The following is a 55909-nucleotide window of genomic DNA, read 5'->3' as shown; positions in this document are numbered from 1 at the left end:
TTCGATGACGGTCATTTCGATCTGCCGATGGAGTATTTCTCCGGCCTGTCCGAGGATCTGGCCAGTCGGCTGAACGCGCCGCTTACCATCGGCGCCAACCTCTGGCTGATCGAGGCCGGCAGCCGCCGCTTGCTGGTGGACACCGGCTCCGGCGCGGCGCTGCAGCAGCGGTTCCCGGCCACCGGAAAGGCGCTGGCGCAGATCGCCGGAGAGGAGATCACCGACATCGTGCTGACCCATATGCACGCCGACCATCTGGGCGGGCTCATGGGCGGCGGGTTTGCCGGGGCGAAGGTTCACGTCTCGAAGCCCGAATGGGCGTTCTGGACCCAGAAGGGGCTGGCCGATGCGGTGCCCGAGGACCAGCGCCCGATGATCGAGATGGTGCAGGCGGTGGCCGCGTCCTTTGCGGACCGGGTGGTGCTGCACGAGGGCGCCGCCGATCTGGGCGAAGGCCTGAGCCTGAGGCCGCTGCCGGGGCATACCCCGGGCCACATTGGGCTGCGCCTGCAATCCGGGGGCGAGGAGCTGCTGATCGCGGGCGATGCGCTGATCTCGGGCGCGGTGCATTTTGCCGAGCCGGACGTGGCTTACGCGCTCGACAGCGACGCGGCCGCAGCCGCTGCCACCCGCCGGGCGCTGCTGGCGGAGGCGGCGCAGTCGGGCACGCCCATCGCCGCCACCCATCTGCCCTTCCCGGGCCTGGGCCGGGTCGAGGCCGAGGGCGATGCCTGGCGGTTTGTGCCGCTCTGAGCGGGCCCTTCCGAATTCGACAATGGTCTGAACAGAAAACCGGCGGCCGCAAGGGGCCGCCGGTTTTATCTTTCGCGCAAGCCGCCCGTTCAGCCGGGACAGGCAGCGCCGGTTTCGATCCAGTTTTCAGCCAGTTCGGCAAAGGCCTCCCAGGTGCCGGGCGCCGGAGTGCGGCCTTCGCCCGGGGTCCAGGCCCAGCCGACCAGCGTGTCATCGCCCATGTGGTGCGCGACCTCTTCCAGCGACCGGCCGCCGTTGCGTTCCGGGTCCTTCAACTGGGCGCAGATCTCCGGAACCGTCAGGCCGATCCAGCCCATGCTGACCGGCGCCAGCTGCCAGTGGCCGTTGCCCGGCACCGAGCCGCTTTCGCCGAGGAAGGGCTGGTTCTCGTCCCCGTGGCAGGTGGTGCAGCGCATGGCGACGACGCCGAAGTTGTCCTCGGTGCGCGGCACCGGCGGAGAATGCGGCTTTTGTTCGTCGCCCTGCAGCGGCCCGGTGTTGACCGGGTGGCAGTTCATGCAGCGCGGGTGGGTGATGACCTTGGCCATCTCCTCGAAGATCGCAACCGAGCGCGCTTCGGCAGGCTCGATGCTCTCGAAGGCTTCGGCGGTTTTCAGGCCGTTCACCTCTCCGGCAAGCGCCGGGGTGCCGGGCAGCAGCTTGGCCAGCACGATGGCAATCGTGAGCGCGGCGAGGCGGGTATTGGGCTGTTTCATTGTCCGGTCTCCTTTCACGCGCGCACCAGCGGCAGACGGCGCACGGGCGCGCCCTTCAGCACGCGCCAGGCATTGGCGACGGCCGGCGCGATCGGCGGGGTGCCCGCCTCGCCGATGCCGCCCGGGTTTTCGGTGCTGACGGCGAGGTCGATCTCGACCTCGGGCATTTCGTGGATCCGCAGCAGGCGGTAGCTGTCGAAGTTCTCCTGCGCCACCCGGCCGTCTTCGTCGAAGGTGATCTCGTTGAACAAGGCTGCGCTGAGGCCGAAGCCCAGCCCGCCTTCGATCTGCGCTTTCACCACGTCGGGGTTGATGGCGATGCCGACGTCGGCGGCCACCCAGACCTTGTGAACCCGTGGTTCGCCATCCACCTCGGAGACCTCGGCGATGAAGGCGAAATGCGAGTCGTAGCTGGGATGCACCGCCACGCCGTAGGCCTTGCCATCCGCGCCGTTCACGCCCTGCCAGCCCGCCATTTCCGCCACACGCTCCAGCACCCTGCGGTCGCGCGGGGATTTGCCGCCCAGCAGCTCCAGACGGCCCTCGACCGGGTCCTTGCCCTTGGCCTGCAGAACCTCGTCCAGGAACACCTCGTTGGCGAATGCGGTGTGCGAGTGGCCGACCGAGCGCCACCACAGGTGCGGCACCTTGCTGTTGGTCGGCACCCAGCGGGCCTCGAACGCGCCAAAGTCGTAGGGCTTGTGGATTGAGCCCTCGACCGAGAACGGGTCGACGCCGTTCTGGATCACCACTTCGAAGGCGGAGCCGCCCATGATGCTTTCGGTGGCAAAGGTGTTCTGCCAGCCCACGATGCGGCCATCCTCATTCAGAGCGGCGCGCTGACGGTGGACGGCCTGCGGGCGGTAATAAGCGCCTTGGATGTCGTCCTTGCGGCTCCAGACCAGTTTGAAGGTGCCCTCACCGCCGGCCTTGGCGACCTGGGCCAACTCCTGAGCGAACTGCCCGTCATACTGGGCGCGGCGGCCGAAGCTGCCGCCGGCCAGCAGCGTGTTGATCGCCACCTGCTCGGGCGCGATGCCGAGGATATTGGCGGTCACCTGCTGGTCGACGGTCTGCATCTGGCTGCCCATCCAGATCTCGGCCGCATCGCCGCGGTTCTCGATCACGCCGTCCATCACCTCCAGCGGGGCGTGGGCGAGGAAGGGCAGGCGGTATTCGGCCTCGATCACCTCGGCCGCATCGGCAAAGGCCGCGTCCAGATCGCCGTAGGTATCGGCAACCACGCCTTCACCCGTCGCAGCGGCGGCGGCGACCTCTTCCATCTGCTCCTCGGCTGAGCGGGTTTCGGCCTCGCTCAGATCCCAGTCGATCTCCAGCGCATCGCGGCCTTTGAAGGCGCAGTAGGTGTTCCTGGCATAGACCGCGACGCCGGTGGGGATGGTCTCGACCTTCTCGACGCCGTCAATGGCCAGCGCGGCGGCGGTATCGACGGATTTCACCTTGCCGCCGATCCAGGGCGAGTGGGCAACGGCAACGGTCAGCATCCCCTCGCGGAAGACGTCGAGGGTGAACTGCGCCGCGCCGGTGGTCTTGTCCGCGGAATCGAGACGCGGGACGTCCTTGCCGATCAGCACGAAATCCGCCGGGTCCTTGAGCTTGGGCTCTTCGGGCGGGGTGCTGTCCTGGGCGGCGGCGACGAGTTCGCCGAATTGCGCCGACTGGCCGCTGGCGGCGTGGCTGACGACGCCCTTGGCAACGGTGATCTCACCTTCGGGAACGCCCCATTCGCGGGCAGCGGCCTGCACCAGCATCGAGCGCGCTGCGGCGCCGGCCTGGCGCATCTGGGTGAAGGCGTTGCGCACCGCGGTGGAGGCGCCGGTGCCCTGGATGCCGAAGGCGAAGTTCTGATAGGTGGCGGTGTCCGCGGGCGCATGTTCGGCGCGCATCTGCGGCCAGTCGGCGTCCAGCTCCTCGGCAACGAGGGTGGCAAAGCCGGTGAACGGGCCCTGGCCGAACTCGATATGCTTGACGATCACCGTGACGGTGTTGTCCTCGGCGATGCGGACGAAGGCGTTCAGGCTGACCGGGCCGGAGGCCGCCTTGGCCGCCATCTTGCCGCCAACGGGGAGGTGCGCGCCGATGATCAGCGCGGCGCCGCCGGCCAGGAAGCCGCGGCGGGTGGGGGAGAACGTGGTCATGGATCAGGCCTCCAGCATCTTGGCTGCGTTGTGGATCGCCTTGCGGATGCGCACGTAGGTGGCACAGCGGCAGGCGTTGCCGGCCATCGCGTAGTCGATGTCCTCGTCCGTCGGGTTGGGGATTTCAGTCAGCAGCGCGGCGGCGGCAATGATCTGGCCGGACTGGCAGTAGCCGCATTGCGGCACGTCGATGTCGAGCCAGGCCTTGCGCACGGCCTCGGCCTCCGGGCCCTCCAGCGCCTCGATGGTGACCACGTCGGAGCCTTCGAGCGCCTCCACCGGGGTCACGCAGGAGCGCACGGGCATGCCGTCCACCATGACCGTGCAGGCGCCGCACTGGGCGATGCCGCAGCCGAATTTGGTGCCGGTCAGGCGCAGGTCATCGCGCAGCGCCCAGAGCAGCGGCGTATCGCCGGGAACGTCAAGCTTGACGTCCTTTCCGTTGATGGTGAGGTCGGTCATCGGGAGTGTCCTCCTGTGGCTGGTCGTGCAGATTTGCTTCAGAGTTACCGGCGCCGCGGCGCCCGCGCGGGGATGCTGGCGGACCGGGGGTGCCGGTTCGCGCTTACCGTTTCACCACAGGTTCCGATTATCAACCGGTATACTTTTGGTAACCTGGCGAACCGGCAGGCGCGGCCCGGCGGGGTTATCGGCTAGCGGCCGGGATCCGGCTGCTGGCCAGTGTCTGGCTTCCAGTTGGGTTTGCGGTCCCTGTCGATGACCGCGGCCCGCACCCCTTCGAGGAAGTCGCCTTCGGTCAGGCAGTATGACGCCGCGTCAAGGTCACGCTCCAGGCAGCGGCGCAGGCTCGGGCAGGGGCGCGCGGCATCCAGCAGATCGAGCGTGAGCCGCAGGGAGCGCGGCGAGGCCCGGCGCAGCGCGGCGGCGGCGTCCTGCGCCCAGGCGTCGGGCCGCCGCTCCAGCCGGGCGGCCATCGCGGCGGGCAATTGCCCCGCAAACATCGCCGCCGCGTCTTCCGGATCGGGCAGGGTGCCCGGCCCGGGCGGGGTGCTGAATTGCGCAATCGGGCCTGCGTCCGCCGCTTCCATCAGCGCGCCGGCCAGGGCGGGCAGCCGGTCCGAGGGCACGAAACTGTCCGCCAGCCCCAGCGCGATGCAATCGGCGGCGCCAAGGCGCACCCCGGTCAGCGCAACCAGCCGGGCCAGCCCCTCGGGCGCCCGTGCCAGCAGGTGGCTGGCCCCGACGTCGGGCACCAGCCCGATGCCGCACTCGGGCATCGCCAGCACCGTGCGTTCGGTGACCACGCGGTGCCGCCCGTGGGCCGAAATACCTGCGCCGCCGCCCATCACGATGCCGTCCATCAGCGCCACATAAGGGGTTCCGAGTTCGGTAATCTGGGCGTTCAATGCATAGTTTTCTGCCCAGAATCCGGTGCAATAGGCAAAGTTGCCCGCCGTGCCCTCCGCATAAAGCCGGGCCACGTCGCCGCCGGCGCAGAAGGCCCTGCCGCCGGCGGCATCCACCACGATCAGCGTCACCGCCGGATCGGCCTCCCACTCGGACAGGACGCGCGACATGCGCTGCACCATGCCGCGGGTCAGGGCGTTCAGCGCCTTGGGCCGGTTCAGGGTGATCCGCGCGGCGGCGCCAGCTTTGGTTTCGGTGATCTCCGGTTCCAGCATTCCGGTCTCCTTTGGCTTGAGCCTGTGGCGGGAAGGGGTCACGCGGGATGCGTGGCCCCGCGTTCGATGCGGTAGCTGCGGTCCAGCAGGTCGGCGCAGTGGTGGTCGTTGGATTCCGCGATCAGGATCGAAATGCCTTCGGATTTCAGGTCCCGCAGGATTTCCGAGATCCGCCGGGCCAGCACCGGGGCGATGCCCTCGGAGGGCTCATCCAGCAGGATCAGCCGCCCGCCCATCATCAGCGCCCGCGCCAGCGCCGCCAGTTTCTGCTGGCCGCCGGACAGCGAGGTGGCGCTGCGGCCGCGGAACTCGCGCACCTCCGGCATCAGGTCATAGATCCATTTCAGCCTGTCCTGATAATCGGGGATGTCCACCGCCCAGACCGGCATCATGATGTTTTCCTCGGCCGACAGCTGCGGCACCAGCTTGCGGTCCTCGGGCATGTAGCCGATGCCGATGCGGGCGCGGTCCTGCGGCGGGGTGGCGGACAGCTGGCAGTGGTCAAAGTTCATCGTACCGGACTGTGCCGCCAAGAGCCCCATGATCGCGCGCATCATCGTGGTCTTGCCCGCGCCGTTGGGGCCGATCAGGCCCACCATCTCGCCGGTGTTCACGGTGAGCGCGCTGCCGCGCAGGATCGGCACCGGGCCGATGGAGACGTTCAGGTTGTTGATCTCAAGCATAGGCTGCCTCCGCTTGTCCGGTTGTGGCGGTTGGGGCGGTTGGGGCGCGGGTGTCGCCGATCACCAGCTCCCGCACCTTGGGGTCGATCAGCGCTCGGGCGGGCGGGGCGTCGCAGATCACCTCGCCCGAGAAGAAGGCGAGCACCCGGTCGACGTAGCGCTCGACGATTTCCATGTCGTGCTCGATGAACAGGACGGTGGTGCCGGAGGCCTTCAGCGCCGACATCACCGTGTCCATGATGGCGAACTTTTCTTCCGCCGCGACGCCGGAGGTGGGTTCGTCCAGAAGCAGCATCCTGGGGCCGCTGACCACCGCCATCGCGATGTCGAGCAGCTTGCGCGAGCCCTGAGACAGCGCGCTGGCCTCGTGTTCCGCCACCTCCGTGAGGCCGTAGCGGGCCATGATCGCGTTGCATTCCGCCAGCAGTTCCGGCCCGGCGATGGGGCGCAGCAGCGCGCCGCCCTTGCGCCGGGCCAGGGCCAGTGCCGACAGGAGGTTCTGCCGCACGCTGAGGGTCATGAACACCTGGCTGACCTGGAACGAGCGGGTGAGCCCCTGATGCACCGCCAGCCGCGGCGCGATGCCGGTGATGTCGCGGCCCCGGAACCGGATGGTGCCGCCCGAGGGTTTCAGGTAGCCGGTGACCATGTTGACGAAAGTGGTCTTGCCCGCACCGTTGGCTCCGATCACGCCGACCACCTGGCCTGCGGGGATGTCGACGTTGATGTCCTTGGCCGCGGTCACGGCGCCGAAGGATTTCTGCAGGTCCTTGACGGAGAGGATGGGCGCATCAGTCATGACGGAGCCTCCGGATAAGGGGGATGCGTTCCAGCAGCGACCAGATGCCGCCGGGCAGGAAGAAGATGATCAAGAGCAGCGTGCCGCCGACGATCAGCTGCCAGGCGTGCGGGGCGATCTCGAAGGCGTAGGTGCGCAGGAACTCGAAGATGATGGCGCCGATGAAGGGCGCCAGCACGCTGCCCGGTCCGGCCATGATGGTGATGAAGACCAACTCGCCCGAGACGGTCCAGTAGACCATGCTGTCGGGATCGACCTGTCCCAGCGCCATCGCCATCATCCCGCCCGCGGCGCCGGCCAGGGCGGCCGAGATCACGTATTTGATGTGGATCGCGCGGGCCACCGAATAGCCCAGGTATTCCACCCGGATCTCGTTGTCGCGGATCGCGGTAGTCAGCCGTCCGAGGGTCGAGCGCAGGTACATCTGCACCAGCACCGCCAGCGCCAGGCAGACGGCGATGATGGCGGTGAACAGCACCTGCTTGCCCTCGGGCGCCCAGCCCAGGAAGGTGGTCTGCGACACCGAGAAGCCATCGGTGGACCCCAGCGCCTCGGTCTTGACCAGGATGCCGTAGAGAACCATCGAAAACGCCAGCGACAGCATCGCAAAAAAATGTCGCGGTAGCGGCGCAGGATGAAGCCCAGGGCAAAGCCCGCAATGACCGCGGCCAGCATGGCGATGATGATGCGCAGGGCAAAATCGCTGAGGCCTAGCCATTGCTCGGACAGCGCCACCGCATAGGCGCCCAGCCCGAAGTAGAGTCCGTGGCCGAAGGACATCAGCCCGGTCCGCCACAGCACCAGAAGCCCCAGCACAGCAGCGCCGCGGGCCAGGCCGAACATCATGTTGTTGACGACCCAGGCCGGCAGCATCAGCCCGGCCGCAGCCAGCGCCAGAAGGGCAAAGGCCGTAAGACGCACGGTCTTGTCGGATAGAATTGCTTGATGCATCAGATTTTCCTCGCCTTGGCGGGTGCGAACAGCCCCTCGGGGCGCACGATCAGAACTGCGGACATCACCAGGAAGATCACGAACAGTTCAAGCTCCGGCAGCTTGTGGACCGCCAGCGCGCGCAGCAGGCCGACCAGCAGCGCGCCGATCAGCGCGCCGGGGATCGAGCCCATGCCGCCGATCACGACGACGGCGAAGCTGAGCACGATGACATCGACGGCAAAACCGGGCGCCACAGACACGGTGGGCGCGATATAGGCGCCGCCGAGCGCGCCCAGCACGGCGCCGGCGCAGAAGGTGACTACGAACAGGCGGCGCACGTTGATGCCGACGATCAGCGCCATCTCGCGGTCATGGATGACGGCGGTGATCAGCTTGCCCCATCGGGTGCGGGTCAGCATCCACCAGCTTCCCGCGGCGACGGACAGCGCGACGCCGAACAGAGTCAGCGAATAGACGTCGCGGAAGATGCCGCCCATCTCGACACTGCCCAGGGCCACCATCGGCTGATAGGCGAAATAGGGGTTCACGCCGAAGATCAGCAGGATCAGGTCCTCGAGGATCAGGAACACCCCGAAGGTGGCGAGCACGATCAGGATCTCCTCGTGATCGTAGAGCCGGCGCAGCACGATCCGCTCGATCAGCAGGCCCAGCACGATGCCGACCGCCAGCGCCGATCCGGCGATGATCACGAAGGCGAACCAATCGGGCAGTCCCATCTCGGAGGCGGCGCCGATGAAATAGGCGGCAGTGTAAGCGCCCCAGGCGTAGAAGCCGCCATGGGCCACGTTCAGGATCTTCATCACCCCGAAGATGATGGTGAGACCCGCCGCGACGATGAACAGGTACGAGGCATAGACCAGCCCGTCCAGCAGTATGGTAAACAGCAGTTGCATGTGTATTTTCCTCCTCCCTCTCTCTCCAGCAGCGGGCAGGGCAGGAGCGCCCCGCCCGCCACCGGGGAGAACCGGGGTCAGCAGCTGGCGCCGGGCATACCGGCCTCAAGCCATTCGATGCCTGTCTGGCCTTCGGGCGGCATGATGCAATTAGCGGGGTAGAACACGACGTCGGTGGCAACCGGTTCGCCGCTGTCCTTGTTCCAGCCGGTGATGCCATAGCCCACCGGATGCACTGCTTGGTGGCCGCCACCGAGCGTCATCGAAATGCGGCCGCCGAAGCTGTCCCATTCAAGTCCTGTCAAGGCGTCGATGACCTGCGCTTGCCCCGGGAAACCGCCGACTGCCTCCGCGGCCTTGTCCATCGCGATCTTCAGCGCCAGGATCGACTGGGCGTACTGATAGGACGGCCCCAGCGGGTATTCGCCGTATTTTTCCTTGTAGCGGTCGACGAACCAGCGGTTCAGCGGCGTGTCCATGTCGCGCACCAGCAGGCCGTATTCGCCGCGGGTGCCCATCACCACGCCTTCGGGGAAGCCCTTGCCCAGACGGTCCACCGCCGAGGCGCCGAGCGTCGAGATGAAGGTTTTCTGCCGGAAGAAGCCGCGCACGTTGGCCTGCAGAACAAAAGCCTCCATGTCGCCGTCCCAGAAGCTGGAATGCACCAGCGGCGCCTTGTCGAGCGACAGGGTGGAAATCTCGGTGCCGAACTGGCCCGCGAACAGTTTCGGGAACTGCGGGTTGTCGGAGGCCTTGGTGTCCGGGTTGATGGTCTCCATCGCCAGGTCAAAGAACTTGTAGCTGTCCTGGCCCCAGGCGTAATTCTGGTTGATGCCGGTATAGGCAGGCGCATCGCCGAACTTGTCGCGAACATAGAGCGCGGCAGCAACGCCATCGCCGACCGCGTGGCCGGTGGTGCGGAAGACGTAGTCCTTGCCGCCTTCCTCGAACAGGCGCGGCGAGCCGCAGACCGGGATGATGGTCAGCGTCTTCAGCTCTTCGGCAACCGGCGCCACCGACAGGCAGGAGCCCGACGAGATATAGCCGATCACAGCGTCCACGCCCTGTTTCTGGACGAGGTTGCGGTATTCAGCGACCTGCTTGGTATTGCCGCCGGCCTCGTCGACGAAAACCGGGGCAAGCCGCGCCCCGGCAAAACCGGGGGTATCATAGGGGGCAGGCAGCGCACCTGCGTTGATGGCCTCGATGACCAGTTCGGCGCCCTGGTGGCCCGGAACCCCGAACGGCCCGGCGGCGGGGCCGGACAGAAAGGTGACGATGCCGACCTTGAACTCCTCCTTGGCGGCGGCGGGCAGCGCGTTGAGCGCGGTGCTGGCCGCGAGGCCGCACACGCAGGCCAGTTTCAACAGGTTGGGTTGCATGGATTTTCCTCCCTTAGAGTGCTGCGGCCAAGGGTTGCTCCCCCAGCGCGATATCCTGAAATTCGAGACGCCCGTTCGCGAGCCGCACCGCCTGCTTGCGCTGCCAGTCCCCGGCCTCCTCCGGGAAATCGCTGCGCATGTGGGTGCCGCGGGATTCCTGCCGCCGCCGCATCGCCAGGCACATGGCTTCGGCCAGGCGGGCGACCCGGGCCAGGCGCTGGACCTCGGCGAAGCCGTCCAGCCCGTCCCAGCCCAATTCTGCGATCTCACCCTGCAGCCTGCGGATCTGCGCCAGGGTTTCCGCCAGCAGCGCGTCGGAGCGGGCCGGGCCGAGGCCCTTCTGGGTGAGCTGCCGCACCTGGGCGAGCAGGCCGGCGGGGGAGCGGCCGGAGCCTGCGCGCTGCGCGGCGGGCGGGGTGCCGGCTGCGCGCGCCATGTTGGAGCGCGGCTGCAGGCTGGCGGCAGCGTGGCGGCCGGCGATAGCGCCGAAGGTCATTGCCTCAACCAGCGCGGTGCCGCCGTGGCGGTTGGCGCCGTGCAGGCCCCCGGCCACCTCGCCCACGGCATAGACGCCGGGGATCGCCGTCTGCCCGTCGGTGTCCACCCGCACCCCGCCGATGGTGTAATGCGAGGAGGGCGAGATCCGCACCGGGCGTTCGCGGAAGTCCGGCACGTGTTTGGACAGGAAAGTCGCGGTCAGCGAATCCGGCGCCCACTCGGCATCTTGGGTTTCGCGGAAGTCGATGAACACTTCGCGTCCTTCAATGATCTCCGACTGGATGATGAAGCTCAGGAAATCCCAGTTGTGCAGCGCCGCCAGTGCCGACTGGCCCGGCCCCATGTGCTTCAGGATCAGGTCCTCGCCCACGGAGTTCACCAGCTTGGCGGAGGAGGGATAGTCCGGGTAGAGGAAGATCGCGGGCGCGCCTTCCTCGTTCACCGCCAGCGGGTAGAACTGGATGAACTCCATGTCGACCAGCTCGGCACCCGCTTCCAGCGCCATCGACTGGCCGTCGCCCAAGAGGTTCTGCGGGGTGTCGGTGAACTCATAGACGCCCTGCATCCCGCCGGTCGCCAGGATCACTGCCCGGGCGGCGATTTTCACTGGTGAGCTGTCCACATCGGCCCAGACGCTGGGGCCCTCGCGGTGCAGCGACAGGGCGCTGCCCTTGATCCGGCGCACGTTGCTGGACTTGACCGCCTTGCGCAGCTGCGAGAACAGCGCGGTGCCATGGGTGGAGGAGAACTCCATCATCAGCCCGGTCATGTCCTCGGCCCCGTCCGCGCCATAGGTCTCGTCCAGGATGTCCTTGCCGCGCATGCCGGTGGAGCGCCGCACCCGCACGCCGCGCGGGGCCCGGTCGACAGGGATGCCGTATTTTTCGATGATCGCGCCCATCTCCGCGGGCGCCTCGTCCACCAGCCGCCGCAGCAGGTCGGTGTCACAGAGCCCCTTGCCGGTGACCTCCGACATGGCGGCAAAAACGTCGTCCTGTGGGAAGCCGTCATGCGCCGCGTAGGTCAGGAAACCGGTGGAAATCGCGGTCGACGAGGCCTGCCCGTTGAACAGCAGGACAACATCGGCGCCCGCCTCGCTTGCCGCCAGGGCCGCGACCTGGCCCGCACTGCCTTCTCCGATGACGAGAACGTCGGTTTCGATGATATGGGTCACTTGTTCCTCCTGATGTCTCCCCCTCAAGGCTACGGCCGCGCGGCGGCGGGGCCGCGGCTGAACCCGGGTCGGCATGGAGAAAATTTTCGATTTTATATCGGTGACTTACAGGGTCTCGAAACTGCTCTCCCGGAATATCGGTGTCAAATTTGGACTCATATGGTATCAATTTTGAAACCAAGCTTATCCGCGGGAGGATCTTCCATGCAGGCCGAATCGGAGATTCTGGACACGCTGTCCTTCGGTGTGCTCAGGCTCGAGGGCGAGCGGATCACCTATGCCAACCGGATGCTGCGCAGCCTGTTCGACGGCGGGCTCACCACGCTGTCCGGGCTCGCCGCGCGCTACCCCGAGCTGGAGGACCTGCGCCGCCGCGACGGCACCGAACAGGCGCCGGTCTGGATCACCGTCAACGCCTCGGTCTTCTGCGTCGCCAGCGCCCGGCGGGGCACCGCGGTGGAACACTGCTTCCTGCCAAGCTGGTTCGTCTCCGCCACCGACGCGGGGCTGCAGGCGCTGCAGGCTAATTTCGACGACTTCGCGGAGATCTTCGAGAACTGCTTTGACGGCATCTACGTGGCCGACGGCGCCGGTCGCACCCTATGGATGAACGCCGGGTTCGAGCGCTGCTATGGCCTGAGCGCGCGCAACTTCCTCGGGCGCGACGCCAGCATGCTGGAGCGTGAGGGCTATCTTGATCCGCTGATCACCTGGAAGATCATCTCCACCAAGAAACGCCAGACCGCGCTGCAGACGACGAAATCCGGGCGCAAGGTGCTGGCCACCGGTATCCCGCTGATGGCGTCGGACGGCTCGGTGCGCCGGGTCATCATCAACTCGCGCGACACCACCGAGCTGATCGAGATGCAGGGCAAGCTGACCGCCGCCGAGCAGGAGATCCGCAACTACGAAAGCGAGCTGCGCGAGATCCGGGAAACCGCGGCGCAGGACGGCGAGCTGTTCTGGGCCAGCGAGGACATGCAGGACACCGTGCGCCGCGCGATGCGGGTGGCGCGCACCGATGCGGCGGTGCTGATCAGCGGGCCGTCGGGCGTGGGCAAGCGCAAGCTCGCGGACCTGGTGTTCCGCTACAGCAAGCGCAGCCGCAAGCGGCTGCTGCGCTTCGGCTTCGGCGGGCTGCCGGAGGCGGCGGTGATGGCGGAGCTGTTCGGCCACAAGGACTCCGCAGGCGGCCGCGACGACGGGCTTCTGGCGCGGGCCGCGGGCGGCACGCTGATCCTGGAACGCGCCGACATGATGCCGCCCGGGGTGCAGGAAAGGCTGTCCGCCTGGCTGCGCGGCGACACGGCGCAGCCGGCCCGCGGCGGGCGCGGCGTCCGGCTGATCGCCACCAGCCGCGGCGATCTGAGCGCGATGGTGCGCGCGGGCCGGTTCCGCGAGGATCTCTACTACCGCCTGGCGGTCGCCGGGATCGAGATTCCGCCGCTGCAGGACCGTGTCGCGGACATTGCCGGGCTGGCGCAGCATTTCCTCGATATCTTCAACCAGCGGCACGGGGCCGAAAAATACTTCGACCGCGCCGCGGTCAGCCGGCTGGCACGCTGGACCTGGCCGGGCAACGTGCGCGAGCTGCGCGCCCTGGCCGAGCGGCTGGTGGTCACCGAGCCGGAGGCGCGCATCACCGCCGCGACGGTGGAGGCGGTCCTTGCCGGCTCCGCGCACGCGCCCGCCCCGCAAGCGCAAGATAGCGGCCCGGTTCCGCCCGGTGAGGTGCGCGAAAGGATCCGCGCCTACGAGGCGGAGCTGCTGCAGGACCAGGTCGCCCGCGCGGGCAGCATCCGCAAGGCCGCCGATGCCACCGGGATCAGCGTGTCCACGATCAAGCGGAAGCTTGCCTGGAGGAAGGCCTCAGGGGCCACAGGGACAAAATCGGCAGGATGACCCTGTCTGGCGCCGGGCGTGGCCGTCCAGCGGAGCGGGCTTCATTCCGCGGCAAGCGCCATGGCCGCGGGCAAGCCTGGCTACTTCGCTGCCATCACCTCTACCTCGACCTTGAACTCTTCCCGTGTGAAACCGGAAACGATCAGCAGGGTCGAGCTTGGGACCCGCCCGGTTCCGGCCAGGAATTCGTCCCTCGCGCGCATATACCCGGCCATGTGCTCGCGGCTGGTGACATAGGCCGAGATATGGGTGATGTCAGCAGGCTCCATATTCCCTTCCCGCAGGATTTCCCGGATGTTTTCGAAGCAGATGAGGGCCTGTTCATAGCTGCCTTCGGGGATCGAATCATCCGGCTTCATGCCCAGCTGACCGGAGGTTACGACGACCCGTTTACCAGCCGGAATCTCCGTTCCATGCGCATAGGCGGCGAAGGGCGGCCGAATGGTGCCTGGGTTTAAGGCTCTCATTTCATTTCCTTTTCTCAGGTGCCTCAAAAAGCTTGCAAGACGCAGGAGAGTTTGCAAGCCTAAAGGCACTCTCTGGCACAGATCACCATCAGGGCCACGCAGAAACCAATTCTCTGAAGGAGGGGAATATGGCACCGCGTGTCCTATTGGTGCGCCATGGCGATGAGCCTGCCGATGACCGTGTGGTCATCTGGCTGGCGGCGAACGGCTTTGAGGCCGTGACCCGGAAACCTTTTGCGGGCGACCGCCTCGATGACGTGGGCGAGGTCGCTGCATCGGTGATCTACGGCGGACTGTTTGACGTCTTTGAGAGGGAAGAATACCCGTTCCTGCTGGAGGAAGACCGCTGGATCGCGCAGTGCCTGGAGGAAGGCATTCCGCTGCTCGGCATTTGCCAGGGATGCCAGCAGCTCGCCTATCATCTTGGCGCCTGGGCGGGGGCGCCGGAGCGGGAATTCTTCGAGTTCGGTTATTATCCGATTGAGCCCTCGGAAGAGGCTGCCGGGTTCCTCGACGCACCGCTGGTTGTTACGCAGGCACACTACCACACATTTAACCTGCCAGAGGGCGCCGTCCGCCTGGCTGGCAATGCGCAGTACCCGAACCAGGCCTTCCGCTATGGAGAAAACGTCTTTGGCTTCCAGTTTCACGCCGAAGTGACACCGGCCGGCTTCCGCCGCTGGCAGGACAGCAAGGCGCATGTTTACGGGCGGCCCGGGGTTCAGGACGTGCAGACGCAAAACCGGCTGATGGAGGCCCATGATGCGGCGCAAGCGCGTTGGTTCAACGGATTCCTCGACACTTTCCTGGGGCAGGCGGCATGAGCGTTCAGGGACATTGGGCAGAGCTGAAGGCGCCGGATTTCCACGCCTTGCCGGAAGATTGCGTGGCGGTGCTGCCGCTGGGCGCGACCGAGCAGCACGGGCCGCATCTGCCGCTGTCGGTCGATACGGACCTGACGCAGGCGGTGGTTAGGCTGATGCTTGCGGACCTCAGCCCTGAGCAGTCGGTTCTGGTGCTGCCCGCGCTGACCATCACCAAAAGCAACGAGCACGACCGCTTTGCCGGGTCATTGAGCCTGTCGCCGGAGACGCTGCTGTCAGTGCTGCGGGATATCGGTGCCTCGGTGGCACGTGCAGGGGTTTCCAGGCTGGTGCTGTTCAACGGGCATGGCGGCAATACCGCGCTGCTGCAGGTGGCAGCGCGTGAATTGCGCATCAGCCACGATCTGATCGTGGCCGTTTGCTCATGGTCGGGCTTTGCTGAATCGGAGGGCCTTTTCGAACCCGGCGCTTATGCGGTGGACCTGCACGCGGGCGACAGTGAGACTTCGGCGATGCTGGCCGCCCGGCCCGATCTAGTGGACATGGGCAAGGCAAAGAATTTCCGCACCGCAATGGCGGACTGGGCCGCGAATTTCCGTTTTATCGGACTAACCGGCCAGCCGGCTGCGCCGGGCTGGATTGCCGGCGATCTGAACCCCGAGGGGGTGTGCGGCGATGCCTCCGCGGCCACCGCGGCAAAGGGGGAGGCGATGCTGGCCTCTGCCGGACGCAACTTCGCGCTGTTTCTTGCGGAGTTTGCCCGCTTTGATCACAGGAACGGCTCATGAGGGATACCCTTCCTGCAGAGGCGCGCCTGCCCGGTGTGCTTATCCCGGCTGCACTGATCGCTGCGGCAGACCGGTTCGGCGGGCAGTTGTACGGCGATTGCCTGGCGGGGGACCTTGTGCTGCGGGACGGACGGGCGGCTGGACTTGAACCGGCCACGGTTCCTCCAGAGCGGTTGGTGCTGCCCAAATTCACCGAGCCGCATGTGCATCTCGACAAATGCCACACCATTGACCGGATGCAGGGGATCGGCGGCGGGCTGGGTGATGCAACCGCCGCACAGGCGCAGGACCGCAGGATATGGACAGCCGAAGACATCCACCGGCGGGCGGGTCGCGGACTGCAGGAGCTGCTGTCGGCAGGCTGTGCCACTGTTCGCACGCACGTCGATTGGGGTATCAGCCCGGACCCGGCGGCTGCACCATTAGCCTGGGACATCCTGCGGGAACTGAAGGAAGAGGCCCCGGCAGGGGTGATCCTGCAACGGGCGGCGCTGACCGGCGCCGACATGATGGCCGACATCAGCTATGCCCGTGCCTCCGCCCGCCGAGTGGCTCAAAGCGGCGGCGTTCTGGGCGCCTTTGTGCTGGGCCAGCCTGAGCGGCAGGCCGGAATTCTCAACACCTTCCGCGCCGCGGAGGAAGCCGGGCTTGCGCTGGATTTTCACGTCGACGAGGGCCTTGCGCCCGGTCTCGACGGATTGGAGATGATCGCCGATGCGGCGCTGAAAACCGGTTTCCAAGGCCCGGTTCTGTGCGGTCATGCCTGCAGCCTGATGAATCACACCGATGAAGACGTGCAGCGTATCGCGGAGAAGCTGGCCCGTGCGGGGATTTCGGTGGCAGCACTGCCCGCCACCAACCTGTACCTGCAAGGGCGCGGCGCAGGCACCCCGGACCGCCGCGGGTTGACCCGAATCCATGAATTGCAGGCCGCCGGGGTCAATGTTGTGCTGGGCACCGACAACGTGCGTGACGCATTTTGCCCGTTGGGCAGCCACGATCCGCTGGCGACCCTCTCGCTGGCGGCACTGGCCGCGCATCTGGACCCGCCTTTCGGCAGCCATCTTCCGATGATCACCACCGGCGCCCGCAAGGCGCTTGGCCTTGCGCCCGTAACCGTCGACGGGGCTGCAATCGGGGATCTGCAGCTGTTCGACGCTCTCTCGGTCACGGACATTCTGGGCAGCCGTGCTGCCCCGCAACCTCTGGCCGAGGCCTTGCAAGGAGAACAACAATGACAGAGATGCCGCTGGAACACCCACGCACCGATTGGGCCGCATTTGCCGACAGCCTGTCGCCGGTGGAGGTGATTGACGAGCCGGTGCTTGTGAAGAAACGCTCGCGCGACTTTTTCTGGTACAGCCCGGTTCTGAATGCACAGCTGAAGAAGTGCTTTGGCGATCTGGTTGCGGTGCCCAAGACCCCGGATGAAATGCGCCACTGCCTGCAGCGCGCCTTTGAGGCGGATGTTCCGGTCACCCTGCGCGGCGGCGGCACCGGCAATTACGGTCAGGCGGTGCCGCTGAAGGGCGGGCTGATCATCGAGACCACGAAGATGAACCGCATCCTCGAGATCGGCGAGGGCTATGTGCGGGCCGAAGCCGGGGCGCTGATGGCCGATGTGAACGCTGCTCTGATTGAGCAGGGCTGGGAAATGGCGATGTTCCCTTCGACCCAGGACATTGCCACTATCGGCGGCTTCGTGGCCGGCGGATCGGCCGGGATCGGGTCGATCGCCAACGGCGCCCTGCGGGAAAAGGGCAATATTATCCAGCTCAAGGCGCTGTCGCTGGAAGCAGAGCCGCAGGAGCATGCTTTTGACGCCGAAGCGGCGCTGCAGATCCACCACGCCTGGGGGCTGAACGGGGTGATTACCGAGGTTACCCTGCGCACGGTGCCGCACCGCAACTGGATCGGCTGCATGGCCACCTTCGACAGCTACCGCGACTGCTATGCCGCAGGCTATGCGCTGGCGGCTGCGCCGGACATCGGCTGCAAGCTGGCCAGCACGGTCGAGGCGCGGATCGTTGACTATTTCCCGCGCCTCAAGGGGCATCTGCGGGAGGGCACGCACCTGCTGGTCTCGCTGGTTCCGGTGGAGGACATGGTGGCTTTCCGCGCGCTGATTGCGGCGCAGGGCGGCCATCTGGATCTGGCAATGAACGATGCGGAGCGGCAGGCGGCCAAGCTGCCGCATGTCTTTGAGTTCGCTTATAACCATACGACCCTGCAGGTGCTGAAGGCGGACCGCTCTGCCACCTATCAGCAGACCGGGGTGCCGGATGCGTCGAATGCGGATGCGGTTGCCGCCGTGGGCGCAGCCTTGGACGATGACGTCTGGCAGCACCATGAGTTTGCCCGGCTGGACGGCAGCATCGTCGCCTTTGACCTGCCGATCATCTGGTTCTCAAACGAGGCGCGCCTGCGCGAGATCAACAGCATCTACGAGCAGCACGGACACAGCGTTTCCGACGCGCATACCTTTTTCGTCGAGGGCGGCGGGCTGAAGAACGCCGACTACCGGCACCTCGCGTGGAAAAAACGCATGGACCCCAAGGGGCTGCTGAACCCTGGCAAGTCACGGGCCTGGGAGGGTGTGAAGCATCTCTCCGCTGAAGAAATCGAAGCAAAGGCAAAGGGCTGAGGAGACCCGATATGACCACCATTCAGACAAAACCGCTGACGCCGCATTTCGGAGTCGAAGTGAGCGGGATGGCCCTTTCCGATGTCAGCGCGGGACAGAACTTCGCTGAGCTGCGGGCGCTGTTCGAAGAACATTCCGCGCTGCTGTTCCGGGCGCAGGACATCAGCAACGCTGAACACATGGCGCTGGCGCAGCTGTTCGGCCCGATCGAGGACCGCAAGGCGGACGAGCGCAAGCCGGGCGAGAAATTCGAGGTGCCTGAGGTGTCCAACGTGCAGAAAGACGGCTCCACGTCGGGCGAGATGGATCTGCACACGCTGAACCTCAAGTCCAACTTCCTGTGGCATTCGGACAGCACTTTCCTGCCCACGCCCGCTCTTACCAACATTCTGATCGGCCGCGTTGTCACCACCGAGGGCGGCGCAACGGAACTGGCCAGCACCCGGGCCGCCTGGGCGGCGATGCCGGAGGCGTTGAAAGCAAAGATCCGCGGCCGCGGCATCTGGCACCGCTACAGCCATTCCCGGCGCAAGATCTCGCCCGAGCTGGCGGAGCTGCCGATGTTCAACAAATGGCCGGACCAGCATTGGAACGCGGTCTGGCCCAACCCGGTGAACGGGCGCGAAGCGCTCTATATCGCCAGCCATTCCTTCAAGGTCGACGGCTATGACGAGACCGAAAGCCAGGCGCTTCTGGATGAGCTGATGGCGTACTGCACCCAGCCGGAGTTCACTTATTCGCATCAGTGGGCTGTAGGCGATGTGCTGATCTGGGACCAGCGGGCTGTGCTGCACCGCGGCACGCCCTGGCCTTATGAACAACCCCGCACCCTGTCCAGCATCTGCGCGTCCGTAACAGAGGATGACGGGATCGGCAGCATTCGCATGCCTGCCTAAGCCTCGCGGTGGCTGGGCGCGCTCCCGGCCACCGCAAAACCGCGCCGCAGAGCGCTATCGGCCAGCCTCACGGCACATCAGAGAGGGAAACAATGACCTATTTCACCAGCACAGGAAATCCGCTGCCGGATTCACTTGCACAGCAGGCCCGCAGCCTCGGAGCTGACCCTGTCAGCCGCAGGGAATTCCTGGCAACGGCGTGCTCCTTTGGTGCAACCGCCGCAACCGCCTATGCGATGATGGGCCTTGCCGCGCCCGCGCAGGCTGCGGTTAACGCGCAAATGGGCGGCACCGTCCGCATCCAGCAGCAACTTGTAACGATACGGGATCCGCGCAAGTTCGACTTCAACTCCCTTGCAACCTTTACCCGCGGCTGGTTGGAATACCTGGTCCGTTACAATTCGGACGGCACATTCACCCCGGTCCTGCTGGAAAGCTGGGAGATCAGCGAGGACGCCACCGAATACGTGCTGCATGTGCGCGAAGGTGTGACCTGGAACAACGGCGATCCCTTCACCGCCGAGGATGTCGCGGCCAATATCGAGCGCTTCTGCGACGGCACCGTCGAAGGCAATGCCATGGCTGGCAAGCTGCAGGTGATTACCGATCCGGACACGAAACAGCTGAGACCGGGTGTAGTCGAGGTGACCGGCAGCAACTTATTGCGGCTGAAACTTCCTAAGCCGGATATCTCGCTGATCGCGAGTTTTGCCGATTACCCTGCCGCCATCGTGCATCCTTCATTTGACGAGGCCACGATGCTGGACAACCCGATCGGCACCGGCCCATATCTGCCGGAATTCTACAGCGTCGGCGACAGCGCCGCGCTGGTGCGCAACCCGGATCACACTTGGTGGAACGTCGGCAACGGCGCTTACATGGACCGGATCGAGTTCATCGACTTTGGCGCCGACCCGGCGGCATTCTTCGCCGGCGCCGACGCCGATGAATACGACGTCAACTTCGACACCGAAGGCGACTATCTGGCGTCCTACGACTCGCTGGATGGCTGGACCAAACACGAGGTCACCACCGCGGCCACGGTTCTGGCTCGCTGCAATCAGACCGCCGAGGTGGACGGCAAGGCGGTCTATGCCGATGCGCGCGTGCGCCGGGCGCTGGCGAAGGCTGTGGACAACGAGGTGGTGCTGGAAATCGCCTATGGCGGCCAGGGCCGCGCGGCGGAGAACCACCACGTCTCGCCTGTGCATCCGGACTATGCCGACATCGGCGCGCCGGTGCGTGACCCGGAAGGAGCCATGAAGCTGCTGGAAGAAGCTGGCATGGCGGATTTTGAGCACGAACTGATCTCGCTCGATTCCGCGTTCTGGAAGGCAACGGGCGATGCTGTCGCCGCGCAGCTGCGCGATGCAGGCATCAAGGTTAGGCGAAAGGTTTATCCAACCGGGACATTCTGGAACGATTGGGCGAAATACCCGTTCTCGGTCACCAACTGGAACCACCGGCCGCTGGGCATCCAGACTCTGGCCCTGGCCTACCGAAGCGGCCAGGCCTGGAACGAGTCCGGCTTTGCAAATGCCGGGTTCGACGCGCTGGTCGAACAGGCACTGGCCACCGCCGACCCGGCGGCACGCAGCCGGATCATGGCCAAGCTTGAACAGATCATGGTGGATGAAGGCGTCATCATCCAGCCCTATTGGCGGGCGCTCTACAACCACTCCAAGAGCAACCTGAAGGGGGCTGAGATCCACATCTCCAACGAGCTGTATCCGCAGTACATGTACTGGGAAGCCTGACCATTGATAACCCATTTGCCCGCCGGCCGGATCCGGCGGGCAGGCCGCAGCAGGGAACAGAGCATTGCTGGAAACCACCGTACTGGCCGCACAGGCCGTCAGCGTTGCCTTCATGGCTGCCTGGCTGACAACCGGCGCGCTGGAGAACCTTTTGCATCCCTTCCTGAATGAAACCTACACCGCCGAGGTCATGGATATGACCCGCATGCGGGAGGAATACCCGGAAGCCTACCGCTTTGTCGCCTATCGCCGGGTCACCAGCAGCAGGCTGCGCCGGGGCCTGTTCCGGTGCATTGTCGTTTGGGAAATCGCGGCCACTGCGGCGCTCTGGGCCGGAACAGGCGCGCTCGCCCTGTCCGCTGTCGGCAGGCTGGCGCAGGACACGGCCATTGCTCTGGGGCTGGCCGGAACCTTGATGTTCACCGCGACCTGGTGCGGGTTCCTGATTGCCGGTAACTGGTTCTGCTACTGGTTCGGTCACGAAGGCGGGCAAAACACCCATTTCCAGATGACGCTGTGGGGCATGCTCAACGCTGTGCTGCTGGTCGGTGGTGCCGTTGTTGTTCTCTGAAGCAAGCGGTTGAAGTGAAGAGCGGCTGTTCCCGCCGGGCGGGGTCGGCTACACCTATCAAATCTCCTGCAACTTCTGTCGGCCCTAAGGGTTGCCAGTGTTGTGGAACGCGGCCGTAAGATTTCTGCGGTGACAACGCAGGCCGGAAGGTTAAGGCCGGATATGCTTTGGCATGCCCGCGCCATTTGCTATCCACCAAACTCTGCAAATCAGAGTCGGAGCAAGGCAGATAGACGTTATCGCAGATTTTACTCCTGACCGGTTATGACGCCGCAGCTTTGAGAACAACGCCGAGAGGATTGCCCCGACAAAAGCAAGACCGTAGCGAGATGTCTCACATAGGCGCCATTTGAGGCCGTACGCTATTATACGTTTATATGATTGCGGAGAGGGCAGGTAGGATACGGCGGTTTCCTGCTCCCGCAACCAACACTAATTCGCAAGACATATCAAAGGCTTCGGATATACCGTCCGGGGCCTTCTTCCTGTTCGCGCCTTCCGCACCCGCCGCAAGACGCAGCAGCCCGGCCAGGTCGCCCTCCAGCGTCAGATCCAGGCCAGAGCCCTCCGCCGCAGGCGTCAGCACGATACGCTCCACCAGCGCCCGCAACGCCTCCTTGGCGTCTTCCATGCCTTCGGCGGTGCCAAGGGACTTGATCAGCCGCGACACCCGCTCCCGGTAGGCCTCCGCCATCGACGGGTGAAACACCACCGGGACCGGGGCAGGGCTGTGCGCCAGCTCCCGTTCCAGCTGCTGGCGCCGCGTGTCCAGCTCGATCATCCGGTCCTTGACCTGCTCCGCGGGCACGTCCGCGATGATCGCATCCACCAGCTTCTGATGATCCCGTTTTGCGCGGGCCAGTGCCTGTTCCTTTTCCTTGCGGTTCCCGGCGGCTGCGGCCTTCAGCCGGTTGCGCTCGGCAGTGTATTCTTCGCAGAAGACCTGCACCGCATCCGGATCCATCAGGTGGTTCGCCAGCGCATCCAGAACCCGGGCTTCCAGGTCGGCCTGCTTGATCGTGCGCTTGTTGCTGCAGACCACGTCCCCTTTGTTCCGCGCCGGGGAACAGCCGAAGCTGTCCTTGGAGATCTTGGCAAACCCGCCGCCGCAGCAGCCGCAGGCCATCAGGCCGGAGAACAGGGTCTTCGGGCGGCGCCGGTCCCAGACCGGCACAGTGGTGCCTGCGGTCTTCAGCGCGCCCTGGCGTGCGCGGACTGCTTCCCAGAGCTCCTGATCGACGATCCGCAGATGGGGGACTTCTGTGATTGTCCACTCGCTTTCCGGGTTCAGCCGGGAGATACGCTTGCCGGTTTGCGGATCCTTCACGTAGCGCAGCCGGTTCCAGACCTGTCGGCCGATGTAGAGTTCATTATTCAAGATGCCGGTGCCGCGCTGGCGGTTGCCATGGATGGTGGAGGCACCCCAGTGGCGGCCGGCCGGGGCTGGCACGCCTTCCTTGTTGAGGGCTTCGGCGATCTTCTTCGGGGACAGGCCGCGGGCATAATCCTGAAAGATCCGGCAAACAACGTCTGCCTCTTCCGGATGGATCTCCCGCTCGCTGCGGATCACGTCGCCGCTGGACGTGAGCTGCGGCTTCATCCGGTATCCGTAAGCCTTGCCGCCCGCAGATTTGCCCTCGAGCGCGCGCCCCTTCAGGCCACGGTGGGTCTTCATCGCGATGTCCTTGAGCTGGAGCGCATTCATCGTGCCCTTGAGCCCGCTATGAATCTCCGAAATCAGCCCTTCCGAGAGGGTCTCGATCGGGAGGCCGTTGAAGCAGAATTCCTGGTAGATGCGGGCAATGTCGGCCCGGTTGCGGCTTAGGCGGTCGAGGGCTTCCGAGACCAGCACATCGAAAGCTCCGCCGCGCGCATCGCGCAGCAGGGCCTGCATGCCGCTGCGCATCAGGCTGGCGCCGGAGATGGCGCGGTCAGAGTAGGTGGCAACGACCTCCATCCCCTGGTCTTTGGCGTAGTCCGTGCAGCTGCGGATCTGGTCTTCGACAGAGGCGTCGCGCTGCAGGTCGCTTGAATATCGGGCGTAGATGGCGGCGCGGAGTTTTGTCTGGGACATAGGAGCCTCCGGTAGTTTGAAGTTACCCGGGAGATTTGCCGTCCCGGTGGTCGGTGCGGGCAGCCTCACGGGCGAGGGCACGCAGGAGTTCGGCCAATTGTTTGCCTGCACCGGGTGCGCTGGCTGGTGTGAGGGCGTCTGTTTCTAGGCTCAGGACCCATTGATTTCCGTTTGGCCGCGTGATTCACGGTGCTCAGAACGAGCGGTGAACATGTCTGACCTTTTCTGGCTGAGCGTCGAGCAGATGGCCCGTCTGAAACCCTTCTTTCCAAAGTCCCACGGGAAGCCTCGCGTTGACGACCGTCGGGTCTTGAGTGGGATTATCTTCATCAACCGCAATGGGCGCTCTCTCAAACGGCTGACCGTATCCGCGCCAGGTTGGCAGGGACTGCCTGAACGGAAGCCGCTGGAGGAAGTTTGGCTGTCATTCGGCACGAAACTTTTACCCCATACCGGGGTAAGACTGTATGCCTGTTCACAGTTTTTTGCAGGCCGGCAGCGTGCCTTGGGCCGCCGGAACCTCGAATGCGGTGTGAAGAAACAAACGGCTGTAGTCCGCGCCCGAGGGCCGCTCAGACCTCGACCCGGATACCGCCCTCGAAGTCCTGGCATTCGAACACTTCCAGTGGCGCCTCATTTTTCGAGATGCCGCCCAGGAACTCCATCCCAGGCACCGTTCCATGGGGCGAAAGTGCAGAGCACCATGAGATGATACTGCCGGTCTCCAGGTCAAAGTCGCTCTCGGGCAACCGGCAGGAAATCCTGCCAGGCCGCGGAAACGGGCTGTCTGCAGGGGTGGGCGGCAGTCTCCTCCCTCCGGAATTGGCAATCCGGACAGGGCCAGCTTGTTGTAGGGGGCAATGGTGGTTGAAAGCGTAAACGCGCCCCTGCCTGCGGCTCATGGCTACGTCGACGCGGGTCTGGGGAACCGCTTTGACCTCCCCCTCGGGCAACGCGTCTGAAACGAGCATCCGAATCCAGCGGCGTCCGGGCAAATCGGTAACAGGTGCCGCCGTAAGCCGTTCTACCCGCTCCGTGGCCGCTACGCTCAGCGCCGATACCTCGTAGAGGGTCCGCCGCCCTGGTGCGCCCCGGATACTGACCCGCAGAAAGTCCGGTGACACGACCTCGCCTTGCAACCCGGCGTAAAGTTCTTCGGCGATCAATAATTCGGTGCCGGCATCCTTGTTGGCCTGTTCGACGCGCAGGTCGTGGAAGCTCGCGATCGGCGTGAAATTCGCGACATCGAAGAACATCACGGCCGCGTTGCGCACTTCCCAAAGCCGGACTGGGCGGCGCCTGTCGAGCTGGTTGGCGATGACCAGATCGCTCTCGTCCAGTACCAGTCGCCTGAAGCGGAGCGGTCACTCAGGGCGCAGGTGCGGCTTGTCCTGGGCCGGCCGGGGCGGGTACCGCGTGTTCGGCCGCGGGCAGAGACATGAGGTAAAGTGCGATCGCACGCGCGTCTTCGCCGGTGAGCGACGCGTAAAAAGCCCACGGCATGACCGGAATCAGAATGCGGCGATCTCCTCTTCGCTCCAGGCACCGGGCCCAGTCCGCGCGGGCGTTAGGCTGGGTGCCCGGAAGATGCCGGGGCCTGGCATTTCAAACCCCAGCCCTCCGGTCAGCGCCCGCGACATATCCGGCCCGCCCGCCGCGCTCGGCGGCGTGTGGCAATCCGCACACAACATGATCCGACGAGGTATTCGCCACGCTCAAGCACCTCATCGGCCGCCACCGGCCTCGCCAGAGCCAAGACCGCAGCTAGCGCGGCCGCTGCCAGACGTTTCATTCGATTTGTCCCGAACTAAGGCCAGCTATGGCGGCACGAAACTGTGTCATCCGTGTCAGAAACCGGATTGATGGACCCTCAGAAAATCGGCACGGAGGTTCAGATCCGACAAGAACATCCGAAATCCTGGACGCAGCGATGATGATAGGGGGCCGGGCTGACCGACAGGGAAGCATTGTTATCCGATAACACGCTCAAAATGTGTGCCGGTGATCGGATAACAGCACGCCTCAGGTGTATGAGCATATGCATCGGCAGGGGCTGCAGAGACACGTCTCCTTGCAATCCGCCGAGACCCGCAATGCCGCCGGCGCACTGCCGGCCCCTCAGGAGACCAAACGTGAATTTCATTTATCCGCTCATCGCAGCAACTGCCCTAGTCTCGGCCTGCGCACCTGGCGCCGCAATCGACAGTGATATGGAGCGCGGCCTTGTCGGGGCAGCCCTCGGGTATGGCGCGGCGAAGGCCGTCAAAGGAAACGGCGACCGCGGTGCCATCATCGGCGGGCTTGCCGGTGTATTCTGCGATGATGCAGGCGTTTGCGGGCGGCCGCGCTATTGAGCCCATCGGGAAAATGTTGCAGGGCGCGGATCAGGTTCGCGCCCTCGCCTGAGGGCCGTCCCCGCCAATCTATTGCGCTCGCAGCGCCGCCGTCGCCTCCCGCTCCGCCTTGGGCGCGTTCAGCGACCGGGCGAAGCGGGAGGCGGTCAGCGGGAATTCGGACCAGTTGCAAAGCTGTAGCGCCCGAGGACGGACCGGCCCGAGATGACGAAACGAAAGCGCTATTCAGCAGAGCTCAAGGCGAAGGTGGCCCTGGAGGCCATACGCGAAGAACTGACGGCGGCCGAACTGGCCAAGAATTACAAACTACACCCGGCGTTGATCAGCGGCTGGAAGAGGACGGTGGTCGAAAACATGGCGTCGGCATTTGGCAGCGCCTCATCGGCCGCGCCGCAGATCTCTGAGAAAAAGGTCGAGAAGTTGCACGCCAGGATCGGCCAGCTGGTCGTGGAGCGGGAAATTTTGGCCGATGCCTCCAGTCTCATCCTCGGCACTGGAGGCAGAAAGCGGTGAAGTAGGATCACCCCGATCTCAGCTCCGGCGGCAATGCAGCCTGCTGTTCCTGGCACGCTCCAATCTTTACTATCACCCGCGCGGGGAAAGCGCCGAGAAGCTGGTCTTCATGGAAAACATCGACCGCCAGTTCCTGGAAACGTCCTGGTACGGTTCGGGGCAGATGGCTCGTCACATGCAGGGAGATGGGCACAAGTGCGGGCGTCATCGCGTGCGACGGCTGATGAGGCCGATGCGTCTGGTGCCGATCTACCAGGAACCGAAGACCGGCAAGAAGCACCCCGAGCACAAGATCTACCCGTATTTGCTCAAAGGCTTGGCCATCACCCGGCCTGACCAGGTCTGGTGCCGCCGACATCAGCTGCATTCCGATGCGCCGGGGCTCTCTCTGCCTCGTCGCGATTATGGACCGGAACAGCCGAAGTGCTCAGCTGACGGCTATCGAATTCCATGGACGCCGGGTTCCGCGTCGAGGCCTTGCAGGAAGCACTGGCCAGATGCGGCGCGCCGGAGATATTCAACACCGATCACGGTTGCCGCTCACCTGCAGCGACTTCAGAGAGGTACTGTGTGCGATGCCGCTGAGAGCTTTCCAGTTCACCTGGTTCCTCCTTGGTTGTGAGCCATGTAAATCCGTCAACCAAGGTCGGGAATTTCATAGGCGGCCAATCCAGCAGCATGGGCGGCAGCTGAAGACCCGGCCAACCTTCGCGCACGGACCAGTGCCTTGCGGCTTTTTCACTGCCGTCTGCGTGCTCTGCACCAGCGCCGGTATCAGGCAGCTTCCGGCTCCGCAGTTCGCTCAGGTGCTGCATGAACCTCTTCTCCAGAGTATAGGAGGTGTCTGTCTGACATCAGCACCTGTGGGCCTGATTGAGGGATTTGCATAACGGAAGGTTTCTTGCTCATCTGAACCGTCAAGGAGTGAAGATGAGACGGAAAGCTGGAAGCGACGACAAACCAATGGCTGATCGGGTCGTCAAAGACATTCGCGGCAAGACGCGCAAGCACCATTTGGCTGATGAGAGTGAAGGAACGAACGCCATTGGTTCGAGAGAGTTCCTGAACCCGCATTGTGCTGGAGGGTTTGCGTGGCGAGGAGAGTATCGCCGCGCTCGGCCGTCGTGAAGGGATTGCCACAAGCCTGTACTATTCCTGGTCGAAGGAGTTCCTGGAGGCCGGAAAGAAACGGCTGGCAGGTGACACAGCTAGGCAAGCGACAAGCCCCGAAGTGAAGGAGCTGCGGGCCGAGGCGTCGGCCTTGAAGGAGGCCGTTGCCGACCTCACCCTGGAAAACCGCTTGCTCAACAAAAGCATGCTCGGGGATGGGGACGACGACATGGACCTGTCTGCCATCGCTCCCGCCGCAACCGTCATGTTCTGGCTGTGAAGCAAGAACGAGGCCTGACTCTAGATTAGCCGCTAACCTGTCCAGAAAACCGGGACCGCTTCAATCCGTAGCCTGCGTCACTGTCCGGTTTTCGGGCAGCAGCTCAATACGGCCTTCTTACGATACAAGCTGGATCGGCTTGAGCGCACGTTCGATAATGTCGCAAATCAGCCGTTTGGCCGGGTCGATGCCAGCGCTCGCCGAGATCAGGATGCCGATGCGCACGTCGCTCAACAGCTTGTCCATCAGCGGAATGAACTTCAGCGTGCCGGCCGCCACTTCATCCAGGAAGCCGATCTTGGTATAGAGCCCGATGCCGGTGCCGTTAAGGATCATCTGCTTGGCGACGAACAGGTTGTCGGTGAATACATGGGTGGTCAGCGGCGAGGCCAGTGTGGAGATGGCCTGATCGGCCAGTGAAGCCCGGCCGCGGGCGTCGATGGTGCGCACCAGGCGGTAGCCGATGATGTCTTCGATGGTCAGGCTGGCGCGTTCGGCCAGCGGGTGGTCGGGCCGCAGCAGGATGCCGATCGGCGCCGCCTTTTCCGACACCACCCGCACCTCGGGGTGCAGCTCGTGGGTGAAGCCGATGCCGACATTGGCCGCACCGGTGGCCACCGCCTCCATAACGTCGGCAGGGGGCGAGACCTTCACTGCGATGGAGATTTCGGGGTAGGTCTTCTGGAAGGTCTCCAGCGCGCGCGGCATGATGCCAAAGGCGATGCTGTCCATCGTGTCGATGTCGATATGGCCGGTTCTGAGGTCGCGCATCCCGTCGATCAGCACCTTGGTGCGCTCGTAGTCGTGCAGGGTGCGGCGGCAATGCTCCAGAACGATGCTGCCGATCGAGGTCAGCTCTACCCCTTCGGGGGTGCGGTCGAACAGGCGCACCCCCAGCCGCTCCTCGGTGCTGTTTATCTTGCGGTTGACCGAGGTGGAGGAGACATTGAGCACCGCAGCCGCCTTGCGGATCGAGCCGTGCCGGGCAACCTCGTCAAAGTAACGGAGAAAAATCGAGTGCATGGACCGCCCTTTCCGCAACCGGAATACGTGATGCAAAAAATGCACCACTGTGCACAACAATTGATCCTTCATGCATCGCCCCGGCCATGCCTAAAGTCAATCCACAAGCCCGCGGAGAACCGGGCAGGCGACAAGCTGACTCCCACGCTCGTTCAACAGGAGAGCTCGAAATGACACATGATATTGGCAACCCCATGAACCGCCGGTCCGTGCTGAAGACGCTGGGCGCGGGGCTTGGTCTTGCAGGCGCCGGCACGCTGGCCGGCGTCACCCCGGTTCTGGGCGCAGAAACCTTCAAGGTGACGCTGCAACTGGGCTGGCTGCCCACCAACGGCATCCTGGGCGAGGTGGCCGCCGACAAGCTGGGCTATTTTGCCGAGGAAGGCCTGGAGCTGGAGGTGATCCCCGGCGGGCCGAACATCGACGGCGTCGCCTCGGTGGCCTCGGGGCGGGCCAAGCTGGGGCAGATCTCCTCCAGCCCGTCGCTGATGCTGGCGCGTTCGGCCGGCATTCCGGTCAAATGCATCGCGGCCGGCTACCAGCAGCATCCCTTCACCTATTTCTCGCTGGAGAAGAACCCGGTGCGCACGCCGCAGGATCTGATCGGCAAGAAGGTCGCCACCAACGGCACTGCCCGCATCCTGCTGCGCGCGCTGCTGGCCAAGAACGGCATCGCCGAAGATCAGGTCGAGGTTAGCGTGATGGGGAGCGACATGAATCCGCTCATGACCGGGCAGGTGGACGTGGTCACCGGCTGGAAGACCAACGTGAACGCGCTGGAGGTGCTGGGCGACGACCGGGTGGACATGACGCTGTGGGATGCTGGCGTGCAGCTATATGCCAACCCCTACTACGTGACCGAAAAGACGCTGGCCGATCACCCCGAGCAGGTCACTGCGATGATCCGGGCCATCGCCCGGGGCTGGGGCTGGGTGCACGAAAACCCGGAAGAAGCCGTCGACATCCTGGTGAACCGCTTCCCGAACATGGACCGCGACAGCGAGATGAAGGCGGTGGACATGGCGCTGGCCTACACTTTCAACAAGAACACGGCCGAAGCCGGCTGGGGGGTGATGACGCGCGAAAACTGGCAAGCGCAGATCGACACCTACGAGGCTCTGGGCCAATTCGCCAAGGGCGCGCCTTCGGTGGATGAGGTGATGACCCTGGAGGTGCTGGAGCGCACCCAGGCCGCGCGTCCGGTCTATGGGTGACACAATGGCCGTTGCTCAGAAACTCACGGCAATCGAACCGGAGGCGGCCCGGCCGCCTGCCGCCGCCATCCTGCGCAATGCCTCGGTGCGTTTTGGCAGCTTCACCGCCATCGAGGATCTCTCGCTCGAGATCGAGGCGGGCGCCTTCTACACCATCCTCGGGCCGTCGGGCTGCGGCAAATCCACTATGCTGCGGCTGGTGTCGGACCTGATCCCCGCCGCCTCGGGCGAGGTGGAGATCCTTGGCAAGTCGACCGAGGAAGCGCGGCTGGCGCGGGAGTTCGCCTTTGTCTTCCAGGACGCGACGCTGCTGCCCTGGCGCACGGCGCTGCAAAACGTCGAACTGCCCTTGGAAATCGGCCGCAAGCGTGGCGTTGCGGTCAAGTCAAGCGGCCGCAGTGCGCGCGAACTGCTGGAGCTGGTGGGCCTCACGGGGCGTGAAGACGCGCTGCCGCACGAGCTGTCGGGCGGCATGCGCCAGCGGGTGGCGATTGCCCGGGCGCTGATCTGCCAGCCCAAGCTCCTGCTGATGGACGAACCCTTCGGCGCGCTGGACGAGATGACCCGCGACCACCTGAACCTTCAGCTCCTGCAGATCTGGGAGGAGACCGGCACCACCATCCTCTTCGTCACCCACTCGATCCCCGAGGCGGTGTTCCTGGGCCAGAAGGTTCTGATGCTGCGCGCCCACCCGGGCCGCCTGCGCGAGGTGGTGGACATCGACCTGCCGTTCCCCCGCACGATCAAACAGCGCGAGACCCCGGAGTTCATGCGCTACGCCGGATATCTTCGCGAGCTTCTGGAGACCTGCTGATGGCCGCTATCGACAACATCCCCGTCCCGAGCACCGAGGACGCCGAACGCAGGGAGGCGCGCCGCCGCAAGGCAAACGCAGTGGCCGTGCCGCTGGCGACTGCCGCGGCGCTGCTGGCCTGCTGGCAGCTTGGCGTGCGCGCCTTCGAGGTGCCGGAATACATCGCCCCCGCGCCAAGCGACGTGGCCGTGACCCTGGTGCAGGAGTTCCCGCTCCTGATGCAGAACTTCTGGCCGACGCTCTATGAAAGCGTGATGGGCTTCGTGCTGGGCAACCTGGCCGCGGTGCTGATCGCCGTTGCCTTTGTGCACAGCAAGCTGGTGGAGCGCGCCTTCTTTCCGATCGCGGTCTTCATCAACACCATTCCGATCCTTGCCATCGCGCCGGTGCTGGTGCTGATCTTCGGCGCCGGACTCACGGCCAAAGTGGTGATCGCCGCGCTGATCTGCTTTTTCCCGACGCTGGTCAACATGGTACGCGGCCTGCAATCGGTCAGCCCGCAGGCGCTGGAGCTGGCGCGGATCCTGTCGGCCTCCAAGGCCGAGGTGTTCTGGAAGATCCGCCTGCCGTCCTCACTGCCCTACCTGTTCTCGGCGCTGAAGATCGCCGCCACCACCTGCGTCATCGGCGCCATCGTGGGGGAATGGGTCGGAGCGGACCAGGGCTTGGGCGCGCTGATCATCGACGCCACCTTCAACTTCCGCTCGGCGCTTCTGTACGCCACCGTGTTCCTCTCCTCGGGCCTGTCGGTCCTGCTGTTCGCCACGGTGTCGATCACCGAACGGCTGGTCGTGCGCTGGTAAGCTGAAACACTGAAATTTCAATCACTTCGCGTCAAACCGCTTTGACGCGACAGGAGGAGTTTGTCCAAATGACTGCCCAAATCAAGACATATGTCACCTCTCGTTCCGAGCAGATCCCGGTGGTTGCCGACACCGATGTGGTGGTGGTCGGCGCTGGCCCCGCGGGCCTCAGCGCCGCGGTCTCCGCCGCCCGCAACGGCTGCTCGGTCACATTGATCGAACGCTACCACCACCTTGGCGGCATGGCCTCGGGCGGCATGGTGCTGGTGCTCGACGATATGGTCAACGAGGGCAACGAGATCGTCACCACCGGCGTCGTCAGTGAATTTGTCGACCGGATGGCGGCGCAGGACGGCGCCGTGTTCCCCCCCTCCGAGGATTGCCTGACCAACTGGGAGATGTGGCAGAAGTGGTCGCGCTGGGGGTGCATCGACTTCCACAAGTCCGGCATGCCGCAGCCGATCATCCACGCGGTGGCCTTTGACCCCGACGCCTGGAAGCGCGTCAGCCTCGATCTGGTCAAGGAAGCCGGCATTCACTTACGGCTGCACTCCTGGTTCTCCGAAGCGCTGATCGAAGGCGGCAAGGTCAATGGCGTGATCTGCCAGACCAAGCTGGGCCGCCAGGCGATCCGCGCCAAGATGGTGATCGACGCCAGCGGCGATCTCGATGTCGCCAGCTCCGCCGGGGCCAGCTTCAGCGATGGCCAGTTTATCGTCACCACCGTGTTCCGCCTGTGTGACGTGGATACCGACAGCGCCGAGGCGTTCGAGTATGCCAACCCCGAGGAATACAAGAAGCTCGACCGTCAGGCCCGGCGCGTGATTGGCGGCGCCTGGGGCATGTGGTGGCTGAAGACGCCGCTGCCCGGCATCGTCTGGTGCAACTGCCCGCATATGCCCGGCTATGACGGGTTGTCGCCCGAAGACATGGTGGCCGCCGAATACGAGGGCCGCGCGCGGATGATGAAGCTCCTGGCTTTTGCCCGCGAGAACATCCCCGGTTTCGAGAACGCCAAGATGCTGGGTGCTGCCGAGCAGATGGGCGTGCGCCAGACCCGGCTTCTGCAGGGCGAATATGTGGTCACCAAGGACGACGTGAAAAAGCGCCGCCACTTTGCCGACAGCGTCTGCCGCGGCCGCGATTACTACACGCCCTACCGCGCGCTGCTGCCCAAGGGCGTCGACAACCTGATCGTCGCGGGCCGGCACTATTCCGTCGAAAGCGAGGCGCAGAAGATGTCGCGCGAGATCCCGCCCTGCATGGCCCAGGGCGAGGCGGCGGGCGTCGCGGTGGCCAAGGCGCTGGAGGCGGGCTGCGCGCTGCGCGACGTCGATGTGACGGCGATCCAGAAACAGATGCGCGCGCAGGGCGCCGACCCGGGCGATGTGCCCTCGGCCAATGCGCTGGTGGAAGAAGCGGCCCTGGCGGGCTGAAGGAGAAGAAGAATATGACTGACGCAACCCTCCCGCTCGACGGCATCCGGGTGATCGATTTCACCCAGGTGATGCTCGGCCCCTGCGCCACCCAGATGCTGGGCGATTTCGGCGCCGACGTGATCAAGATCGAACGCCCCGGCGCCGGCGATCTGTCGCGCAACTTCTTCGGCGAGCCCAGCGAGGCGGCGATGAACAACGTGGTCTTTGCCTCGCTCAACCGCAACAAGCGCTCGGTCACCATCGACACCAAGTCCGATGAGGGCCGCCAGATGGTCTATGATCTGGTGCGCCAGGCCGATGTGGTGGTCGACAACTTCCGCGCAGGCGTGATGGAGCGGCTGGGGTTTGGCTTCGAGCAGCTGAAGGAGATCAACCCCCGCATCATCTGCGCGTCCGGCACCGGGTTCGGCGCCACCGGGCCTTACGCCCACAAGGGCGGGCAGGACGTGCTGGCGCAGGCGATGAGCGGGGTGATGGAGAAGACCCAGGACCCCTCGGTGCCGAAATCGATCTACCCGACTACGCTCTGCGACTACACCGCCGGCATGCATCTGGTGCAGGGCATTCTGGCTGCGCTGCTCACGCGGGAGAAAACCGGCGAGGGCCAGCGGGTGGAGGTCTCGCTCTACGATTCCATGATCGCGATGCAGATGCAGGAGGCGGCGCAGTGGAACGCCCACCGCGAGGTGCTGAACTGGGCCGCGATGCCGCTCACGGGGGTGTTCGACACCACCGACGGCGCGGTGGTCATCGTCGGCGCCTTCAAGGCCAACCCCTTGCGCGACATCTGCACCGCGCTGGAGATCGAAGACCTGTCGCCGCAATACCCCGACCTCGCCAGCCAGCGCGCGAATAAGCCGTTCCTGCAGGACACCTTCCGCAAGGCGGTTGCCGCCAACACCACCGCCCATTGGCTGGAGCGGCTGGAAGCGCAGGACCTGCTCTGTGCCCCGGTGCGCGCGCTGGGCGCCGCTTTGGAAGATCCCCAGACCGCGATCAACCAGATGCTGCTTTCGGTCGATCATCCCCTTCACGGCGAGCTGGAGCTGGTCGCCTCTCCGGTGCACCTGAACCGCACGCCGGTCGCCCTGCGCCACCTGCCGCCAAAGCTGGGTGAGCATACCGAGGAGGTGGTCGCGGAACTCGGTCTTGGGCAGGGCGGGCAGAGGGCTGCGGAATGACTGTCGATTATGCAAAGGACGGCCATCTTGCGCGGGTGACGCTGGACCGGCCGGAGCGGATGAACGCGGTCGATCCCGCCACCGAGCAAGCGCTGGAGGCGATCTGGTCCGAGATCGAGGCGGATGCCGATATCCGCTGCGTGGTGCTGACCGGCGCGGGCAGCAAGGCGTTCTGCGCCGGTGCCGATCTGAAATCCGACGAAGGCAAGCGGGGGCTGGACTACTGGGCCGGGCTCAACCCCAACGGCTTTGGCGGGCTGGCGCTGCGGCAGGGGCTGAACGTGCCGGTGATTGCCCGCGTGAACGGTCTGGCGCTGGGCGGCGGCATGGAGATGCTGCTGGGCTGCGATATCGTCATCGCCGCCGATCACGCCCGGTTTGGCCTGCCGGAGGCCAAGGTCGGCCGCCTGCCGCTGGATGGCGGCATGGTGGCGCTGCAACGGCTGATCCCGCGCAACATCGCCACCGGGCTGATGATGACCGGCCGGATGATGAGCGCGGAGGACGCCGCGCGTTACGGGCTGGTCAACGCGGTGGTGCCGGAGGACCGGCTCGACGCTGAGGTGGAAGCCTGGGTGGCGGATATCCTCGCCTGCGCGCCGCTGTCGCTGAAGGCGATCAAGCACACGATCCGCGCCACCGCCCACCTGGCGCCTGAGGAAGCCCGCGCGCTGAAGACGCCCGAGCTGATCGCCGCATTGGACAGCGAGGACAGCGAGGAAGGCGTCGCTGCCTTCCGCGAGAAACGCGCGCCGGTTTGGCGCGGAAAGTGAGGTGCCATGACACTGGTCATCAAGGGCGAATGCATCGACGTGAAGGACGGAATCTGCACCACCTCCTGCCCGGTCGACTGCATCTATGAAGGCGGGCGGATGTTCTACATCCACCCCGGCGAATGCATAGAATGCGGCATGTGCGAAACGATCTGCCCGGTGGATGCGATCCGCTATGCCGACGAGCTGACCGGCGCCGATGCCGCCTTTGTCCGCCTCAACGCCGACGCCTTCCGGGACGCGGACGGCACGTTGGAGGAACCCGGCGGCTGGTCGCGCGGCATGGCGCCGTTGCAAGACCCGAAAGAGATTGCGGAGCTGCCTTTGCAGAACGCCGCGGACAACAGGAGGAGCGCCTGATGGAAGGTGTGATTGCCGCTGCGCCCACCCCGGTTGACGGCGCGGGCCGCCCGCAGCGGACCTCGTTTCTGGAGCATTGCGCTTGGGCGCTGGCGAACGGCTGCCACGGGTTGAATATCCTCGGCTCCACTGGCGAGGCCAGCTCGTTCGATACCGCGGCGCGGATGGAGGTCATGACCTGGGCCGCCGAAGCGCTCGACACCCGCCGCCTGATGGCGGGCACCGGCACGCCCGCGCTGGCGGAGACCATCGCGCTCACCGCCCATGCCGATGATCTGGGCTACGAGGTGGCGCTGGTGCTGCCGCCTTATTACTACACGCCGCCCTCGCCCGAGGGGCTGATCCTCTGGTACGGGGCGCTGCACGGCGCGCTGGGGGCGCGCCGGATCAAGGTCTATTTCTACAACTACCCGCAGATGACCGGCTTTGCCCTGCCGGCCCAGGTGGTCGAGACGCTGCACCGCGCCCACCCGGAGCGGTTCTGCGGGATCAAGGACAGTTCGGGCGATCTGGGCTACTGCCGCGGGCTTGCGGCCGCGATGCCGGACCTGCGGGTGTTTCCCAGCAGCGAAACTTCCTTGGGCGAAACCGCGGCCTCCGGCTTTGCCGGCTGCATTTCGGCAACGGCCAATGTCAGCGCACCGCTGTGCCGCCAGCTGTGGGACAGCCGCAGGACGCTGGAACCGGCGCTGGCAGAGGCGGTTGGCGCGATCCGCCAGGCCGTGGCCGCGCAACCGCTGATCCCCGCTGTCAAATACCTGACCGGCCGACGCTGCGGCGACGGTCAATGGAACAACGTTCTGCCGCCCTTCCTGCCACTGCCGGCAGACGCCCGGCGCGCGCTGGACAGCATTGAAATCACCGCACGCCCCCGGGCTGCGGAAACCGCATGAGGATCAAATCATGAAAAAGCACGACAACCTGATTGCAGGCCGGTGGGTCAGCCATGGCAACTACCAGGAAAACCGCAGCCCCTCGGATATCTCCGATGTGATCGGGCTTTATTCCTATGGCGACGCCGCCGCGGTGGACAATGCCGTGGCCGCCGCGCGCGCAGCGCTGCCCGGCTGGGTCGCCGCCACCCCGCAGGCCCGCCACGACGTGCTGGAGAAGACCGGCCGCACGCTCGCCGAGCGCGCCGAGGAGATCGGCCGCCTCTTGTCGCGCGAGGAGGGCAAGACCCTGGCCGAAGGCATCGGCGAGACAATGCGCGCGGCGCAGGTGTTCAAGTTCTTCGCGGGCGAAGCCCTGCGCCAGAGCGGCGAGCTGACCCCATCGGTACGGCCCGAAATCGACGTGGAGATCACCCGCGAGCCGGTCGGCGTGGTGGGGCTGATCACGCCCTGGAACTTCCCCATCGCCATCCCCGCCTGGAAAGCCGCCCCGGCGCTGGCCTATGGCAACTGCGTGGTGCTGAAACCCGCCGACCTGACCCCGGGCTGTGCCCATTCGATTGCCGAAATCCTCAAGGAAAGCGGCTGCCCGGACGGCGTCTTCAACCTGGTGATGGGCCGCGGCTCCACCGTGGGGGAGGCTATCGTGACACATCCCGGCGTCGATGCCGTGTCCTTCACCGGATCGGCCGCGACCGGCCAGCACATTGCCGAAACCTGCGGGCGGCTGCGCAAAAAAGTGCAGTTGGAGATGGGCGGCAAGAATCCGATGGTGGTGCTGGATGATGCCGACCTGTCCGTTGCGGTCTCCGCCTGCCTGAACGGCACTTTCTTCTCCACCGGCCAGCGCTGCACCGCGTCCTCGCGGCTGATCGTGACCGAAGGCATTCACGATGCCTTCGCCGAGGAGCTTACCCGGCAGATGCTGGCCTTGAAGGTGGGCGATGCGCTTGACCCTGCCACCCAGATCGGCCCGGTGGTCGACGGCAGGCAGCTGCAGTCGAACCTGGCTTACGTGGAGCTGGCCCGGAGCGAAGCCCGGGAAGTGATCGGCGGCGGGCAGCTGGACCTGGGCAAGCAGGGCTTTTACCAGGCCCCAGCGTTGTTTCTCGGTACGCGGAACGACATGCGTATCAACCGAGAGGAGATCTTCGGCCCCTGCGGATCGATCATCAAGGTGGCGGATTTCGAGGAGGCGCTGGCGGCGGCGAACGACACCGAATATGGTCTCTCCGCCGGGATCTGCACCACATCGCTGAAGGCCGCCCGCGAATTCCGGCGCCGGGCCGAGGCGGGTATGGTCATGGTCAACCTGCCCACAGCCGGCGTCGATTACCACGTGCCGTTTGGCGGGCGCAAAGCCTCTTCCTTCGGACCGCGGGAACAGGGCCGCTACGCGGCGGAGTTCTACTCCACCGTGAAGACCTCATATGTGTTTGCCGGGTGATCCCGCGGTGCAATAGTTGCAGGCGGATTTGGGGCCGCGCTTCTTCGGAAGCTGCGGCCCCTCTGCGGCCCGGATATATGGCCCCGAGCCTCCAATTCCGACCGGGTGCCGGTATCCCGGATGCGCAGCTGCCGGGAGACCTCAAGCCGGTTCCGGCCCGGAGGCGTCAACGGCTGGATACTATCCTGCGGGCGGCCACTCTCCGTCGAATAGGGCAATTGCTCAGGTCCGGTCTAGTCCAGCGCTGATCTTGAGGCCGCCAGGCCGCCGGGACCCGAACGCGAGCAGCTTGTGGTTGCAGAGGGCCATTTGGCCCGGTACCTGACCACGTCCCTAAGCCGGTCTCACCAAGGGGCGACAGGCACACCACCGCCGCGCGAAGGACGTTTTCCAAGGGCACCCTCGGCAGCGGCTGCCGGGCCATCCAAAACCTGCCGGACAGGCTGCCGGGACGGCTGATCGTCAGAAGCGCTCGTGCCGCGGATACTCCGGGCAGCTGGTGATGAACACCTGCGCGATCAGCGGTGCGGCATATCCGTTCCGCAACATAGGCTTTTTCAGTCACAGCCAGGACGGCGCGCCACCGCAGCGCCGCATGTCCGAAAGGAGTGGCGCCCCCCGCGCGCCGCGCGCGCACCGCCAGGGTATCACCCGAAACCCGGCCGGTCATCGACAGAAGCCGGCCCGCTCGGCCACTCTGTATGGCAACGAAACGTGCAGACGCGGTGAACACTTTGACCAAGATCGACAAGATCGAGACGACCATCCTCGAAATCCCCACCATCCGCGGGCACGTGCTGTCCATGGCGACGATGCGGACGCAGACCGCGGTTCTGGTTTCGATCCGCTTTTCGGACGGCTCGGAGGGCGTGGGTGAGGGGACCACGATTGGCGGGCTGAGCTATGGGGCCGAAAGCCCGGAGAGCATCCAGTCCGCGATCGAGACCTATATCGCCCCGGCCCTGCTGGGCCGGAGCGGCGACGATGTGAACGGCGCGATCCAGCTGGCCGACGAGCTGGTGCAGGGCAACCGCATCGCCAAGACCGCGGTCGAGATCGCGCTGTGGGACGGGCTGGGCAAGCGGCTGGGCGTGCCGGTGTCGCAGCTGTTCGGCGGCGCCGTGCATGACCGGCTGCCGGTGGCCTGGACGCTGGCCTCGGGCAATTCGGAGACCGACATCGCCGAAGCGCAGGAGATGATCGAAAGCCGCCGCCACAACATCTTCAAGCTGAAGATCGGCAAGCGGCCGGTGCGCGAGGACGTCGCGCACGTGGCCCGCATCAAGGCCGCCGTGGGCGATGCCGCCAGCATCCGCGTGGATGTCAACCAGGCGTGGAGCCTGCAGGAGGCGCGCTGGGGGCTGAAGGGGCTGCAGGAGGCAGGTTGCGAGCTGGTCGAGCAACCGGTGCGGGCGCGCTGCCGCAAGGCGATGGCCGGGCTGGCACAAGGCTACGAGATTGCCGTCATGGCGGACGAGATGCTGAACGGGCCGGAAGATGCGCTGGCGGCGGTGTCGGATGCGGCGGCCGATGTCTTTGCCGTAAAGATCGCCCAGTCCGGCGGGCTGAAGCGTGCGTCCGAGGTCATCGCGATCGGGCAGGCAGCCGGGCTTGGCCTTTATGGCGGCACCATGCTGGAAACCGGGTTGAGCACCGCTGCGGCACTGCAGCTGTTTTCGACCGTCGAAACCCTGCATTGGGGCACCGAGCTGTTCGGCCCGCTGCTGCTCACCGAGGACATTCTCGCCGAGCCGGTCGTCTACCGCGATTTCTGCGCCGAGATCCCCCGGGGCAACGGGATCGGCGCCGTGCTCGACCCCGGCAAGATCGAATTTTACCGCCGGGACCGGACCCGTACCACCGCCGCCGTGGCCGGCAGCTGACCGGCGACCCGGGCTAACGCAATCAACGCCGCTCAGGCAGCACAACGCCGCGGCACCAGGGAGGAGACCCGCTTATGTTCACCCAATCCAACCTCGATGAACTGCAAGGCCGTCTCGACGGCATGGTGCAGGATGATCCGGAAAATGGCATCTTCCGGGCGCGCCGCGACATGTTCACGGACGAGGAACTGTTTGAACTGGAGATGAAGCACATCTTCGAAGGCAACTGGATCTACATGGCGCACGAAAGCCAGATCCCGGAGCCGGGCGACTACTTCACCTTGCACATGGGCCGCACCCCGGTGGTGATCACCCGCGACAAGGAAGGCGGGCTGCACGCGCTGGTCAACGCCTGTTCGCACCGGGGCGCGATGCTGTGCCGCTTCAAGAAGCGGAACCAGAAGACTTTCACCTGCCCGTTCCACGGGTGGACCTTCTCCAACACCGGCAAGTTGCTGAAGGTGAAGGACCCCAAGGGCGCGGGCTACCCGGAGCAGTTCAACAAGGACGGCAGCCACGACCTTACCCGGGTTGCCCGCTTCGAGAACTACCGCGGGTTCCTGTTCGGCTCGCTCAACGCAGATGTGCAGCCGCTGGAGGACTACCTGGGCGAAGCGCGGCACATGATCGACATGATTGTCGATCAGGCCGATGACGGCCTGGAAGTGCTGCGCGGCGCATCGACCTACACCTATGACGGCAACTGGAAGCTGCAGGCCGAAAACGGCGCCGACGGCTATCACGTGTCCTCCGTGCACTGGAACTACGTGGCGACCACCGCGCACCGCACCGAAGACGGCAAGGACGACAACATCAAGGCAACCGACGCCTCGAAATGGGCCAAGCAGCGCGGCGGCTTCCATTCCTACGTGAACGGCCACCTGCTGCTGTGGACCGAATGGAACGACCCGAGCAACCGGCCGAATTACCCGCGGCTGGAGGAGTGGACCGCGAAGTTCGGCAAGACCAAGGCGGAATGGATGGTGGGCGTGCTGCGCAACCTGTGCCTCTACCCGAACGTCTTCCTGATGGATCAGTTCAGCTCGCAGATCCGCGTGTTCCGCCCGATCAGCCCGGATAAGACCGAGGTCACCATCTACTGCATCGCCCCGAAAGGGGAGAGCCAGGAAGCGCGCACCCGCCGGATCCGCCAGTACGAGGACTTCTTCAACGCCTCCGGCATGGCGACGCCGGATGACACCGAGGAATTCCGCGCCACTCAGCGCGGTTATGCCGGCGCGGCCCATGCCAAGTGGAACGACCTGACCCGCGGCGCCAGCCAGTGGATCGAAGGTCCGGACGAGGATGCCAGGGCGCTGGGGGTGAGCCCGATCCTGTCCGGCGCCCGGACTGAGGATGAGGGGCTGTTCGTGATCCAGCACACCCAATGGGCCGAACGGATGGCCCAGGCCATCGCCAAGGAACGCGAAACCGCGCCCGCGACGCCCGTCGCGGCAGAGTGAGGAGAACCGACCATGAGCATTGCCACGCTTGAAAACCCTGCCGCCGACACCGCGCTGAGCTTCGACGAGATTCAGGCCTTCCTCTTTGCCGAAGCCCGCGCGCTGGACGACCGCGACTGGGACACCTGGCTGACGTTTTACCACAAGGACTGCCCGTTCTGGATGCCGGCCTGGGATGACGAGGACCTGCTGACCGAGGATCCGCAGAACGAGATGTCGCTGATGTACTATCCCGACCGGGCGGGCATCGAGGACCGGGTGTTCCGGATCAAGACCGACCGCTCCTCCGCCACGTCGCTGCCGGAACCGCGCACCTCGCACAACATCTCCAACATCGAGGTGCTGAGCCGGGAGGGGGCGGAGATCAGGCTGCGGTTTAACTGGCACACGCTGTCCTACCGCTACGGCGAGACGGATCAGCACTGGGGCACGTCGTTTTACACGGTCAGCACCGGCGGGGCGAAGCCGCTGATCACCTCCAAGAAGGTGATCCTGAAGAACGACCGGATCCACCACGTGATCGATGTCTACCACATCTGACCCGGGCCCCGGCCTGCGGAAACGGACCTGCGCGCACCCCGGCCGGGTGCGCGGACAAGGGAGGAGTTTGCCATGACGACCTACAATGTTGCCCTGAACTTCGAGGATGGCGTGACCCGAGTCATCCAGTGCGACGACGATGAGAAGGTGACCGAAGCGGCCTTCCGCCAAAAGATCAACATCCCGATGGACTGCCGCGACGGCGTTTGCGGCACCTGCAAGTGCTTCGCCGAAAAGGGGGAATACGACCTCGAGTTCTACATGGACGAGGCGATGACCGAGGAGGAGGCGGAAGAGGGCTACGTGCTGACCTGCCAGATGACGCCCGAAAGCGACTGCGTCATCCGGGTGCCGGCCTCCTCTGCCGTATGCAAGACCGCGCCGGAAACCGTCGGGGGCGAGGTGCTGGGCGTGGACCGCCTGTCGGAGACATCTTTCAGGCTGCGGGTGAAGCTGGCCAGGCCGATGAGCTTTCTGCCCGGCCAGTATGTCAACCTCAGCGTGCCGGGCACCGGCACGCACCGCTCCTACTCCTTCTCGTCGGCGCCTGGCGCCAGCGAGGCCAGCTTCCTGATCCGCAACCTGCCAGGCGGGATGATGAGCAGCTACCTTGGCGAGCAGGCGCGGCCCGGCGATGCGCTGACCCTGACCGGCCCGATGGGCGCCTTCTACCTGCGCCCGATGGAGCGGCCGCAGCTGTGGCTGGCAGGCGGCACCGGCCTTGCGCCTTTCATGTCGATGCTGGAGCAGCTCGCCGCGCAGGGCAGCGATCAGCCGGTCACACTCTATTACGCGGTGACCCGCGCCGCCGACCTGGTGGAGCTGGAGCGGGTCCGGGCCCTCGCCGGGCAGATCGGCAATGTCTCTGTCATCACCATTCTGGCGGCGGAAGAGGATACGCATGAGCGCAAGGGCTTCGTCACCGACCACGTGACCGCCGAAGAGCTCAACGGCGGCGACTGTGACGTCTACCTCTGCGGCCCGCCGCCGATGGTGGAGGCGGTGCGGAGCCATTTCGGCAAGCTCGGCGTCGCGCCCGCACATTTCCATTTCGAGAAGTTCAACCCGACCGAGGCGGAGGCCGAAGCCGCATGACACGCCGTTTCGAAAACAAGGTGATGGTGGTGACCGGCGCGGCGCAGGGGATCGGCCGCCGGGTCGCGGAACGCGCCGCCGCCGAAGGCGCGCGGGTGATGGTCGTGGACCGCTCGCCCGCCCGCGGCGAGGTTGTAGAAGCAATCCGCAACGCCGGGGGCACAGCCGAGGCGGTGTCCGTGGATCTGGAGACCTGGGAGGGTTGCGAACAGGCCATCGCGGCAGCGGTGGAGACATGGGGCCGCATCGACATTCTGGTCAACAACGTCGGCGGCACAATTTGGGCCAAGCCCTTTGAGTGCTACGAGCCGCAGCAGATCGGCGCCGAGCTGCGCCGGTCGCTGTTTCCCACCCTCTACTGCTGCCGCGCAGCCATCGGGCGGATGCTGCCGCAGGGCGCAGGCGTGATCGTCAACGTCTCGTCGATCGCCACCCGCGGCCTCAACCGTGTGCCCTACGCCGCGGCCAAGGGCGGGGTGAATGCGCTCACCGCGAGCCTTGCCTGGGAAGTGGCCGAGCGCGGCATCCGCGTGGTCGCGGCCGCGCCGGGCGGCACCGAGGCGCCGCCGCGCGTGGTGCCGCGCAATCCCAATGCTGAGGAGGAGCAGCGGGAGGATTGGTACCAGACCATCGTCGACCAGACGGTGCAGTCGTCGTTCATGAAACGCTATGGCACGCTTGACGAGCAGGCAGGACCGATCCTGTTCCTGGCATCGGACGATGCGTCCTACATCACCGGCGTCACCGTGCCGGTGGGCGGAGGAGATCTGGGATAGTCCCGGACCTGTCCCGGGGCCAGCCCCGGGCCAGACCCTGAGGAGGGGTCTGACTGAACTAAGTGGAGGAACTCAAAAATGAAACGCGCAATCCTGGCGGCCCTCGGGCTCGCCACCAGCCTTGCTGTGCCTGCAACGGCCGGGGAAAACGTCAAGGTCGGCCTGCTGCTGCCCTTTTCCGGCGTCTATGCAGCGCTTGGCAACGATATCGAGGCAGGCTTCAGCTTGGCACTGGAGCAGTTCGGAGATGAGGCCGGCGCCAGCTTTGAAGTTGTCCGCGAGGATACCGAGGTGAAGCCGCCGGTGGCGCTTGGCAAGGCCAAGAAGCTGATCCTGCAGGACAAGGTGGACGTGATGGCGGGCATCGTCAGCTCGGGCGTGCTGGGGGCGGTGCGCGACATGGTGCATGGCGCCGGCGTGCCGCTGATTGTGGCCAATGCCGGCAATGACGAGGCGACCGGGGCCAACTGTTCCCCCTTCATTACCCGCATGTCCTTCTCCAACGGCCAAGTGAACCGGCCGATGGGGCAGTGGATGCACGATCAGGGTATCCGCAAGGTCTATACCTTGGCCCCGGATTACGCGGCAGGCCGGCAGATGATCGGCGGCTTCGTGGAGACCTTCACCGCCGCGGGCGGCGAGATCGTGGGGCAGGAGTTCACGCCGTTTCAGAAAACCCAGGATTTCGGCCCCTACCTGGCGCAGGCCAAGGCCAGCGGCGCCGAGGCGGTGTTCGTGTTCTATGCCGGCGGCGAAGCGATTTCCTTTGTCAAACAATATGACAGCTTCGGGCTCAAGGCGGATCTGCCGCTTTATGGCTCCGGTTTCCTGACTTCGCCGCTTTATGTCAACGCCGAAGGGCCGGCAGCCGAGGGCGTGATCACCGCGCTGCATTATGTGCCGACCATCGAAAATGCCGCCAATGCGGCCTTTGTCGAGGCCTTCACCGCCCGCACCGGCCGGGTGCCATCGGAATATGCGGTGCATGGCTATGACGCCGGCCGGGCGCTGATCGAGGCGGTAAAGACCGGCGCCGGCGGCCGGGCGGACCTGGCCAATGCGCTGCGGCAGGTGAGTTTTGACGGGCCGCGCGGCAAGCTGGCCATCGATGCCGCGACCAACAACGTGATCCAGCCGGTCTATGTCTACGAGACCGTTGCTGGCGCCGAGGGACTGACCCAAAAGGTTCTGGCCGAACTGCCGGCAGAGGCCGACCCGGCCAACGGCTGCGAGATGGACCCCGTTTCCAACTGACACTTCCGCCCGGCTGTCCCGCGGGCAGCCGGGCCTGCTTTCGGAGGAGGCCGAAACAATGACACTCGATCCCGGTTTCTGGGCGCTGCAGGCGCTCAACGCGCTACAGCTCTCGATGCTGCTCTTTCTTCTGTCCATTGGCCTGACGGTCATTTTCGGGCTGATGAATTTCGTCAATCTCGCGCATGGCTCGCTCTATGCCCTGGGGACCTACTTCGCCGCGTCGCTGGCCGCGGTGGGCGGCTACTGGATGGGGTTTTTTCTGGCCCCCGTGGCAGTCGCCGGGGTGGGCATCCTGCTTTATTCCGGGCTGATCAAGCGGATGCGCAAATCCGGCCCGATGGCGCAGGTGCTGGTGACATTCGGCCTGATCTTTGCGCTCCTGGACCTGACGCGGATCTTCTGGGGCGACCTGGCGCTGGCGATCGAGCTGCCCGCGCTGCTCGAAGGGCGTGTCGCGCTCTTCGGCATCGAATACCCGGCCTACCGCCTGTTCATCATCGCCCTGGGCGGCGCGATCTTTGCAGCGCTGGCCTTCGTGCTCGGCCGCACCCAGATCGGCGCGATGATCCGCGCAGGCGTCGACAATGACGAAATGGCGGCCTGCCTCGGCATCAACGTCGAGCGGTTGTTCTTCGCCGTCTTCTGCATCGGCTGCGCGCTGGCGGGGCTGGCCGGCGTGGTCGCCGCGCCTTTGCTCAGCGTGACGCCGGACATGGGGCTGCAGATCCTGATCCCGACGCTGATCGTCATCGTGATTGGCGGCCTGGGTTCGCTCAAGGGCGCGATCGCCGGCTCGCTGATCTATGGTTTCGTGCAGACCTTCGGCGCAGTGCTGGCGCCGCAGCTCGCCTCCGTTCTCATCTATGCGCTGCTGGCGGCGGTCCTGGTGACCCGTCCGCAGGGCCTCTTTCCCGCGAAAGGATAAGCTGATGTTCCGGCATTCTCGCTTCCGCTATGCATCCTTGGCTCTGCTGGCCGGTGCGGCCCTGTTTCAGGCGCTCACGGCGGAATATTTCGGCCTCGAGATCCTCACCGAAATCCTGATCCTCGCCATCCTGGTGCTGGCGCTGGACATGGTGGCGGGCTTCGGCGGCATGGTGTCGCTCTGCCACGGCGCGCTGATGGGCGCGGGTGCCTACGCCTATGCGATCCTGTCGGCCAAGGCCGGGCTGGCGCCTGCCGCGGCGATGGCCGGGGCAATGGCGCTGAGCGGTGCGGCGGCCTGGCTGATCGGCGCGGTCTGTGCGCGCAGCCACGGGATCTACTTCATCATGGCGACGCTGGCCTTCGGCCAGATGGCCTATTCCTACGTTTTCGAGGCGCCTTTCCTCGGCGGCGATGATGGGCTGGGCGGCATCTCCCGGCTGGATCTGAGCGCGATCGGCATCGACCTCAACGACAGCCGCATGTTCGCTCTGTTCTGCCTGGCGGTGCTGGCGGCGGTCTACGGCGCGGCGGTGTTGATCCTGCGCTCCGGCCTCGGCCGGTCATTCTGCGGGATCAAGCACAACGAGCAGCGGATGCGCGCGCTGGGCCTCACCGTGTGGCGCGTGAAGGCGGATATCTTCGGCCTGTCCGGTGCGGTTGCCGGGCTGGCCGGGGCGCTGGCGGCCCAGCACATCATGTACATCTCGCCCGGCCTGCTGGGCTGGACCGTCTCCGGCGAGGCGCTGGTGGTGGTGATCCTTGGAGGCCTGGGCACTCTGATCGGACCGCTCGCCGGGGCGGCCGTCTTTGTCGTGCTGAAGCACGAGTTGAGTGCCGTCACGAGCCACTGGCACTTGATCGTCGGGGGTCTGCTCATCGCGGTGGTAATGAGCCGGGCCAACGGCATCTTCGGCTGGCTCGAAGCAAGATGGCAGGCATGGGGCGGCGGCCGCCGCCCGGCAGCGCCTGCCCGCAAACCGCAGACCGAGGAGGCCGTGAACGATGCTTGAGACACGTAACCTGGACAAGAGATTTGGCGCGGTTCACGTCACCCGCGACGTCTCATTGAAGCTGGAGCGCGGCGAGCGCCGGGTGATCCTGGGGCCCAACGGCGCGGGCAAGACCACGCTGTTCAACCAGTTGGCAGGAGAGCTGACCCCCGACAGCGGCGCGATCCTTCTGGATGGCACCGATGTGACTCCCCTAGGCGTGGCCCAGCGCGCCCGCCGGGGCCTGTCGCGCAGCTATCAAAAGAACACGCTGTTCGACGGGCTGACGGTGGCGGAAAACCTGGGCCTCGCCGCGGCGGTCCGCTGCGGCTGTGCAACCCGGCTGCGGGCCGATAGCCTGGCCCGCCCCGAGGTGCGCGAAACCGTGGCCGAGGTGGCGGAGCAGACGGGTCTTGTGCCCTGCCTGCAGGCGCGGGTGTCGGACATCAGCTATGGCGTGCGCCGCCAGCTGGAGGTCGGCGTGGCGCTGGCCACCCGGCCGCTGGTGCTTTTGATGGACGAGCCCACCAGCGGCGTGGGGCCGGAGATGGCAAAGGGGTTTCACCGCCTGCTGAACAACCTGCCGCGCGATCTGACCATGCTGATCATCGAACATGACATGGACCTGGCTTTTGACGTGGCCGACAGCATCACGGTGCTGAACTATGGCGAGGTGGTCTTTAACGGCCTGCCGGGAGCGGCGCGCGGATCGGCGCTGCTCAAGGAAATCTATCTGGGGAGCTGGGAAAATGCTTGAACTGGACGCTGTTGAATCCGGCTATGGCGAGACGCAGGTGCTGCACCGGATGAGCCTGACGGCCCGGAAAGGCCGGGTGCTGGCGGTCTTGGGCCGCAACGGGGCAGGGAAATCGACCACCCTGAAAACCATCATGGGGCTCTTGCCGCGGCGGGCAGGGGACATCCGTTTCGAGGGGCAGCCGATTGCCGCGCAACCCTTTGACGTGGCGAAGGCGGGCATCGCCTATGTGCCGGAAACACGGGACATTTTCCCCTCGCTCAGCGTGCGCGAAAATCTGGAGCTGGTCTCCAAGCGGTTCGGCGGCCGGGCAGCGGAGGGCGGCTGGACGGTCGGGAGGGTGCTGGAGCTGTTCCCGCGGCTGGGGGAGCGGCTGGACAATGGCGGCACCGAGCTGTCGGGCGGCGAGCAGCAGATGCTGGCGATTGCCCGGGCGCTTCTGATGAACCCGCGGCTGCTGATCCTGGACGAGCCTACCGAAGGGCTGGCGCCGATCATCGTGAAACTGATCCATGATAAGCTGAATGAACTGAAGGAAGCCGGCCTGCCGATGATCCTGGTGGAGCAGAACTTCGGCTTTGCCACCTCGCTGGCGGATGATGCCGTGGTGGTCAGCAAGGGGCAGGTGGTCTGGACCGGCACCGCGCAGGAGATCCGCACCGACGAGCAGGCTCAGCATGACTGGCTGGGTGTGTGAAAGACAGCTGCCACACCGGATTGCCCGGCCAACGGAAAGGAGCACCAGATATGCAGTATTTTCTTGAGGGGTTCCGGCCGGGCGATCCGGATATTTTCGACCCGGCGCCGGGCGCCGCGGAAGCGGAAGCGGACGCCTCAGACGGGCTGCCGCAGCAGGTGGATGTCCTCATCGCCGGATGCGGCCCGGCGGGGCTCACCCTGGCGGCGCAGCTGGCGGCCTTTCCTGAAATCACCACCCGGATCGCCGAGCAGAAGCCGGGCCCGATGGAGAAGGGTCAGGCTGACGGGGTGTCCTGCCGGTCGATGGAGATGTTCAACGCTTTCGGCTTTGCCGGGAAGGTCATGCGCGAGGCCTATTGGGTGAACGAGGCGGCCTTTTGGGTGCCGGATCCGGAAGGCCGCCGCGGGATCGTCCGCAACGGCCGGGTCCGGGATGTCGAGGACGGCCTCAGCGAGATGCCGCATGTGATCCTCAACCAGGCGCGGGTGCATGAAATGTACCTCGAAGTGATGCGCAACGCCCCCACCCGGATGAGGCCGGACTATGGGCGGCGGCTGGTTGACGTGCAGGTGGATCCCGGTGCGGGCAGCCATCCCGTGACCGTCACGCTGGAACGCAGCGCCGGGGCGGGGGCGGTGCATCAGGAGGTGGTGCGGGCGCGTTATCTCGTCGGGTGCGATGGCGCGCGCAGCGCGGTGCGCAAGGCGATCGGGCGCGGGCTGGAGGGTGAGGCGGCCAACCATGCCTGGGGCGTGATGGACGTGCTTGCGGTAACCGATTTCCCCGACATCCGGTTCAAGTCGCTGGTCCGCTCGGCCGAAGAGGGCACGCTGCTGATCATCCCCCGCGAAGGCGGCTATCTGGTGCGGCTGTACATCGAAATGGACAAACTGGCCGAAGACGAGCGGGTGGCGCAGCGCAACATCACGCTGGAGGACTTGATCGCGGCGGCCAAGCGGATCTTTGCGCCCTACAGTTTTGAGGTCAGGGAAACCCCCTGGTGGTCCGTCTACGAAATCGGTCAGCGCCTGTGCCGCAAGTTCGACGATGTGCCGGAAGACGCAGAGCGGCAGCGGCTGCCCCATGTGTTCATAGTCGGCGATGCCTGCCACACCCACAGCCCCAAGGCGGGGCAGGGCATGAATGTCTCGATGGGGGATGCGTTCAATCTCGGCTGGAAGCTGGCGGCTGTGCTGCGCGGACAGGCAAGGCCGGAGCTGTTGCACAGCTACTCCGCGGAACGGCAGGCGGTGGCGCAGGACCTGATCGATTTCGACCGGGACTGGGCACGCATCATGTCCGAGCGCAAGCAGGACGCGGCGGGCGGCGATACGCCGGAGTTTCAGAAATACTTTATCGAGCACGGGCGCTACACGGCCGGGGTCGCGGTGAAATACGCCCCTTCAGTCATCACTGCCGGGGATGAAAATCGGGCGCTGGCCAAGGGGGTCGAGCTGGGGGCCCGCTTCCATTCGGCGCCGGTCACCCGGTTTTTCGACGGCAAGCCGATGCACCTGGGGCATGTGGTAAAGGCGGATGGCCGCTGGCGGCTGTTTGCCTTTGCCGGCCGCCTGGATGCCGCCGGCCGGGCGCCGAGGCTGGCGGGGTTCTGCGATTTCGTGATGGAGGCCGCCGACTCGCCGCTGCGCCGGTTCACGCCGCCCGGATCCGATATCGACAGCCTCATTGACCTGCGCGCGGTGTTCCAGGAGCACCACCACGTGCTGCAGGCGGAAAACCTGCATCCGCTGCTGATGCCGCGCAAGGGGCGGTACGGGCTGACCGACTATGAAAAGGTTTTCTGTGCCGGGAGCGGGGCGGAGGACATATTCGATCTCCGCGGTATTGACCGGGCGCAGGGCTGCGTTATCGCGGTCCGGCCAGATCAGCACGTGGCAGGGATCTTCGCGCTGGATGACGGCGCCGCGCTTGGCCGTTTTTTCGATGGGTTCCTGCGCCAGGCGGCCCCGGACTGAGCAGGCCGGGCGGTTCCCCCCCGGCGCCGGGCGCCCCCGGCCGGCGGTCACAGCGTCTTGCGGGCCACGAGTTGGGCAAGCCGGATGAAGTTGTGGACATGCACCCCCTGTTCGTCCAGCCGGTAGTTCACCGACAAGGCCGTGCGCGCGATCTCCGGGTATATCCTCAGGAACTTGATCCCCTTGCGGGGCGCCAGAGCGACCGTCTCCGGGACGATGCAGACGCCTTCGCCTATCGACACAAGGCTCAGCGCGGTATGGAGATCCATGCACCAGAGCCGCAGCGGCACCTCGAAGCCTGCATTTTCGCAAGCCGTCAGGACGACATCGGCATAGCTTGGCCGCGGATGTTCCGGGTAGAGGATCAGGTTGTGGGTGGCCAGGCGTTCCAGCCGGGCGACGCTGCGCGATCCCGTGTCGACTGCGTCCGGCAGCGCGAGGATCAGCCGCTCCTCCATCAGCTCCCTGGTCTGGAACTCCGGATCCTTCAGCGCCGGGCGGGCAAAGGCCACGTCCAACTCGCGGGCCACCAGCGCCCGGTGCAGCTGGGCATTGTTCATTGGGGTGAGGCTGAGGTTCACCTCCGGGTAATTGGCACGGCATGACTTGATGATGTTGGGCAGGATGCCGAAGGTCGCCGAACCGACAAAGCCGATGCGCAGCCGCCCCTCGGCTCCCTGGCCAAGCCTGCGGACTTCCAGCTTGGTGTCCTCGAGCTGGGTGAGGATGGATTTGCCGCGCTCCAACAGGCGCTCCCCGGCCTGCGTCAGGCTGGTCGCGCTGCGGCCGCGGTTGAACAGGATGGCACCCAGCTCCTCCTCGAGCTGCTTGATCTGGCGGCTCAGCGGCGGCTGAGCGATGTCCAGCCGTTCGGCCGCGCGCCCGAAATGCAACTCTTCGGCGACGGCGATGAAGTACGTCAGCTGCTTGAAGTTCATGGGTTTCCTCCCCTTTGAAGTTATAGACGCTCCGGGGAACGAAAAAAGGCCCCCGTCAGGCGGGGGCCGAAGTTGGGGAAGAAACCCTGGTCACTCCGCTGCCAGGGGACTTTCGCTGGCCGCGGCCTTCAGCACGAAGTCGAACTCGAAGTGCAGATCGGTGCCCAGTTCCTCGGGAGCCGGATTGAACTTTCCGATCAGGCTTTTCTTCACCGCAAAGACGCTGTCGTCCTCCAGCCAGGCGCTGTCGGCGTCGTAGATCTGGCTGATCAGCGGGCGGTAGCCGTCCCTGGAGATGATGAAGTGCATGTGGCCCGGGCGGTTCGGGTGGTGGCCCATAAAGCGCAAAAGCTCGCCCGCGGTCTCGTCATCCGGGATCGGATAGGGCACCGGGCGCACCGCCACAAAGGCATAGTGGCCGTTCTCGTCGGTCTCGAAGCGGCCGCGCAGGTTGTACTCCGGCTGGTCCGGGTCGAGGTTTTCGTAGACGCCGTTGGGGGCGTCCTCCCAGACATCAAGCGTCACGCCGGCGATGCCGTTGCCGTTCTCGTCCCGGATATAGCCTTCGTAATAGGCGGTTTCCTCGTTTTCGAAGTGCTTCTGGATGGTCGATGCGCCCTTGGGCAGGACCGGCGGGTTTTCGCGGTAGAACGGCCCCAGCACGGTGGATTCGCTTTCGTTGCCTTCGACCGGGTTGGTCATCATGTCGACCAGCACCTCGACCCCCAGGATGTCCCCCAGAAGGATGAATTCCTGCCGGTTGTCGTCGCAGAGCTGACCGGCCCGCGCGAGATAGCCGCAGGCCGCCAGAAACTCGCTGTGCTGCAATTTGACGTCTTTGACGAAACCGTGCAGGTGTTTGATCAGCGAGATCATGATCTCGCGTTCACGGCCGGTGATGTCGCCGTGCTTGCCGAGGCTGCCGATGACCACCTCGGTGATGTTGTCTGCGTTTACGATGCCCATGGGTTTCCTCCACAACTGGCTTTCCTGGCTTGGACGGGGGCGGCGCTCCGCCCGCTTGAGCCTCACCCTCCAGCGAATTCGCCGTGAAACCAATGCCGCTGCCGGTATTGCCTGATACCCCGCCCGCTCGGGCGGAGCGCCGACAGCCTGGCGGGCCGGTCCCAGAGTATCACGCAATACCCGCCGTGGCATGGCGGAACCGGCCGTCTCCATGGAAGCTGGGGCAAAGCAATCATGCAGGAAGGAGGCCAAGGTGCTGGACACATTCAAAACCATTCAGGACCGGCTGAACGGCACGCCGCATCTGCTGCGTCTGGGGCGGCTGTTTTCGGAAACCGTGCTTGTGGAGGTCGACGGCAGTGAAATCTACCTGATCTTCGAAAAGGGGCAGCTCGTCTCCGTAACTCCGGGGCCGAGCAAGAAAACGCCCTGGCGGTTCGCGCTGCGCACCGATGCTGGAGCGCTGGCGGAGTTCTGGCAGCCGCGTCCCAAGCCTGGCTTTCACGACATCTTCGGTCTGGTCAAGATTGGCCGCGGCCGGGTCGACGGCGACATCCTCGCCCTCGTCAAGAACCTGCGCTTCTTCAAGGAAGTGCTGGCCCTGCCGCGGCAGGAAAAGGAGGCGGCAGCATGAGCATCGATCCCATCACCGGGCGGTATCTGACCGTCACCGTCGAGGGCGCGCCGCGCCGGATCTATTTCGAAGAGGCAGGGCAGGGGCGCCCGGTGCTGTGCCTGCACACTGCCGGCGCGGATACCCGCCAGTGGCGCCACCTCATGAACGATGCGGGTATCACCAAAGGCAACCGCCTGATCGCCTTTGACATGCCATGGCACGGCAAGTCGCTGCCGCCCGAAGGGTTCCAGACGCAGGAATACCTGCTGACCACCGACGCCTATATCGAGACGGTGCTGGCGGTGATCGACGGCTTGGGGCTGGTGCGTCCGGTGCTGGCGGGCTGTTCCATGGGCGGGCGTATCGCCCTGCAGCTCGCGGCGCTGCACCCGGAGAAATTCAGCGGTTTCATCGCCATCGAGGCTTCTGATTTCCAGCCCGCATGGTACGAGATCGACTGGTTCCATCGCCCGGACGCGCACGGCGGCGAAATGGGCGCGGCGCTGGTGTCCGCCAATATCTCTCCCTTTGCGCCGGATGCTGAACGCTGGAACACGCTGTGGATGTTCATGCAGAGCGGCCCCGGCGTGTTCCGCGGCGACCTCTCCTTCTACACCAGAGATGAAAGCCTGATTGCGCGCTTGCCGTCGATCAATACCGCCAGGACGCCGGTGCATATCATCGCGGGGGCCTATGACCTCACCTGCACGCCGGAAGACGCGCGGCGCACGGCCGAGGCGATCCCGGGCGCGACGCTCGCCATTATGGACGAGCTGGGCCACTTCCCGATGAGCGAACACCCCGTAGGCTTCCGGCCGTACTTTGCGGCGGCGCTGGAGAAGATGCCAGCCCGCGCGCCGGAGGCCGCCTGACCCTCGAACCACCCAGGGAGGAGACCTCATGTGCAAGAATTTCGATACTCCATGTCCGGGCTGCACCCGCCGGACAAGGGATGAGGCCGAATGGATGTTCTTCTCCGAGGGTGAAATGCGGCGGTTGCACGGCGCAGCCCCGGAACCGGAACAGCGGGGGAGAGGACAGGCCGCAGTGGCTCAGCCCCCCTTCGGGCCGCCGCCTGCCGATGCGCTGATAACCCGGGAAACCTGAAGGACGACATGACCAAACCTTGCATCATCTGTGTGGCAATCACGGGCAGCCTGCCCCGCAAAGCCAACAACCCCGCCGTGCCGATCTCCGTGCAGGAACAGATCGACTCCACCCACGCTGCCTTCGAGGCCGGCGCCAGCATCGTTCATGCCCATGTGCGCAACGATGATGAGACGCCGTCGTCGGATCCGGAAAAATTCGCGGCGTTGAAAGAGGGCGTCGAGAAACACTGCCCCGGCATGATCGTGCAGTTTTCCACCGGCGGCCGCTCGGGCGCGGGCAAGACACGCGGCGGCATGCTGCCGCTGAAGCCGGACATGGCGTCGCTGTCGGTGGGCTCCAACAATTTTCCGGCGCGCGTGTACGAAAACCCGCCGGAACTTGTGGACTGGCTGGCGGCGGAAATGCTGGCGCATGGCGTAAAGCCGGAAATCGAGGCTTTCGACCTCAGCCACATCCTGAAAGCCAAGGAAATGGCGGACCAGGGCCAGCTGGCGGGCACGCCCTATATCCAGTTCGTGATGGGGGTGAAGAACGCGATGCCCGCGGACAAGCACGTGTTCGACTACTATGTGCAGACCGTAAAGCGCCTGTTCGGCCCGGAGGCGCCCTGGTGCGCGGCGGGGATCGGCGCCCGGCAGATTGTCCTGAATGAATGGGCGGTGGCCGCGGGCGGACATGCCCGCACCGGTCTGGAAGACAACGTCCGCCTCGGCCGCGACACGCTGGCGCCGTCGAACGCCGCGCTGGTGGGCCGCGTGGCGGAAATCTGCGGCCGCCACGGCCGGCCCGTCGCAAGCTGGGCCGAAGCGCGCCGCATCCTGGGGCTGAGCATGCCCAAGGGGCTGGGCGCGGATCAGGCGGCCTGACGCAGAGCTGCCGCCGGGACGATCGGCCCCTCGCCGTAGTTGAGGATGGTCGCGTCGCTGCCGGAATTGTAGAAAATTTCCAACTCGCCGAAGGCCGTGTCTTGGGTGCCGGTCAGCTCGATGTTGTCCTCGGCGGTATCGAAATCTCCGATCTTCTCCCGCCATTGCTTTTCGCCGCTGATGGCGTGGCCGTAGAAGACGAAGATATCCGCCCCCTGGCTTTGCTGCATAAATCCGGCTTGGGATTCACTGCGTGAATCCAGCCTGATAGCTGGAAGCCAAGAGCAGTTGGGTCCCTGCGAAGCACAAGACCACGAACTGACCGTCTTACAATGACGCGCTGAAACAGCGCGGATTGCTGCCAATCTGATTTGACCCGGAGATGATCCGGGTGCAGCCGCCGGGCGGCAGGCGTGGACGCCAGTGCCAGGTCAGCGGCGCCGCGATCCAGACCTGCCTGATGATGAAGGTGCTGTTTGGTATGCCGTTGTGGCAGGCGGCGGGTTTCGTCCGGAGCCTTTTGCGGTTGGCCGGGTTGGACTGGGCTGTCCCGGATTTCAGCCCCCGGTGCCGCCGTCAGAAGACCTTGGACGTGAGCCTGCCCTATCGCAGCGGCACTGGCCCGCTGACCCTCCTCCTCGGCAGCACCGGTAGCAAGGCCGAAGGCGAAGGGGAATGGACCGCAGGCAAGCGCGGCGGCCCGAAACGCCGCATCTGGCGTGAGATACACATAGGCACAGACGCGGAAACGCCGGAAGTGCGCGCCGCCGAGGTCACCGCCAGCACCGCCGGTGTTGCCCCCGTGCTACCCGGACTGCTGAACCAGCTCCCGTCCGATCAGGGCATTGGACCGATCACCGCCGATGGCCTGCGGCACGCGCAAATGCTTTGACGCGATCGCGGCCCGCGGCGCTCATGCCGTCCTCCCGCCGCGCAAGAACGCCAAGTCCTGGAAATCTGCAAGTGCCGGAGCCATCGCCGGGAACGGGGCGGTCAGTGCCTCGCGACACCTCGGCCGCGCCTTCTGGCGGCGATGGAGCGGATACCATCGCCGGAGCCGTGTCGAGAGCAAGATGAACTGGACACCTCCGAAAACCGCGATTTTCTGATGTGCGGGGTAATATGAGCAGCCCTGGGGGGCTGCTACTGCGGCCTGATTGGCTTAGCGCTGTAGGTTCGAGGGGCGTGAGCCGTTAGGCGGGCGCAGTTCGGCTGAGAAGCCGTCGCAATCGGCCCATGTTGCAGACCATGTTGGCCAGAGTAATTGTC

The 55909-nt window shown here is 65.4% G+C and carries 52 protein-coding genes and 4 pseudogenes (1 of these 56 cut by a window edge); 38 read left to right on the top strand and 18 right to left on the bottom strand.

The features are described from left to right. On the top strand, nt 1-753 hold the 3' portion of the coding sequence (locus ACOHX0_RS13460) for an MBL fold metallo-hydrolase (RefSeq protein ID WP_420677390.1). It extends 51 nt beyond the left edge of the window; 753 of the gene's 804 nt are visible here — the last part of the coding sequence; its start codon lies beyond the left edge, outside the window; it ends in the stop codon at nt 751-753. 89 nt (nt 754-842) lie between these two features. Here ACOHX0_RS13460 and ACOHX0_RS13455 read toward each other — a convergent pair whose 3' ends face one another. From ACOHX0_RS13455 to ACOHX0_RS13410, 10 genes and pseudogenes are all read right to left on the bottom strand, one after another. After that, nucleotides 843-1469 (bottom strand): Isoquinoline 1-oxidoreductase subunit, encoded by a 627-nt coding sequence (locus ACOHX0_RS13455; RefSeq protein ID WP_420677389.1) that lies wholly within the window; start codon nt 1467-1469, stop codon nt 843-845. Nucleotides 1470-1483: 14 nt separating this feature from the next. Then, nucleotides 1484-3628: a xanthine dehydrogenase family protein molybdopterin-binding subunit gene (locus tag ACOHX0_RS13450; RefSeq protein WP_420677387.1), complete on the bottom strand. Its 2145-nt coding sequence runs from the start codon at nt 3626-3628 to the stop codon at nt 1484-1486. 3 nt (nt 3629-3631) lie between these two features. Then, nucleotides 3632-4090, bottom strand: a complete 459-nt coding sequence (locus ACOHX0_RS13445; protein WP_420677386.1) for a (2Fe-2S)-binding protein — start codon at nt 4088-4090, stop codon at nt 3632-3634. Between the two features lie 191 nt (nt 4091-4281). Then, nucleotides 4282-5271 carry an enoyl-CoA hydratase/isomerase family protein gene (locus ACOHX0_RS13440; RefSeq protein ID WP_420677385.1) on the bottom strand — a complete coding sequence of 330 codons (990 nt, stop codon included), beginning with the start codon at nt 5269-5271 and terminating at the stop codon, nt 4282-4284. Between the two features lie 38 nt (nt 5272-5309). After that, nucleotides 5310-5954, bottom strand: a complete 645-nt coding sequence (locus tag ACOHX0_RS13435) for an ABC transporter ATP-binding protein (RefSeq protein WP_420677383.1) — start codon at nt 5952-5954, stop codon at nt 5310-5312. Next, the gene (locus tag ACOHX0_RS13430) at nt 5947-6753 is read right to left on the bottom strand and encodes an ABC transporter ATP-binding protein (RefSeq protein WP_420677380.1); all 807 of its coding nucleotides are present in this window, start codon (nt 6751-6753) and stop codon (nt 5947-5949) included. Before ACOHX0_RS13430 ends, ACOHX0_RS13435 begins: the two co-directional genes overlap by 8 nt. After that, nucleotides 6746-7533 (bottom strand): annotated as a pseudogene (locus ACOHX0_RS13425) (branched-chain amino acid ABC transporter permease). Before ACOHX0_RS13425 ends, ACOHX0_RS13430 begins: the two are co-directional and overlap by 8 nt. Nucleotides 7534-7703: 170 nt before the next feature. Further along, a complete protein-coding gene (locus ACOHX0_RS13420) occupies nt 7704-8600 on the bottom strand; it encodes a branched-chain amino acid ABC transporter permease (RefSeq protein ID WP_420677379.1) in 897 nt (298 codons plus the stop codon). 77 nt (nt 8601-8677) lie between these two features. Next, nucleotides 8678-9982: an ABC transporter substrate-binding protein gene (locus ACOHX0_RS13415; RefSeq protein WP_420677377.1), complete on the bottom strand. Its 1305-nt coding sequence runs from the start codon at nt 9980-9982 to the stop codon at nt 8678-8680. Nucleotides 9983-9995: 13 nt separating this feature from the next. Next, on the bottom strand, nt 9996-11654 hold the full coding sequence (locus ACOHX0_RS13410) for an FAD-dependent oxidoreductase (RefSeq protein WP_420677375.1): 1659 nt from the start codon (nt 11652-11654) through the stop codon (nt 9996-9998). A 204-nt stretch (nt 11655-11858) separates the two neighbouring features. Between ACOHX0_RS13410 and ACOHX0_RS13405 the strand changes: the two genes are divergently transcribed. Then, nucleotides 11859-13556 carry a sigma 54-interacting transcriptional regulator gene (locus ACOHX0_RS13405; protein WP_420677374.1) on the top strand — a complete coding sequence of 566 codons (1698 nt, stop codon included), beginning with the start codon at nt 11859-11861 and terminating at the stop codon, nt 13554-13556. An 80-nt stretch (nt 13557-13636) separates the two neighbouring features. Here the strand turns inward: ACOHX0_RS13405 and ACOHX0_RS13400 are convergent, their stop codons facing one another. Beyond that, complete coding sequence (locus ACOHX0_RS13400; RefSeq protein ID WP_420677372.1) at nt 13637-14023, bottom strand: RidA family protein; 387 nt, start codon at nt 14021-14023, stop codon at nt 13637-13639. A gap of 128 nt (nt 14024-14151) precedes the next feature. On the opposite strand from ACOHX0_RS13400, the gene ACOHX0_RS13395 reads away from it, so the two are divergent. The 7 genes from ACOHX0_RS13395 (at nt 14152) to ACOHX0_RS13365 (ending at nt 21503) form a co-directional block, all read left to right on the top strand. Further along, entirely contained in the window at nt 14152-14847 is a 696-nt protein-coding gene (locus ACOHX0_RS13395; RefSeq protein WP_420677371.1) for a glutamine amidotransferase-related protein, read from the top strand. Beyond that, nucleotides 14844-15635: a creatininase family protein gene (locus ACOHX0_RS13390; protein WP_420677369.1), complete on the top strand. Its 792-nt coding sequence runs from the start codon at nt 14844-14846 to the stop codon at nt 15633-15635. The genes ACOHX0_RS13395 and ACOHX0_RS13390 overlap by 4 nt, the downstream gene beginning before the upstream one ends. Next, on the top strand, nt 15632-16873 hold the full coding sequence (locus ACOHX0_RS13385) for an amidohydrolase family protein (RefSeq protein WP_420677368.1): 1242 nt from the start codon (nt 15632-15634) through the stop codon (nt 16871-16873). The genes ACOHX0_RS13390 and ACOHX0_RS13385 overlap by 4 nt, the downstream gene beginning before the upstream one ends. Continuing rightward, nucleotides 16870-18279 (top strand): FAD-binding oxidoreductase, encoded by a 1410-nt coding sequence (locus ACOHX0_RS13380; protein ID WP_420677367.1) that lies wholly within the window; start codon nt 16870-16872, stop codon nt 18277-18279. The genes ACOHX0_RS13385 and ACOHX0_RS13380 overlap by 4 nt, the downstream gene beginning before the upstream one ends. A gap of 11 nt (nt 18280-18290) precedes the next feature. Continuing rightward, nucleotides 18291-19175, top strand: a complete 885-nt coding sequence (locus tag ACOHX0_RS13375; protein ID WP_420677366.1) for a TauD/TfdA dioxygenase family protein — start codon at nt 18291-18293, stop codon at nt 19173-19175. 92 nt (nt 19176-19267) lie between these two features. Further along, complete coding sequence (locus ACOHX0_RS13370; protein ID WP_420677365.1) at nt 19268-20932, top strand: ABC transporter substrate-binding protein; 1665 nt, start codon at nt 19268-19270, stop codon at nt 20930-20932. 64 nt (nt 20933-20996) lie between these two features. After that, the gene (locus ACOHX0_RS13365; RefSeq protein WP_420677363.1) at nt 20997-21503 is read left to right on the top strand and encodes a DUF2165 domain-containing protein; all 507 of its coding nucleotides are present in this window, start codon (nt 20997-20999) and stop codon (nt 21501-21503) included. A gap of 373 nt (nt 21504-21876) precedes the next feature. Here ACOHX0_RS13365 and ACOHX0_RS13360 read toward each other — a convergent pair whose 3' ends face one another. Then, nucleotides 21877-23577, bottom strand: a complete 1701-nt coding sequence (locus ACOHX0_RS13360) for a recombinase family protein (protein ID WP_420677361.1) — start codon at nt 23575-23577, stop codon at nt 21877-21879. Between the two features lie 211 nt (nt 23578-23788). On the opposite strand from ACOHX0_RS13360, the pseudogene ACOHX0_RS13355 reads away from it, so the two are divergent. Then, nucleotides 23789-23920 (top strand): annotated as a pseudogene (locus ACOHX0_RS13355) (transposase); the annotation flags it as partial. Nucleotides 23921-24149: 229 nt separating this feature from the next. Here ACOHX0_RS13355 and ACOHX0_RS13350 read toward each other — a convergent pair. Then, entirely contained in the window at nt 24150-24833 is a 684-nt protein-coding gene (locus ACOHX0_RS13350) for a Rieske (2Fe-2S) protein (protein WP_420677499.1), read from the bottom strand. Between the two features lie 876 nt (nt 24834-25709). On the opposite strand from ACOHX0_RS13350, the gene ACOHX0_RS13345 reads away from it, so the two are divergent. The 3 genes from ACOHX0_RS13345 to ACOHX0_RS13335 all read left to right on the top strand — a co-directional run bounded on the left by ACOHX0_RS13345 (nt 25710) and on the right by ACOHX0_RS13335 (nt 27066). Continuing rightward, complete coding sequence (locus ACOHX0_RS13345; protein WP_420677360.1) at nt 25710-25931, top strand: hypothetical protein; 222 nt, start codon at nt 25710-25712, stop codon at nt 25929-25931. A 204-nt stretch (nt 25932-26135) separates the two neighbouring features. Then, the gene (locus ACOHX0_RS13340; RefSeq protein ID WP_420677358.1) at nt 26136-26444 is read left to right on the top strand and encodes a transposase; all 309 of its coding nucleotides are present in this window, start codon (nt 26136-26138) and stop codon (nt 26442-26444) included. Beyond that, nucleotides 26401-27066, top strand: a complete 666-nt coding sequence (locus tag ACOHX0_RS13335) for an IS3 family transposase (protein WP_420677357.1) — start codon at nt 26401-26403, stop codon at nt 27064-27066. The genes ACOHX0_RS13340 and ACOHX0_RS13335 overlap by 44 nt, the downstream gene beginning before the upstream one ends. Here the strand turns inward: ACOHX0_RS13335 and ACOHX0_RS13330 are convergent. After that, entirely contained in the window at nt 26972-27259 is a 288-nt protein-coding gene (locus ACOHX0_RS13330) for a hypothetical protein (RefSeq protein WP_420677497.1), read from the bottom strand. The two genes, ACOHX0_RS13335 and ACOHX0_RS13330, sit on opposite strands and share 95 nt — an antisense overlap. Nucleotides 27260-27374: 115 nt before the next feature. Here ACOHX0_RS13330 and ACOHX0_RS13325 point away from each other — a divergent pair. Continuing rightward, nucleotides 27375-27782: pseudogene (locus tag ACOHX0_RS13325) on the top strand (transposase); the annotation flags it as partial. 169 nt (nt 27783-27951) lie between these two features. Here the strand turns inward: ACOHX0_RS13325 and ACOHX0_RS13320 are convergent. After that, the gene (locus ACOHX0_RS13320) at nt 27952-28857 is read right to left on the bottom strand and encodes a LysR family transcriptional regulator (RefSeq protein ID WP_420677355.1); all 906 of its coding nucleotides are present in this window, start codon (nt 28855-28857) and stop codon (nt 27952-27954) included. Nucleotides 28858-29027: 170 nt separating this feature from the next. On the opposite strand from ACOHX0_RS13320, the gene ACOHX0_RS13315 reads away from it, so the two are divergent. The 20 genes from ACOHX0_RS13315 (at nt 29028) to ACOHX0_RS13220 (ending at nt 50144) form a co-directional block, all read left to right on the top strand. Beyond that, nucleotides 29028-30071 carry an ABC transporter substrate-binding protein gene (locus ACOHX0_RS13315; RefSeq protein WP_420677353.1) on the top strand — a complete coding sequence of 348 codons (1044 nt, stop codon included), beginning with the start codon at nt 29028-29030 and terminating at the stop codon, nt 30069-30071. Between the two features lie 4 nt (nt 30072-30075). Continuing rightward, entirely contained in the window at nt 30076-30885 is an 810-nt protein-coding gene (locus ACOHX0_RS13310; RefSeq protein ID WP_420677352.1) for an ABC transporter ATP-binding protein, read from the top strand. After that, nucleotides 30885-31688, top strand: coding sequence for an ABC transporter permease (locus ACOHX0_RS13305; protein ID WP_420677351.1), 804 nt, complete (start codon nt 30885-30887; stop codon nt 31686-31688). The genes ACOHX0_RS13310 and ACOHX0_RS13305 overlap by 1 nt, the downstream gene beginning before the upstream one ends. 68 nt (nt 31689-31756) lie before the next feature. After that, nucleotides 31757-33124 carry an FAD-dependent oxidoreductase gene (locus ACOHX0_RS13300; protein ID WP_420677349.1) on the top strand — a complete coding sequence of 456 codons (1368 nt, stop codon included), beginning with the start codon at nt 31757-31759 and terminating at the stop codon, nt 33122-33124. Between the two features lie 14 nt (nt 33125-33138). Further along, nucleotides 33139-34308 (top strand): CaiB/BaiF CoA transferase family protein, encoded by a 1170-nt coding sequence (locus ACOHX0_RS13295; protein ID WP_420677347.1) that lies wholly within the window; start codon nt 33139-33141, stop codon nt 34306-34308. After that, nucleotides 34305-35081 carry an enoyl-CoA hydratase-related protein gene (locus tag ACOHX0_RS13290; protein WP_420677346.1) on the top strand — a complete coding sequence of 259 codons (777 nt, stop codon included), beginning with the start codon at nt 34305-34307 and terminating at the stop codon, nt 35079-35081. The genes ACOHX0_RS13295 and ACOHX0_RS13290 overlap by 4 nt, the downstream gene beginning before the upstream one ends. Before the next feature lie 6 nt (nt 35082-35087). Further along, entirely contained in the window at nt 35088-35441 is a 354-nt protein-coding gene (locus ACOHX0_RS13285) for a 4Fe-4S dicluster domain-containing protein (RefSeq protein WP_420677345.1), read from the top strand. Then, the gene (locus ACOHX0_RS13280; RefSeq protein ID WP_420677343.1) at nt 35441-36334 is read left to right on the top strand and encodes a dihydrodipicolinate synthase family protein; all 894 of its coding nucleotides are present in this window, start codon (nt 35441-35443) and stop codon (nt 36332-36334) included. The genes ACOHX0_RS13285 and ACOHX0_RS13280 overlap by 1 nt, the downstream gene beginning before the upstream one ends. Nucleotides 36335-36344: 10 nt before the next feature. Next, the gene (locus ACOHX0_RS13275; RefSeq protein WP_420677341.1) at nt 36345-37781 is read left to right on the top strand and encodes an aldehyde dehydrogenase family protein; all 1437 of its coding nucleotides are present in this window, start codon (nt 36345-36347) and stop codon (nt 37779-37781) included. Nucleotides 37782-38482: 701 nt separating this feature from the next. Beyond that, nucleotides 38483-39664 carry a muconate cycloisomerase family protein gene (locus tag ACOHX0_RS13270; protein WP_420677340.1) on the top strand — a complete coding sequence of 394 codons (1182 nt, stop codon included), beginning with the start codon at nt 38483-38485 and terminating at the stop codon, nt 39662-39664. A gap of 74 nt (nt 39665-39738) precedes the next feature. Further along, entirely contained in the window at nt 39739-41127 is a 1389-nt protein-coding gene (gene benA / locus ACOHX0_RS13265; protein ID WP_420677339.1) for a benzoate 1,2-dioxygenase large subunit, read from the top strand. 12 nt (nt 41128-41139) lie between these two features. After that, nucleotides 41140-41667, top strand: coding sequence for a benzoate 1,2-dioxygenase small subunit (benB, locus tag ACOHX0_RS13260; RefSeq protein ID WP_420677338.1), 528 nt, complete (start codon nt 41140-41142; stop codon nt 41665-41667). Between the two features lie 72 nt (nt 41668-41739). Next, nucleotides 41740-42762 (top strand): benzoate 1,2-dioxygenase electron transfer component BenC, encoded by a 1023-nt coding sequence (gene benC, locus ACOHX0_RS13255; RefSeq protein WP_420677337.1) that lies wholly within the window; start codon nt 41740-41742, stop codon nt 42760-42762. After that, nucleotides 42759-43538: a benzoate diol dehydrogenase BenD gene (gene benD, locus ACOHX0_RS13250; protein ID WP_420677336.1), complete on the top strand. Its 780-nt coding sequence runs from the start codon at nt 42759-42761 to the stop codon at nt 43536-43538. Before benC ends, benD begins: the two co-directional genes overlap by 4 nt. Before the next feature lie 78 nt (nt 43539-43616). Further along, nucleotides 43617-44792 carry an ABC transporter substrate-binding protein gene (locus ACOHX0_RS13245; RefSeq protein ID WP_420677334.1) on the top strand — a complete coding sequence of 392 codons (1176 nt, stop codon included), beginning with the start codon at nt 43617-43619 and terminating at the stop codon, nt 44790-44792. A gap of 58 nt (nt 44793-44850) precedes the next feature. Beyond that, a complete protein-coding gene (locus tag ACOHX0_RS13240) occupies nt 44851-45720 on the top strand; it encodes a branched-chain amino acid ABC transporter permease (RefSeq protein ID WP_420677333.1) in 870 nt (289 codons plus the stop codon). Between the two features lie 4 nt (nt 45721-45724). Beyond that, a complete protein-coding gene (locus tag ACOHX0_RS13235) occupies nt 45725-46732 on the top strand; it encodes a branched-chain amino acid ABC transporter permease (RefSeq protein WP_420677332.1) in 1008 nt (335 codons plus the stop codon). Further along, on the top strand, nt 46725-47468 hold the full coding sequence (locus ACOHX0_RS13230; protein WP_420677331.1) for an ABC transporter ATP-binding protein: 744 nt from the start codon (nt 46725-46727) through the stop codon (nt 47466-47468). Before ACOHX0_RS13235 ends, ACOHX0_RS13230 begins: the two co-directional genes overlap by 8 nt. Then, nucleotides 47461-48165, top strand: coding sequence for an ABC transporter ATP-binding protein (locus ACOHX0_RS13225; protein WP_420677330.1), 705 nt, complete (start codon nt 47461-47463; stop codon nt 48163-48165). Before ACOHX0_RS13230 ends, ACOHX0_RS13225 begins: the two co-directional genes overlap by 8 nt. A 50-nt stretch (nt 48166-48215) precedes the next feature. Beyond that, entirely contained in the window at nt 48216-50144 is a 1929-nt protein-coding gene (locus tag ACOHX0_RS13220) for an FAD-binding monooxygenase (protein ID WP_420677329.1), read from the top strand. A gap of 47 nt (nt 50145-50191) precedes the next feature. On the opposite strand, the gene ACOHX0_RS13215 is transcribed toward ACOHX0_RS13220, so the two are convergent. Next, nucleotides 50192-51082: a LysR family transcriptional regulator gene (locus ACOHX0_RS13215; protein WP_420677328.1), complete on the bottom strand. Its 891-nt coding sequence runs from the start codon at nt 51080-51082 to the stop codon at nt 50192-50194. A gap of 90 nt (nt 51083-51172) precedes the next feature. After that, nucleotides 51173-52048: a dioxygenase family protein gene (locus ACOHX0_RS13210; protein WP_420677327.1), complete on the bottom strand. Its 876-nt coding sequence runs from the start codon at nt 52046-52048 to the stop codon at nt 51173-51175. A gap of 253 nt (nt 52049-52301) precedes the next feature. Between ACOHX0_RS13210 and ACOHX0_RS13205 the strand changes: the two genes are divergently transcribed. The 3 genes from ACOHX0_RS13205 to ACOHX0_RS13195 all read left to right on the top strand — a co-directional run bounded on the left by ACOHX0_RS13205 (nt 52302) and on the right by ACOHX0_RS13195 (nt 54640). Next, a complete protein-coding gene (locus tag ACOHX0_RS13205; protein WP_420677326.1) occupies nt 52302-52682 on the top strand; it encodes a hypothetical protein in 381 nt (126 codons plus the stop codon). Beyond that, on the top strand, nt 52679-53536 hold the full coding sequence (locus ACOHX0_RS13200; protein ID WP_420677324.1) for an alpha/beta fold hydrolase: 858 nt from the start codon (nt 52679-52681) through the stop codon (nt 53534-53536). Before ACOHX0_RS13205 ends, ACOHX0_RS13200 begins: the two co-directional genes overlap by 4 nt. 243 nt (nt 53537-53779) lie before the next feature. Beyond that, complete coding sequence (locus ACOHX0_RS13195; protein ID WP_420677323.1) at nt 53780-54640, top strand: 3-oxoadipate:acetyl-CoA acetyltransferase; 861 nt, start codon at nt 53780-53782, stop codon at nt 54638-54640. Here the strand turns inward: ACOHX0_RS13195 and ACOHX0_RS13190 are convergent. Beyond that, a complete protein-coding gene (locus tag ACOHX0_RS13190) occupies nt 54628-54870 on the bottom strand; it encodes a hypothetical protein (protein WP_420677322.1) in 243 nt (80 codons plus the stop codon). The genes ACOHX0_RS13195 and ACOHX0_RS13190 overlap by 13 nt on opposite strands. 110 nt (nt 54871-54980) lie before the next feature. Here ACOHX0_RS13190 and ACOHX0_RS13185 point away from each other — a divergent pair. Next, nucleotides 54981-55719 (top strand): annotated as a pseudogene (locus ACOHX0_RS13185) (IS5 family transposase); the annotation flags it as partial. Nucleotides 55720-55909: the final 190 nt, after the last annotated feature.

The sequence above is a fragment of the Cribrihabitans pelagius genome (assembly GCF_048820915.1).
In the GTDB taxonomy this organism is placed as follows: domain Bacteria; phylum Pseudomonadota; class Alphaproteobacteria; order Rhodobacterales; family Rhodobacteraceae; genus Cribrihabitans_A; species Cribrihabitans_A pelagius.
This window is presented reverse-complemented; position numbering and strand designations above follow the sequence as displayed.

Bases quoted from the DNA above. Each gene is read 5' to 3' on its own strand.
- ACOHX0_RS13235 (WP_420677332.1), top strand. From the start codon at position 45,725: ATGTTCCGGCATTCTCGCTTCCGCTATGCATCCTTGGCTCTGCTGGCC.
- ACOHX0_RS13360 (WP_420677361.1), bottom strand. From the start codon at position 23,577: ATGTCCCAGACAAAACTCCGCGCCGCCATCTACGCCCGATATTCAAGC.
- ACOHX0_RS13330 (WP_420677497.1), bottom strand. From the start codon at position 27,259: ATGCAGCACCTGAGCGAACTGCGGAGCCGGAAGCTGCCTGATACCGGC.
- ACOHX0_RS13295 (WP_420677347.1), top strand. From the start codon at position 33,139: ATGACTGACGCAACCCTCCCGCTCGACGGCATCCGGGTGATCGATTTC.
- ACOHX0_RS13380 (WP_420677367.1), top strand. From the start codon at position 16,870: ATGACAGAGATGCCGCTGGAACACCCACGCACCGATTGGGCCGCATTT.
- ACOHX0_RS13450 (WP_420677387.1), bottom strand. From the start codon at position 3,628: ATGACCACGTTCTCCCCCACCCGCCGCGGCTTCCTGGCCGGCGGCGCC.
- ACOHX0_RS13350 (WP_420677499.1), bottom strand. From the start codon at position 24,833: ATGTTCTTCGATGTCGCGAATTTCACGCCGATCGCGAGCTTCCACGAC.
- ACOHX0_RS13290 (WP_420677346.1), top strand. From the start codon at position 34,305: ATGACTGTCGATTATGCAAAGGACGGCCATCTTGCGCGGGTGACGCTG.
- ACOHX0_RS13215 (WP_420677328.1), bottom strand. From the start codon at position 51,082: ATGAACTTCAAGCAGCTGACGTACTTCATCGCCGTCGCCGAAGAGTTG.
- ACOHX0_RS13190 (WP_420677322.1), bottom strand. From the start codon at position 54,870: ATGCAGCAAAGCCAGGGGGCGGATATCTTCGTCTTCTACGGCCACGCC.
- benC (WP_420677337.1), top strand. From the start codon at position 41,740: ATGACGACCTACAATGTTGCCCTGAACTTCGAGGATGGCGTGACCCGA.
- ACOHX0_RS13195 (WP_420677323.1), top strand. From the start codon at position 53,780: ATGACCAAACCTTGCATCATCTGTGTGGCAATCACGGGCAGCCTGCCC.
- benA (WP_420677339.1), top strand. From the start codon at position 39,739: ATGTTCACCCAATCCAACCTCGATGAACTGCAAGGCCGTCTCGACGGC.
- ACOHX0_RS13275 (WP_420677341.1), top strand. From the start codon at position 36,345: ATGAAAAAGCACGACAACCTGATTGCAGGCCGGTGGGTCAGCCATGGC.
- ACOHX0_RS13440 (WP_420677385.1), bottom strand. From the start codon at position 5,271: ATGCTGGAACCGGAGATCACCGAAACCAAAGCTGGCGCCGCCGCGCGG.
- ACOHX0_RS13210 (WP_420677327.1), bottom strand. From the start codon at position 52,048: ATGGGCATCGTAAACGCAGACAACATCACCGAGGTGGTCATCGGCAGC.
- ACOHX0_RS13400 (WP_420677372.1), bottom strand. From the start codon at position 14,023: ATGAGAGCCTTAAACCCAGGCACCATTCGGCCGCCCTTCGCCGCCTAT.
- ACOHX0_RS13225 (WP_420677330.1), top strand. From the start codon at position 47,461: ATGCTTGAACTGGACGCTGTTGAATCCGGCTATGGCGAGACGCAGGTG.
- ACOHX0_RS13280 (WP_420677343.1), top strand. From the start codon at position 35,441: ATGGAAGGTGTGATTGCCGCTGCGCCCACCCCGGTTGACGGCGCGGGC.
- ACOHX0_RS13420 (WP_420677379.1), bottom strand. From the start codon at position 8,600: ATGCAACTGCTGTTTACCATACTGCTGGACGGGCTGGTCTATGCCTCG.
- ACOHX0_RS13200 (WP_420677324.1), top strand. From the start codon at position 52,679: ATGAGCATCGATCCCATCACCGGGCGGTATCTGACCGTCACCGTCGAG.
- ACOHX0_RS13240 (WP_420677333.1), top strand. From the start codon at position 44,851: ATGACACTCGATCCCGGTTTCTGGGCGCTGCAGGCGCTCAACGCGCTA.
- ACOHX0_RS13320 (WP_420677355.1), bottom strand. From the start codon at position 28,857: ATGCACTCGATTTTTCTCCGTTACTTTGACGAGGTTGCCCGGCACGGC.
- ACOHX0_RS13285 (WP_420677345.1), top strand. From the start codon at position 35,088: ATGACACTGGTCATCAAGGGCGAATGCATCGACGTGAAGGACGGAATC.
- ACOHX0_RS13430 (WP_420677380.1), bottom strand. From the start codon at position 6,753: ATGACTGATGCGCCCATCCTCTCCGTCAAGGACCTGCAGAAATCCTTC.
- ACOHX0_RS13385 (WP_420677368.1), top strand. From the start codon at position 15,632: ATGAGGGATACCCTTCCTGCAGAGGCGCGCCTGCCCGGTGTGCTTATC.
- ACOHX0_RS13390 (WP_420677369.1), top strand. From the start codon at position 14,844: ATGAGCGTTCAGGGACATTGGGCAGAGCTGAAGGCGCCGGATTTCCAC.
- ACOHX0_RS13270 (WP_420677340.1), top strand. From the start codon at position 38,483: ATGGCAACGAAACGTGCAGACGCGGTGAACACTTTGACCAAGATCGAC.
- ACOHX0_RS13305 (WP_420677351.1), top strand. From the start codon at position 30,885: ATGGCCGCTATCGACAACATCCCCGTCCCGAGCACCGAGGACGCCGAA.
- ACOHX0_RS13375 (WP_420677366.1), top strand. From the start codon at position 18,291: ATGACCACCATTCAGACAAAACCGCTGACGCCGCATTTCGGAGTCGAA.
- ACOHX0_RS13220 (WP_420677329.1), top strand. From the start codon at position 48,216: ATGCAGTATTTTCTTGAGGGGTTCCGGCCGGGCGATCCGGATATTTTC.
- ACOHX0_RS13455 (WP_420677389.1), bottom strand. From the start codon at position 1,469: ATGAAACAGCCCAATACCCGCCTCGCCGCGCTCACGATTGCCATCGTG.
- ACOHX0_RS13340 (WP_420677358.1), top strand. From the start codon at position 26,136: ATGACGAAACGAAAGCGCTATTCAGCAGAGCTCAAGGCGAAGGTGGCC.
- ACOHX0_RS13245 (WP_420677334.1), top strand. From the start codon at position 43,617: ATGAAACGCGCAATCCTGGCGGCCCTCGGGCTCGCCACCAGCCTTGCT.
- ACOHX0_RS13445 (WP_420677386.1), bottom strand. From the start codon at position 4,090: ATGACCGACCTCACCATCAACGGAAAGGACGTCAAGCTTGACGTTCCC.
- ACOHX0_RS13315 (WP_420677353.1), top strand. From the start codon at position 29,028: ATGACACATGATATTGGCAACCCCATGAACCGCCGGTCCGTGCTGAAG.
- ACOHX0_RS13435 (WP_420677383.1), bottom strand. From the start codon at position 5,954: ATGCTTGAGATCAACAACCTGAACGTCTCCATCGGCCCGGTGCCGATC.
- ACOHX0_RS13310 (WP_420677352.1), top strand. From the start codon at position 30,076: ATGGCCGTTGCTCAGAAACTCACGGCAATCGAACCGGAGGCGGCCCGG.
- ACOHX0_RS13230 (WP_420677331.1), top strand. From the start codon at position 46,725: ATGCTTGAGACACGTAACCTGGACAAGAGATTTGGCGCGGTTCACGTC.
- benB (WP_420677338.1), top strand. From the start codon at position 41,140: ATGAGCATTGCCACGCTTGAAAACCCTGCCGCCGACACCGCGCTGAGC.
- ACOHX0_RS13405 (WP_420677374.1), top strand. From the start codon at position 11,859: ATGCAGGCCGAATCGGAGATTCTGGACACGCTGTCCTTCGGTGTGCTC.
- ACOHX0_RS13395 (WP_420677371.1), top strand. From the start codon at position 14,152: ATGGCACCGCGTGTCCTATTGGTGCGCCATGGCGATGAGCCTGCCGAT.
- ACOHX0_RS13300 (WP_420677349.1), top strand. From the start codon at position 31,757: ATGACTGCCCAAATCAAGACATATGTCACCTCTCGTTCCGAGCAGATC.
- ACOHX0_RS13335 (WP_420677357.1), top strand. From the start codon at position 26,401: ATGCCTCCAGTCTCATCCTCGGCACTGGAGGCAGAAAGCGGTGAAGTA.
- ACOHX0_RS13370 (WP_420677365.1), top strand. From the start codon at position 19,268: ATGACCTATTTCACCAGCACAGGAAATCCGCTGCCGGATTCACTTGCA.
- ACOHX0_RS13415 (WP_420677377.1), bottom strand. From the start codon at position 9,982: ATGCAACCCAACCTGTTGAAACTGGCCTGCGTGTGCGGCCTCGCGGCC.
- benD (WP_420677336.1), top strand. From the start codon at position 42,759: ATGACACGCCGTTTCGAAAACAAGGTGATGGTGGTGACCGGCGCGGCG.